47 protein-coding genes, 6 tRNA genes and 1 pseudogene are annotated in these 55,425 nt (G+C 52.0%); 27 read left to right on the top strand and 27 right to left on the bottom strand.

The genetic code is table 11. The annotated features are described in order from the left end of the window. A pseudogene (locus FFS57_RS25880) lies at positions 1–113 on the bottom strand (IS5/IS1182 family transposase); the annotation flags it as partial. A 315-nt stretch (positions 114–428) separates the two neighbouring features. Here FFS57_RS25880 and FFS57_RS18730 point away from each other — a divergent pair. Both FFS57_RS18730 and FFS57_RS18725 read left to right on the top strand, forming a co-directional pair. Then, complete coding sequence (locus FFS57_RS18730) at positions 429–1,370, top strand: pepsin/retropepsin-like aspartic protease family protein (RefSeq protein WP_137939339.1); 942 nt, start codon at positions 429–431, stop codon at positions 1,368–1,370. After that, positions 1,367–1,576, top strand: a complete 210-nt coding sequence (locus FFS57_RS18725; RefSeq protein WP_137939338.1) for a hypothetical protein — start codon at positions 1,367–1,369, stop codon at positions 1,574–1,576. Before FFS57_RS18730 ends, FFS57_RS18725 begins: the two co-directional genes overlap by 4 nt. Before the next feature lie 115 nt (positions 1,577–1,691). Here the strand turns inward: FFS57_RS18725 and FFS57_RS18720 are convergent, their stop codons facing one another. From FFS57_RS18720 to FFS57_RS18705, 4 genes are all read right to left on the bottom strand, one after another. Next, complete coding sequence (locus FFS57_RS18720) at positions 1,692–2,027, bottom strand: DUF3325 domain-containing protein (RefSeq protein ID WP_137939337.1); 336 nt, start codon at positions 2,025–2,027, stop codon at positions 1,692–1,694. 9 nt (positions 2,028–2,036) lie between these two features. Continuing rightward, complete coding sequence (locus FFS57_RS18715) at positions 2,037–3,560, bottom strand: PepSY-associated TM helix domain-containing protein (RefSeq protein WP_137939336.1); 1,524 nt, start codon at positions 3,558–3,560, stop codon at positions 2,037–2,039. Further along, on the bottom strand, positions 3,557–3,883 hold the full coding sequence (locus tag FFS57_RS18710; RefSeq protein WP_249384069.1) for a DUF3649 domain-containing protein: 327 nt from the start codon (positions 3,881–3,883) through the stop codon (positions 3,557–3,559). Before FFS57_RS18710 ends, FFS57_RS18715 begins: the two co-directional genes overlap by 4 nt. A 155-nt stretch (positions 3,884–4,038) precedes the next feature. Continuing rightward, on the bottom strand, positions 4,039–6,165 hold the full coding sequence (locus tag FFS57_RS18705; RefSeq protein ID WP_137939335.1) for a TonB-dependent siderophore receptor: 2,127 nt from the start codon (positions 6,163–6,165) through the stop codon (positions 4,039–4,041). A gap of 232 nt (positions 6,166–6,397) precedes the next feature. Between FFS57_RS18705 and FFS57_RS18700 the strand changes: the two genes are divergently transcribed. Then, complete coding sequence (locus FFS57_RS18700) at positions 6,398–6,739, top strand: FKBP-type peptidyl-prolyl cis-trans isomerase (RefSeq protein ID WP_137939334.1); 342 nt, start codon at positions 6,398–6,400, stop codon at positions 6,737–6,739. A 107-nt stretch (positions 6,740–6,846) separates the two neighbouring features. On the opposite strand, the gene FFS57_RS18695 is transcribed toward FFS57_RS18700, so the two are convergent. The 8 genes from FFS57_RS18695 to FFS57_RS18660 form a co-directional block, all read right to left on the bottom strand. Beyond that, a complete protein-coding gene (locus FFS57_RS18695) occupies positions 6,847–7,416 on the bottom strand; it encodes a YceI family protein (RefSeq protein ID WP_137939333.1) in 570 nt (189 codons plus the stop codon). Positions 7,417–7,446: 30 nt separating this feature from the next. Then, the gene (locus FFS57_RS18690) at positions 7,447–8,004 is read right to left on the bottom strand and encodes a YceI family protein (RefSeq protein WP_137939332.1); all 558 of its coding nucleotides are present in this window, start codon (positions 8,002–8,004) and stop codon (positions 7,447–7,449) included. 27 nt (positions 8,005–8,031) lie between these two features. Next, positions 8,032–8,580 (bottom strand): cytochrome b, encoded by a 549-nt coding sequence (locus FFS57_RS18685; protein ID WP_137939331.1) that lies wholly within the window; start codon positions 8,578–8,580, stop codon positions 8,032–8,034. A 1-nt stretch (position 8,581) separates the two neighbouring features. Beyond that, positions 8,582–9,022 carry a MarR family winged helix-turn-helix transcriptional regulator gene (locus FFS57_RS18680; protein ID WP_137939330.1) on the bottom strand — a complete coding sequence of 147 codons (441 nt, stop codon included), beginning with the start codon at positions 9,020–9,022 and terminating at the stop codon, positions 8,582–8,584. Between the two features lie 225 nt (positions 9,023–9,247). Continuing rightward, complete coding sequence (locus tag FFS57_RS18675) at positions 9,248–10,393, bottom strand: FIST signal transduction protein (protein ID WP_137939329.1); 1,146 nt, start codon at positions 10,391–10,393, stop codon at positions 9,248–9,250. 87 nt (positions 10,394–10,480) lie between these two features. Further along, entirely contained in the window at positions 10,481–11,512 is a 1,032-nt protein-coding gene (locus FFS57_RS18670; RefSeq protein ID WP_137939328.1) for a response regulator, read from the bottom strand. Beyond that, complete coding sequence (locus tag FFS57_RS18665) at positions 11,493–15,224, bottom strand: response regulator (RefSeq protein WP_137939327.1); 3,732 nt, start codon at positions 15,222–15,224, stop codon at positions 11,493–11,495. The genes FFS57_RS18670 and FFS57_RS18665 overlap by 20 nt, the downstream gene beginning before the upstream one ends. Before the next feature lie 55 nt (positions 15,225–15,279). Then, positions 15,280–16,386, bottom strand: a complete 1,107-nt coding sequence (locus FFS57_RS18660) for an alkane 1-monooxygenase (protein ID WP_137939326.1) — start codon at positions 16,384–16,386, stop codon at positions 15,280–15,282. A 230-nt stretch (positions 16,387–16,616) separates the two neighbouring features. On the opposite strand from FFS57_RS18660, the gene FFS57_RS18655 reads away from it, so the two are divergent. After that, positions 16,617–17,384 (top strand): substrate-binding periplasmic protein, encoded by a 768-nt coding sequence (locus tag FFS57_RS18655; protein ID WP_171014060.1) that lies wholly within the window; start codon positions 16,617–16,619, stop codon positions 17,382–17,384. Positions 17,385–17,400: 16 nt separating this feature from the next. On the opposite strand, the gene FFS57_RS18650 is transcribed toward FFS57_RS18655, so the two are convergent. The 5 genes from FFS57_RS18650 to FFS57_RS18630 form a co-directional block, all read right to left on the bottom strand. Then, positions 17,401–19,269 carry a diguanylate cyclase gene (locus tag FFS57_RS18650; protein ID WP_137939324.1) on the bottom strand — a complete coding sequence of 623 codons (1,869 nt, stop codon included), beginning with the start codon at positions 19,267–19,269 and terminating at the stop codon, positions 17,401–17,403. Positions 19,270–19,332: 63 nt separating this feature from the next. Continuing rightward, positions 19,333–20,562 (bottom strand): spore maturation protein, encoded by a 1,230-nt coding sequence (locus FFS57_RS18645; RefSeq protein WP_137939323.1) that lies wholly within the window; start codon positions 20,560–20,562, stop codon positions 19,333–19,335. Positions 20,563–20,643: 81 nt separating this feature from the next. Beyond that, positions 20,644–21,621, bottom strand: coding sequence for an alpha/beta hydrolase (locus tag FFS57_RS18640; protein WP_249384068.1), 978 nt, complete (start codon positions 21,619–21,621; stop codon positions 20,644–20,646). A 294-nt stretch (positions 21,622–21,915) separates the two neighbouring features. Further along, on the bottom strand, positions 21,916–22,674 hold the full coding sequence (locus FFS57_RS18635) for a LytR/AlgR family response regulator transcription factor (protein WP_137939322.1): 759 nt from the start codon (positions 22,672–22,674) through the stop codon (positions 21,916–21,918). A 2-nt stretch (positions 22,675–22,676) separates the two neighbouring features. After that, complete coding sequence (locus tag FFS57_RS18630) at positions 22,677–23,684, bottom strand: sensor histidine kinase (RefSeq protein ID WP_137939321.1); 1,008 nt, start codon at positions 23,682–23,684, stop codon at positions 22,677–22,679. Between the two features lie 30 nt (positions 23,685–23,714). Here FFS57_RS18630 and argH point away from each other — a divergent pair, with 30 nt between their 5' ends. From argH to FFS57_RS18610, 4 genes are all read left to right on the top strand, one after another. Then, positions 23,715–25,115, top strand: a complete 1,401-nt coding sequence (gene argH / locus FFS57_RS18625; RefSeq protein ID WP_137939320.1) for an argininosuccinate lyase — start codon at positions 23,715–23,717, stop codon at positions 25,113–25,115. A 3-nt stretch (positions 25,116–25,118) separates the two neighbouring features. Continuing rightward, complete coding sequence (locus FFS57_RS18620) at positions 25,119–25,454, top strand: glutaredoxin family protein (protein WP_137939319.1); 336 nt, start codon at positions 25,119–25,121, stop codon at positions 25,452–25,454. Between the two features lie 9 nt (positions 25,455–25,463). After that, positions 25,464–25,979: a GNAT family N-acetyltransferase gene (locus tag FFS57_RS18615; protein ID WP_249384067.1), complete on the top strand. Its 516-nt coding sequence runs from the start codon at positions 25,464–25,466 to the stop codon at positions 25,977–25,979. A 103-nt stretch (positions 25,980–26,082) separates the two neighbouring features. Beyond that, positions 26,083–26,550 carry a GNAT family N-acetyltransferase gene (locus FFS57_RS18610; protein WP_249384066.1) on the top strand — a complete coding sequence of 156 codons (468 nt, stop codon included), beginning with the start codon at positions 26,083–26,085 and terminating at the stop codon, positions 26,548–26,550. A gap of 8 nt (positions 26,551–26,558) precedes the next feature. Here the strand turns inward: FFS57_RS18610 and FFS57_RS18605 are convergent, their stop codons facing one another. The 3 genes from FFS57_RS18605 to lysA all read right to left on the bottom strand — a co-directional run bounded on the left by FFS57_RS18605 (position 26,559) and on the right by lysA (position 29,616). Further along, entirely contained in the window at positions 26,559–27,071 is a 513-nt protein-coding gene (locus FFS57_RS18605; protein ID WP_171014059.1) for a DinB family protein, read from the bottom strand. 234 nt (positions 27,072–27,305) lie between these two features. Next, positions 27,306–27,797, bottom strand: coding sequence for a GNAT family N-acetyltransferase (locus FFS57_RS18600; protein ID WP_137939317.1), 492 nt, complete (start codon positions 27,795–27,797; stop codon positions 27,306–27,308). Positions 27,798–28,374: 577 nt separating this feature from the next. Further along, positions 28,375–29,616 carry a diaminopimelate decarboxylase gene (gene lysA / locus FFS57_RS18595; RefSeq protein WP_137939316.1) on the bottom strand — a complete coding sequence of 414 codons (1,242 nt, stop codon included), beginning with the start codon at positions 29,614–29,616 and terminating at the stop codon, positions 28,375–28,377. 120 nt (positions 29,617–29,736) lie between these two features. Between lysA and FFS57_RS18590 the strand changes: the two genes are divergently transcribed. Then, positions 29,737–30,672, top strand: a complete 936-nt coding sequence (locus tag FFS57_RS18590; protein WP_137939315.1) for a LysR family transcriptional regulator — start codon at positions 29,737–29,739, stop codon at positions 30,670–30,672. A gap of 11 nt (positions 30,673–30,683) precedes the next feature. On the opposite strand, the gene FFS57_RS18585 is transcribed toward FFS57_RS18590, so the two are convergent. Further along, the gene (locus tag FFS57_RS18585) at positions 30,684–31,772 is read right to left on the bottom strand and encodes a polyamine ABC transporter substrate-binding protein (RefSeq protein WP_137939314.1); all 1,089 of its coding nucleotides are present in this window, start codon (positions 31,770–31,772) and stop codon (positions 30,684–30,686) included. Between the two features lie 563 nt (positions 31,773–32,335). Here FFS57_RS18585 and tig point away from each other — a divergent pair. The 16 genes from tig (at position 32,336) to FFS57_RS18505 (ending at position 47,685) form a co-directional block, all read left to right on the top strand. Next, a complete protein-coding gene (gene tig, locus FFS57_RS18580; protein WP_137939313.1) occupies positions 32,336–33,640 on the top strand; it encodes a trigger factor in 1,305 nt (434 codons plus the stop codon). Then, entirely contained in the window at positions 33,640–34,257 is a 618-nt protein-coding gene (clpP, locus tag FFS57_RS18575) for an ATP-dependent Clp endopeptidase proteolytic subunit ClpP (protein ID WP_137939312.1), read from the top strand. Before tig ends, clpP begins: the two co-directional genes overlap by 1 nt. Before the next feature lie 138 nt (positions 34,258–34,395). Further along, positions 34,396–35,664, top strand: coding sequence for an ATP-dependent Clp protease ATP-binding subunit ClpX (clpX, locus tag FFS57_RS18570; protein WP_137939311.1), 1,269 nt, complete (start codon positions 34,396–34,398; stop codon positions 35,662–35,664). A gap of 193 nt (positions 35,665–35,857) precedes the next feature. Then, positions 35,858–38,278 carry an endopeptidase La gene (gene lon, locus FFS57_RS18565; RefSeq protein WP_137939310.1) on the top strand — a complete coding sequence of 807 codons (2,421 nt, stop codon included), beginning with the start codon at positions 35,858–35,860 and terminating at the stop codon, positions 38,276–38,278. Positions 38,279–38,380: 102 nt separating this feature from the next. Beyond that, positions 38,381–38,668 (top strand): HU family DNA-binding protein, encoded by a 288-nt coding sequence (locus FFS57_RS18560; RefSeq protein ID WP_137939309.1) that lies wholly within the window; start codon positions 38,381–38,383, stop codon positions 38,666–38,668. A gap of 99 nt (positions 38,669–38,767) precedes the next feature. Beyond that, positions 38,768–38,843, top strand: a tRNA-Val gene (locus tag FFS57_RS18555). Positions 38,844–38,851: 8 nt separating this feature from the next. Then, positions 38,852–38,928, top strand: a tRNA-Asp gene (locus tag FFS57_RS18550). Positions 38,929–39,077: 149 nt separating this feature from the next. After that, on the top strand, positions 39,078–40,916 hold the full coding sequence (locus FFS57_RS18545; protein WP_137939308.1) for a SurA N-terminal domain-containing protein: 1,839 nt from the start codon (positions 39,078–39,080) through the stop codon (positions 40,914–40,916). Positions 40,917–41,015: 99 nt separating this feature from the next. After that, the gene (uvrC, locus tag FFS57_RS18540; protein WP_137939307.1) at positions 41,016–42,839 is read left to right on the top strand and encodes an excinuclease ABC subunit UvrC; all 1,824 of its coding nucleotides are present in this window, start codon (positions 41,016–41,018) and stop codon (positions 42,837–42,839) included. A 16-nt stretch (positions 42,840–42,855) separates the two neighbouring features. Further along, positions 42,856–43,431: a CDP-diacylglycerol--glycerol-3-phosphate 3-phosphatidyltransferase gene (gene pgsA / locus FFS57_RS18535; RefSeq protein WP_137939306.1), complete on the top strand. Its 576-nt coding sequence runs from the start codon at positions 42,856–42,858 to the stop codon at positions 43,429–43,431. A 78-nt stretch (positions 43,432–43,509) separates the two neighbouring features. Continuing rightward, positions 43,510–43,585 (top strand) — tRNA-Gly (locus FFS57_RS18530). Between the two features lie 19 nt (positions 43,586–43,604). Continuing rightward, positions 43,605–43,680 (top strand) — tRNA-Gly (locus FFS57_RS18525). A 101-nt stretch (positions 43,681–43,781) separates the two neighbouring features. After that, positions 43,782–43,855: transfer RNA gene (locus tag FFS57_RS18520), tRNA-Cys, on the top strand. Positions 43,856–43,873: 18 nt separating this feature from the next. After that, positions 43,874–43,962 (top strand) — tRNA-Leu (locus tag FFS57_RS18515). Between the two features lie 354 nt (positions 43,963–44,316). Continuing rightward, positions 44,317–45,525, top strand: a complete 1,209-nt coding sequence (locus FFS57_RS18510; RefSeq protein ID WP_137939305.1) for an acetyl-CoA C-acetyltransferase — start codon at positions 44,317–44,319, stop codon at positions 45,523–45,525. Between the two features lie 9 nt (positions 45,526–45,534). After that, positions 45,535–47,685, top strand: coding sequence for a 3-hydroxyacyl-CoA dehydrogenase NAD-binding domain-containing protein (locus FFS57_RS18505; protein ID WP_137939304.1), 2,151 nt, complete (start codon positions 45,535–45,537; stop codon positions 47,683–47,685). 376 nt (positions 47,686–48,061) lie between these two features. Here the strand turns inward: FFS57_RS18505 and FFS57_RS18500 are convergent, their stop codons facing one another. The 5 genes from FFS57_RS18500 to FFS57_RS18480 all read right to left on the bottom strand — a co-directional run bounded on the left by FFS57_RS18500 (position 48,062) and on the right by FFS57_RS18480 (position 52,676). Next, positions 48,062–49,648: a DHA2 family efflux MFS transporter permease subunit gene (locus FFS57_RS18500; RefSeq protein ID WP_137939303.1), complete on the bottom strand. Its 1,587-nt coding sequence runs from the start codon at positions 49,646–49,648 to the stop codon at positions 48,062–48,064. Continuing rightward, on the bottom strand, positions 49,645–50,724 hold the full coding sequence (locus FFS57_RS18495; protein ID WP_171014058.1) for an HlyD family secretion protein: 1,080 nt from the start codon (positions 50,722–50,724) through the stop codon (positions 49,645–49,647). Before FFS57_RS18495 ends, FFS57_RS18500 begins: the two co-directional genes overlap by 4 nt. Before the next feature lie 82 nt (positions 50,725–50,806). Further along, positions 50,807–51,457: a TetR/AcrR family transcriptional regulator gene (locus tag FFS57_RS18490; RefSeq protein ID WP_137939301.1), complete on the bottom strand. Its 651-nt coding sequence runs from the start codon at positions 51,455–51,457 to the stop codon at positions 50,807–50,809. 168 nt (positions 51,458–51,625) lie between these two features. Further along, positions 51,626–51,826: a hypothetical protein gene (locus FFS57_RS18485; protein WP_137939300.1), complete on the bottom strand. Its 201-nt coding sequence runs from the start codon at positions 51,824–51,826 to the stop codon at positions 51,626–51,628. 124 nt (positions 51,827–51,950) lie between these two features. Then, positions 51,951–52,676 (bottom strand): RNA methyltransferase, encoded by a 726-nt coding sequence (locus FFS57_RS18480; protein ID WP_137939299.1) that lies wholly within the window; start codon positions 52,674–52,676, stop codon positions 51,951–51,953. A gap of 333 nt (positions 52,677–53,009) precedes the next feature. Here FFS57_RS18480 and FFS57_RS18475 point away from each other — a divergent pair, with 333 nt between their 5' ends. Further along, positions 53,010–53,807, top strand: coding sequence for an inositol monophosphatase family protein (locus FFS57_RS18475; protein ID WP_137939298.1), 798 nt, complete (start codon positions 53,010–53,012; stop codon positions 53,805–53,807). A gap of 695 nt (positions 53,808–54,502) precedes the next feature. Next, positions 54,503–55,425 (top strand): hypothetical protein (locus FFS57_RS18470; protein ID WP_137939297.1); only part of this gene is annotated, 923 nt, incomplete at its 3' end.

Raw genomic sequence — 55,425 nt, 5'->3', positions numbered from 1 at the left:
TGAGGCCAGGGCAGCAGTGCATCCAGTCGGGTCAGAAACAGCTCACGCCGTGTCTTTTTCTTTTTGCCAGCGTACTCGATGTCGCTGAAACTCAGTTGACCCGATGCTTGCATAGTAGCGCGCTCTCGAAAGGCGGCAGGCTGCTAGTTTACCGAAAACTGGATTCGTGCAGAGATGCCTTAAGGACATTATTGCCTACGATTACCCCAAATTACCTGCAAATAATCTTGCCATTGTCACCCCAAAGCAAGGACAGCTACTTACCCAAAATAGTGAAAGACCAGTGATTGTGCTTGGGGGTGATGTCAATACATATTCATATGAGGATGTAAGAAAATTGTACAACGACAATTTTGGAATGACGTGGCCGATTGATTAACGTTCGGTGGATCAGCGGTTAAATAAATCATCCCAATTAGCGTGGTTTCATGAATAAGATCATTCACATATTGGCATTAACATTGCCATTGTTGTCGGGCTCTCTATCGGCTGCAGATTGGACCCCGCTGCACGTATTAAAAGCTGCAGGTGACAGTGCCATTTTGTTTGCGCCTGTCAAAGTCAACGGCTACGACGCCAAGCCCTTGTGTTTACAGGTGGACACCGGGGCGGATCACTCGCTGATCAATCGGGCCGTGCTCGATCAAAACAAGATTCCATACATCGCCTATACGCCCACTACCGCGCGTTTGCCCAATATTCTATTTATGGATGGTGTTGAAACAATAGGTCGTCGCACCCGCCGCCAGTTGTTTGTCGAGATGGACGGCGGTGGTTGGATAGAGGAGGCCGGTTGCCTGAAAATTGGTTCGATTGGCATGGATATGCTTGCCGGTTCAATCACGCTGATTGATTACCCAGCCAAGCAGCTTTATGTGGCAGATCAGGCCAATGATGCAGTACTCAGTGCCGTCACTTCACGGGCAAGTTTTGGGCCCATGACGATCAACACCAATATGAAGCTGCTGATTGATGCGACCATTGGCGACTACAAACTGGCCAACCTGATGTTTGATACAGGCGCGGCGGTGGATTTGGCATTGAATGCATCCAGCTGGGCACAACTGAAGAAATTAGGGTTGATCACCAACGAGCAACCCAAGAGCCAGCTGGGATATCGTTTTGGTAAACCTTTGTACTGTGTTACTGCATCTGGCAGCCAACCGTTGACCATCGTATCCAGTGTGAAAGCGAAATGGACCGGCAAGCAGTGCGATACCAGCAGCTTTGAGCATAGCGGCATCGTGAGCAATACCCCCTTTGTAAGCGGCACGGTCGTACTTGATATGCAGGCAATGCGGTTTGGTTATGTGCCTAATTCAACTGCGGCAGTTGCCCCACTGACCCAATCAAACCATACGATGCAGTGAAAATCATTGTGTGTCGCATTGCAGGTTTGTCGCTTGTTGATTGGCGAGCCTATCGCTGTGATCGCAGCGCGGCTGAATGGGGTGAACATACCACTGAGATGGCTGGCGTGATCGGGAATCGGCCTTTTACCAGTGGTACGGTGGTGCTGGATTTGCGGGCGATGCGATTTGGATTTTTGCCTGCGACGATCAGCGACAAACCATAAATTCCGGGTATTGGTTGTATCGGAATCAGCCAAAGCCTTGGATGGGGCCTGCTTTGGTCCTTGCCCCAATTAGCTGTAGGTTAGGTTTTGGTGACATGGATTCATGGCTCGCGTTTTAGGTCATAGATGCTAATAAGCTTCCCAATGCCAAAGCAGGATGCAGCCAAGCCAGCCACTTGATGCGGTTCAACTGGAACGGCAGCAGGACCATGACCAGCAGCAGGCCGCCGAGTATCATGCAGGCGGTCCAGATCACCGGGCCGATCTGTACGCCTTGCCAGCCAATGCATCCCCACAAGGCAACCGCCAGCCCGCTCCAACCGGCCAATTTGCAGAACGTCGATAAGAATGGAGTGGGTTCGCGTCCGATTGTTGTCTTGAAATGCCGAGGCATCCCTAGCGCCAGCAGTGTGAAACTGGTCAGGCAAAGTGCAAAAAACAGTAACCACATGATGAATCCTTATGCGTGAACCGGTTGTGCCAAAGGGGCAGCAGTGTGTTGACGGGCGGTGCGCAAGCGCCAGGCAAGCAAGGCCAGCAGCATGCCGGTCAACAGCATGGTCAGGTCCACCAGGGCCAATGACCAGATGCCTTGAGGAATCGTCACCAGTAGATGACTATGGGTGGTCGTCAGACCGTTCAATACCGGTAGGCCGAGCAACAATATGGCAGCCAGCCCCAGCAGTTCCGACCATGGCTGTCCTTGTCGGGCGCGGATCAGGCCCCAAGTGGCCGCAACCAGCCAGCTGACGAAAAACACTTGCATCTCCAGCCCGTTGCGATTGGCGAGCCCGGCGGGTAATAACCGATTTCCCCAGAAATAGGCCGCCACCGCCACCAGCATGCCACCCACAACCCCGATATTCAGTGCTCGCACCAGTTTGAAACCGGTGGATTGCACGGTACGCTTGCTACGTTTTTCCAGCCAGACGGTCAGGCCGCTGGCAATCATGACGCAACCGGCAGCGCCCATCAGCAAGTACAACCAACGAACCATGGCACCACCAAATTGGGCCATGTGCAGGCCGCCCATGAAGGTATAGACATGGTAGGCGGTGTCCAGCTCGGGTTTTTCCTTGAGCAGTTGCCCTGTCACGCCATCGTAATACAGGCTGGTTTCTGACCAGGCAACATGCTGCGGCCGGCGTGCGCGAACTTCAACCGTGGCACTGGTATCGTTGGGATGATGAATACCCACCCACAGAATGTCGCTTTGCTGCCAATGCTGTTGCGCCGCCGCTACCATGCGGTCCAGCGATGCCAGCTTGGGCAGTGGCTGGTGCTGTTCCTCTCGCTCGAACCCTTGTGATACTTCATTGAAGAAGCGCGTGCTGTCCCCCTGATAGGCAACATGCACACCCGCCTGCATGTAATAGACAACAAAAATCATCAAGCCGGTGTAGGCGATCAATAGATGAAATGGCAGGCCCAGCACGGCGGTGACGTTATGGGCATCCAGCCAGGACCGTTGCCGTGAGGCTTGCGGGCGGAAGGTGAAGAAATCCTTGAAAATGCGCTTGTGAATGATGATGCCGGTTACCAGTGCTACCAGCATCATCATGCCGGCGATGCCGACGATGTAGAGTCCAATCGTACCCGCATGCAGGTTGTAATGCAGTTCAAAGAAGAAATTGCCGCCCGCCGTATCGGGCAACAGTTGACCATCGACCGGTGAGAGCGCACGGCGCTGGAATGTTTCGCCCTCATTGAACCAGCCGATGCTGGTTGTCGGTTCACGCTCATTGGGGGGATTGATGTACCAGGCATGGGCATTGGGCATGATGCGGTGTAATTGAGCCGCTGCCTGATCGTAATTGACCTGGGTGGAGGCTGCACCATGTGCGGCTGGGCGCATCCAGTGATTCAGCTCCTTGTCGAAACAGGCCAGCGTGCCACCCACGAAAATCACAAACAACAGCCAGCCGATCAGTAAGCCACACCAGGTGTGCAGCCAAGCCATGGTTTGGGTGAAGGTGCGCTTCATGGCCGTACTCCCAGCCCTGGCAGCATGGCCGCCGCCGACAACAGAATGCTGGACAACACCAGCATGCCCCAGGCTCGCCAGGTACTGCGACAGGCAAACGCATACAGGATGCCTGCACAGTAGAAGATAAAGCACAACATGCTGGCAGTGACGACCCGATTGACACGCGACATGGGTAAATAGGCAGTCAAAAAGGCTGTAGCGCCATATGCAAAGCCATAGCCACCGACGATGGCGGCCATCACGCGTGAGGTGACCTGCCAGCGTGACGTGCCATCCTGCTTTGTGATGGTGGCGGGGAATTGTTCGATCTCGGGGTCCATTTGAGCATAGCTTCCTGTTGGGCAATACACGCTACCCTGTACGACACGGCTCGACTGATGGCAGCAAAGAATTGGCTGTCTTCCGCCGGGCTTAGGGGTAGGTCAGGTGTGGTCAGGCACCAGCTGTTTGTGACGACCGCTGGTAAGCCTGTGGTTTAAAACACGACTTGCGCACTGGCTTTGACCGTACGCGGTGCACCGGATACCAACAAACTGCCCCAACTTGGCATCCAGTACTTTTCATTGGTGACATTGTCGACATTCAGGCGGAAGATCACTTTATGGTTGTCATAACGTGTGGTGTAGCGCGCACCCAGGTCAAAAGTACGGAAGCTGTCGATCTGCGTGGTGTTATTCGCCTCCAACGGACGGCTGCCAACGTACTGCGCGCCACCAGTCAACGCCAGGCCACGCACTTGAGGCAAGGCGTATTCCGTATAGAGTTTGGCCTGGAAGTGTGGTGTTCCTTCGGCGCGCTTGCCCTGCACATCGGCGCCGGCCTCGGCATGCTTGGCATTCAGCCACATGGCACCACCAGCCAGGGTCCAGTCACCCAATTGGGTTTTTCCTTCCAGCTCCAACCCTTGGTAGTTGACGCGGCCTTGTTGCACGTAGTAGCCATCGTTACGTTGGTATTCCAACCCGCGCTCAACCCGGAACAGGGCAGCGTTGGCGCTCCACTGGGCACGGGTCAATTTGCCACCCAGCTCGTATTGGCGGCTTTTCAGCGGTTCAAAGACTTCGTCGCGGTTGATGGCGGTCTGCGGGGCCGTGCCGCCGGCTTCAAGTGATTCGATATAGCTGCCGTACAAGGCGAGATCGGCAGCAGGCTTATAAATGACTGCCAATGTCGGGGTGACCGGATTTTTGCGGTAACGCGTTTGCTCGTTACCCTGGCCATCATAGGTCTGCTGCGAATACTTGGTATAGCGCAAGCCAGCGATGGTTGACCACTGTTCGTTGAACCGGATGGTGTCGCTGGCGAATACCGCTTTCTGGCTATATTCACGTGTTTTGTGCAGATTCTGGTCGATCGATTGGTGCGGATCGGGAAAGCGAACAATGTTGTGCAGATTACCCACGCCCAGGGTGGCTTCACCAAACACGCCGGGGTATTGCTGAGGCAATTGCTGCCAGGATACGCCCATGTTCAGTTCGTGCTGCAGTTCACCGGTGTTGGCCCGGCCGTTTACCATGGCCTGGGCATGCTGATAGCGGTAACGCGACAGTGTGGCGTACTGTTGTTCCGCGTAATTACCGGCATTGTCGAGCACCACGATACCGCTGTCGGCGTTGAGGCGATCCTGGGTACTGTGGCGATAGGACAAGCGTACGTTCCAGTCGGTATTCAATGCCCATAACAGCTCGGTACCGGCAACTTTGAATTTGGTCTCGTAATAGGTGAAATCCTGTGCCAGGCGTTTGCTGCCATCAAAGGGGCTGGGCACTTGGACCGGTGTCGGGCTCATCCCCCAATTGTGTGCCAGTACCACCCCATAATAGGCCGCATCCACTCGGCGTTTTTGATATAGCGCATCCACTGACCAGCGGACGTTGGGCGCCAGTTGCACGTCCAGTGCCAGCGAGGCGGAATCGCGTTTGATGTTGCCGTCATCGACAAAGGTGTCACCTCCTTCGTGCACCGCATTCAACCGATAGCCGAGACGGCCATTGTCAATACGCCCACCCAGATCGCCCTGAACCTTGAAGACTCCTTTGCTGGCATAACCCATTTCCACACTGGCGTATGGCTGATTCGTCGGGCGTTTGAGCACGAAATTGGCAATGCCGCCCGGTGTGCCGAAGCCATGTAGAAAACCTGATGCCCCTTTCAGCAAGTCAATGCGTTCGAAATGCTCCAGTGGCAAGTCTGCCCCCCAGTTCGGGATGGCCAGGCCGTCGATCTTGAAGCCATCCAGCAGGCTGAGCTGCAAACCACGAATCGCGATACCGGAAGATTCGCTGATGACGTTATCCGACAATGGCGTGACACCCGCATCCGCTTTGAACACATCCGAGATTTGGGTGGCTTGACGGTTTTCGATCATGGCTTGTGTCACGACATTGATCGAAAACGGTGTCTCCAGCAGGTCGCGTGTTCCCAGTGCGCCATTGCCGGCACGTTTGGCCCGGTATTGATCGATTGGGGTGTTGCCACTGGTCTGTGCATTGACGGAAACCGTTGGTAATACGGTTTCATCCGCTTGTGCTAAGGATGTAAGCGTTACCAATGTGGCCAGCGCCATAGACACAGCCTGAACGCCGGGCTTGAGATTGAACATGATGCTCCTGAATACATAGGGGGTGAAAATTTGCCTTGTATTAAAACAGCAATCATTCTCATTATCAACTTGTGCATAATCATATTGGAACAATGAAATGTTTGAAGTGGGGTGTCGGTTGTGTGAAGCGCGGTGTTGCACCTGTCAGCGAAAAACCGTGATTGCGCGGTAAAATGATCGGAAATGGTGGCCACCAGCGGCCAGCAGGGGATTCAATGAAGGCGAGCGTGTGATGAATGACGAATTGCAAGTAATCGATGTGGTAGTGGGTGAGGGTAAGGAAATCGCTAAAGGCGCCTTGATTACGACCCAGTATGTAGGTTTTTTGGAGGACGGGACCAAGTTCGATTCCTCCTATGATCGTGGCAAGCCTTTCCAATGCGTGATTGGGACTGGCCGCGTGATCAAGGGGTGGGATCAGGGTCTGATGGGTATGAAGGTCGGGGGGAAGCGAAAACTGATGGTGCCGGCACATCTGGCTTATGGCGACAGGCAGGTTGGTGCCCATATCAAGCCCAACTCGAATTTGATCTTCGAAATCGAATTATTGGAAGTACTGACACGAGATGATTGAGATGGGTTGTTTCTGTCGTGAGGCTGTAGACTTTCAGAGGGCTGGGAAGACGTTGAAAACAAAAACGCGGGTTGAATGCCCGCGTTTTTGTTTGAGTGCTGCCGTGTTTACTGCTTGAACGCTTCGATCTGGATCTGGAATTTCACTTCGTCACCGATGTTCGGTACGTAGGTGGTCATGCCAAAATCGCTACGCTTGAGCGAGCCGGTGGCATTGGCGCCGCACGCCATTTTCTTGGCCATCGGGTGCTCTTTGCACACGAAGGAATCCACATTCAGGCTGATCGGTTTGGTCACGCCCAGCAAGGTCAACGTGCCGTCGATCTTGGTGATCTTGTCGCCATCCAGTGTTACTTTGGTGGACTTGAAGTCCATGCTGGGGAATTTGACTGCATTGAAGAAGTCCTCGCCCTTCACATGGTCGTCACGCTTTTTCCAACCGGAAGACAGTGAGCCAACATCGATTTTGGCTTCAACGGTCGCAGTCTTGGCTTCCTTGTCCATCACGATTTTTGCGTCAACCTTGTCAAAACGGCCATGCTGGGTGGAGAAGCCCAGGTGATTGATTTCGAAATTGACATAGGTGTGGCTGACGTCGTTGATGTAGGTTTCCGGGGCGGCATGGGCGGCTTGGCTCAGGGCGCCGAAGGCAGCGAGGGCGATCAATGTTTTTTTCATCTAGGTGACTCCGATTGGTTTAAGTTGTGATTACGATTTTTTGGCGAGTGCCAGCTTGAACTTCACTTGTACATCATTGGACAACGTAGCTTCATCAGCCCAGTCGCCTTCACCAATCTTGAAGGACAGCCGTTGAATGGTCACGGTGCCTTCAGTGGTGTAGCCGCTGGCTTCCGGTTTGACGGTAAACGGCGCGCTGATATCACGGCTGACGCCCTTGATAGTCAGCTTGCCATTGACCTGATAGCGGTTATTACCCAGTGGCTTGAAGCCGGTTGCCACAAAACGGGCTTGTGGAAACGCTGAAGTATTGAAGAAGGCTTTGCCCTTGGCTTCAGTCTCACCTTCCGGGCTGCCCAGGTCGATGCTGCCCAGTTCGATTTGCAGATCAGCTTTGCCAGCTTCGGGTTTGGCCGGGTCAAAGTCAAATGTCCCGGCAAATTTCTTGAATTTGCCCTCGACTGGCACATTCATCTGTTTGAAGCCGAAGCGGATCTCGCTCTTGGCCGGCACCAGCGGGGTGTCGGCATGGGCTGCTGCCATGGCGCCGGTGGCCAGCAAGGCGAGTAGAGTAGCGGGGTAACGCATGGAAAATCCTCAGATTGTAGCGGTTGATCAAGCTTTGCGACGTAACCAGGGCACCATACGCGCCAGGATGTCGTCACGGTCAATATAGTGGTGCTTCAATGCAGCACCTGCATGGGCCAGTAGCAACAACAGCAAGCCATTGTTAAGCCATTCGTGCACACCTTCAAGTACCTCTCCCAGATTCGCATCCTTGCTGACCAGATCGGGAATCGGCAATACACCCAGGTAAGTCACCGGGAAACCCTTGGCTGAACTCATCAGCCAACCACTCAAAGGAATGGCCAGCATCAACAGGTACAGCAGATGATGAGTACCGTTGGCCGCAATCCGTTGCCAGGCTGGTGTGCTGGCTGGTAGATCGGGCGCCCCTTTGACGAGGCGATAGATCAACCGGATGGCTGCCAGCGTGAAGATCGTCATGCCGGACCACTTGTGGTACGAGATGATCTTGAATTTGGTGGGCGACAAGGGCAGGTCCATCATGATCTTGCCGACCACCCAGGTACAGATGATCATGATGGCGATCAGCCAGTGCAGGGTGATCTGTGTACCGTCATAACGTGTGGAGGTCTTCATTTCAGTTTGGTTCCTTTTGATCAAAAGCTTGCCGCAGCCGAATCAGCTTGGCATGAATATCCTGCAATTCCGTGTCGCTGAAATCCGTGAACCCTTGGCGGATGTAGGCCAAGTGATCCGGAAAGATTGCGGCGAACATCTGCTCGCCAGTTGGCGTCAACTTCACGAAAACACTACGCCGATCATGGAGGGCGATTTCCCGTACCACCAAAGCCTTGTCTTCCAGGCGGTCTATGACGCCGGTCAGCGTGCCTTTGGTGATTAATGTTTTTTCACCCAGTTCGCCACAGCTCATACCTTGGGTGTTGCCCAAGGTGGCAATGATGTCGAATTGGGCAGGCGTCAGACCCAGGCTCCGGATATGCCGGCCCGAATGCAGTTCAAATGCCTGATAGCAACGTGCAAGTTCTCGTAACACGGGTAGGAATCGTTCTTTAGCCATGATGCGCTGTGGTTTGCAATGCTGCGATATTAGTTTCGATTAGTACAAAATCAAATCGAGAAGTTCCGTGCAAGTCATTCTGAAAAATTGAATAAGTATGCCGTGCCATTGTTTTTCCATAGGAAAGCCGTCTTTCTATAGACGGCTGGTAGATTTAAGCAGATAAGCGTAGCCCACTCTGGTGGATGGGGTGAGGGATTCTGACGGGAGCTATGTGTGATTGAATCAGATTTCCTGAATGCATGTGATCGTCATCGTCTGGTTATGTAGCTTGCAATCGGTCAGGTGGCGGTGTGGGCTGATTTCGCCATTGGAGTAGAAACCGGTCAGGATACTTTGCGAATGTAAAACATCGGCCACTGCTTCCAGTTCTTCCTCTACACGGTCGCCCATCACCAGTTTACGCCCGACACAGCTGATCAAAATCGACAGGCTTGCCACATCATGGGCTGCTTGTTGCCATGCGGCTTCTGCCGCGGCCTGTGCGCCATCGACCAGCGCATCGGTGCTGGCATGCATCAACCGCAAGTGGGTACCGTCATGAACATCACCTGCCAGAATCAGGCTACCGGTTTCATCGTCGATCCCAAGAATGGTGCGAATCAGACCTACATCACTATGTGCTTCATCCAACATGGCAAATGGGAACAACAGACCTGATGCGGGCAAATCCCTGGCGTAATCACCCAGATATTCCTTATAAATGGCCAGCGCCGATTTACCATCCAGCTCATACAGTACATTACCGGCCGATCGTGTCACTTTTCGAATTGGCCCAAACGGCTGCCAGCCACCAAAGCTGCCATGATGAAGCCTCAGTGCGTCACCATAAAAACCAATACCGACGATTTGCCGGTTCGAAATGGTGTCATCAAGTACGGTCCAGGTTTCGTGGAAGGCGCCGTTATCGCCGGCCAGGCCGCCAGTGATCTGAACACTGGGGCCCAGCGCTTCAGCTAGGCCATTGATCAGCGCACTGCCATTGATGGCCACACCTTGCCCCAATATAAAGACAGCACTCAATCCCGGGTGCCGTAGCCGGTCCCCCAGGCGTTTGCCAGCCTGATACGAGTCCTGCATGTCCGTCATGTTGATGGCGGCGAGGTGGAAGTCAGCATGGTCGAAATGGATGGCGGTCAGTGTCAGGCTGTCAGTTTCGACCCGCTGCTGGGCAATTTCGCCCGCAGTCGAGCAGCCCATGATACGAGTAGCAGGCAGCGCAGCACGGATAGGGGGAAGCCAGTCAGGTTGATGCCAACGTGCTGCCCCGGCAAATAATAGCAACCATTGCGGATCGATACTGTCGAGCATCGCCAACTGGCTTGGGGTGGGAAGATCACCTGCAGGGACTATCAGCTGTTTTACTTGCATCGATCTCTCCTCGGCAGTTGGCAATACATCCGACGGACTGCTTCGGCTTGTGGATGACAGGTGCTGATGCAAGCCGGCTACCGTCAGTCAATCTTTCAATTGCGATCGGATGGCATTGACCTCATCCAGCTTTGTCATGAAGGCATCCAGGCAGTCTGGGTCAAAATGCAAGCCACGTTGTGATTGCAGGAATTCGATGGCTTGCTCATAGGGCCACGGTTTCTTATAAGGGCGTTCCGACATCAGCGCATCAAATACATCGGCAATGGCAACAATACGGCCAACCTGTGGAATGCCATTGCCTTTCAGTTGCTGGGGATAGCCGGTACCGTCAAATTTTTCGTGGTGTGTCAACGCGATCACTGCACCCATCTGCAATAGTGGCGATCGGCTATCGGCGAGGATGTCATGGCCGTAAATCGCGTGTTTACGCATGATGACCATTTCTGCTTCGTCCAATCGACCTGGCTTGAGCAGAATGTGATCCGGGATGCCAACTTTACCAACATCGTGCATGGGGGCGGCTGCCAGCAATAGCTCCTGTTGTGCCTGATCCCATCCCAACTGGGCAGCGATCAGTTGGGAGTAGAGCGCCATGCGCTGGATATGGGCACCGGTCTCGGGATCGCGGAATTCGGCTGCACGCGTCAGTTTCAGAATGGTTTCCCGTTCACTGCGCTTGATCTCCAGTGTGGCTTTGTGGACTTCTTCGGCCAGCCACGTTGCACGGTCATTCAGGGCTTTTTGGCTGCGCCGCAATAGCAACATGTTACGGACACGTGCCAGAAACTCCTTGTTGTCGATCGGCTTGGTCAGAAAATCGTTTGCGCCGAGGTCCAGTGCCTGGTAACGAACATCCTTGTCATTGTTGGCGGTCACCATGAGCACCGGGATATCCTGATGGCGCGGGTCTGCCCGAAATTGTTCTATGAATTGGAGGCCATTGGGTGCCGGCATCATGTAGTCAACGATGACCAGATCTGGATCATTGTCGCTGCACCATTGCAGCGCTTCTGTTGACTGTTCGAACAACAGAGATTCGGCATCATCCAAGCGCTTGAGCAGGTGTTGTATCAAGGTCAGATTGATACGTGTATCGTCAATGACGATTACTTTCATGCAACCCCCCGGTCTGTACCGTCAGTGTGCATTGTTGTAATAGTGGCAAGACATCAGCCAGGGCCGAATCCAGCTGTTGCATTGTAAGATGGGCTGACGTCCAGTCGGTTGGCTGTCGGCCGAACGTTTCCAGATCTTGGGCAAGGTTGGCGATGTCCTGCAGGCCAAAGTTCACCACCATCCCCCGCAAGGTGTGGGCGGTGCGGTGAACTTTGTCAGCCGCTTTTTGATGCACAGCATCACGCAAGGAATCCACGTACTTATGGTAGTCAGTCAGGAACAGGCTTGCCAGTTGTGCAAACAGGATTTCATCACCGCCCATTCGAATCAGTGCATCGGCAAAGACCGGGTGCCTGGTTGCAGGTGCTGGCCGCTCGGTTGGCAACAAGGAGGTATCTCGTGACAACAATCGCTGTAATAGATCCGCCAGCAATGGCTGCTGGATGGGTTTGGTCAAATATTCATCCATGCCAGCCTGCAGACATTGTTCCCGGTCGCCTTGCATGGCTCGTGCGGTCATGGCAATGATCGGAGTATGTCGCCCCTGTGGTGCTTCGTGTTGGCGGATCAGCGCGGTGGCTTCGAACCCACTCATCACGGGCATCTGCACATCCATCAGAATCAGATCAAAACGCTGTGCCATGGCCAGTTCTGCTCCAATCTGTCCATTTTCGGCCAAGGTCACCTGATGCCCCATTTTTTCAAGCAATCGAATGGCCAGCTTCTGATTCACGGGGTTGTCTTCCACCAGCAGGATATTTCCGGCACGCTCCCGTTCGCGCAGGCTATGCTGGGTAATCAGCGGGGTATTTCCGTCGCCCCCGACTTGACCGAGTGCGAGCGTGATCGCTTCCTGAAGCTCCTGCTCCGAAACCGGCTTGGTCAGGTAGCCGGCCAGCCCGTTAAGCTGGCCTCGTTTGGCGTCACCACGCTTCCCGCCGGATGTCACCAGAAATATTCGTGACGACGAGATCAATGACAACTCATTCAATTGTGTCACCATGGTCAAGCCATCAACACCCGGCATGTGGCCATCAATAAACATCAAATCGAATGGCTGTTGCAGCTCACATCGCTCCTGTACCAGCGGAATTGCTGTATGGGCGCCATCGGCGGTACTGACTTTGAGCCCTAGTCGGGTCAATTGTCGGTTGAATACGATCAGGTTGGTCGAGTTGTCGTCTACCACCAGTGCGGTTTTGCCTGGCAAGTCATTCAAGGGAATCGCAACGGGCGGTTCGATGTCGGCGGGAATGGTATAGGTCAGCGTAAAGTGAAACGTACTGCCCTTGCCGGGTTCGCTTTCTACCCAAATATGTCCACCCATCAGGTCGGTCAATCGATGGCAAATGGTCAAGCCCAGCCCGGTGCCGCCATACTTGCGGGTAGTCGAGGTGTCAGCTTGTTGGAATGACTCGAAAATCAGCTGTTGTTTCTGTTTGGGGATGCCGATCCCTGTGTCACGCACTGAAAATTTTACTTGCAGATGGTTGGGCTGGTGGTCGTCCACCATGATGTCAAGAACGATCTCACCATGTTCGGTAAATTTGATGGCATTACCAATCAGGTTATTGAGGATTTGCCGCAGTCGTCCCGGGTCGCCAATCAGTCTGCGTGGCAAGGCTGGGTCGATGTCACAGATCATCTCCAACCCTTTTTCCTGTGCTCGCAGGCCCATGCTTTTTACGATGTCATTGAGCATGGGGCGCGGCGCGAATTCGACTTGCTCGATCTCTGTATGACCCGCTTCGATCTTTGAAAAATCCAGAATTTCATTGATGACGGTCAGTAGCCCATCCGCTGAGGATTTCACCAGGCCCAGATATTCACGCTGATCGTCATTCAGGTCAGTATCAAGCGCCAGTTGCACCATTCCGATGATGCCATTCATCGGCGTACGGATTTCATGGCTCATATTGGCCAAAAATTCACTCTTGGCGCGGTTCGCCGATTCGGCTGCATCCTTGGCGCGCGTCAACATGGCTTCAGACTGTTTGAGACTGGTGATATCCGTATGCAGACTGACCACACCACCGTCTGCCGTGTGCCGATCCGAGCTACGTAACCATCGGCCATTTATCTGCTGCTCGACTGGTTGTCCAGGATGGCGAATTTGAGCTAGCTGTTGCTGGATGAAATATGCTGAATCCAGACCGCTCCAACGATGGCCACCGTTGAAACAATATTCCCGTAAGATTTCCAGATAAGGTGTACCGGGATTGAGTGCCTTGGCTGCTGGGGCAAACAGTTCCCGATAACGTTGGTTGCAGATGGCGAGACGTTCATCTGAATCCAACATGATCAGGCCGGCATCTAGGCTTTCAATCGCATCCACCAGCTGAATGCGGGCACGGTTGATTTCGTTTTCCGCTAGCTTGCGCTGAGTGATGTTGCGGAATGTCCACATGATCCGGCGTTTGTCGGATGTGCCCATCGGTACAAAATCCATTTCCAGGATGCGGCCATCAGTCATCCATACTTCTGTATCCCGGTTCATCACTCCTTGCAGGTGCAGGTCATTGGCTTGAAGCATGAACGCATCGCCATCGGCAAGCAGCGGGTGAATGGTCAGCATAGCCTCGTGAAAGGTCTGCCCGGCCTGAATGTTGGTCTGACCACTGGCATCCAGCAACTGATTCATGGTCTGGTTGATCAAGACAATCTGGCCGGTGGAATCTTCTACCATGACGCCCGCTGAAATGCTTTCTACCAGTGTCAACAGCACTTCCATGGTGCGTTTCAATTCGCGTTCCGCTTCGATCCGCTCGGTGATGTCAATCAACGAACCAGCCAGCCCCAGCAATTTACCCTGATCATCCTCGAAACGGTGGACATACATTTCGATCCAATGGATCTGGCCATACTTGTTCGCATACCGTGCGGTGTAACGGCAAAAGTCAATGTCGCGGGCAAGCAGGGGGGCAATGTGCTCCTGAACGCTCTGTACATCTTCGGGATGGATCAGTTCATTGAAGTGATGACCAATCGATTCTTCGGCACTGAAGCCGGTCATATCGCACCAGGCTGGGTTCAGGTAACACCAATGGCCATCGGCATCTGTCTGGTAAACCACTTCCCGTAGACTCTCCACCACCAGACGGAAACGTCGTTCACTTTCCAGTAACTGTGCTTGTGCCCGCTCTTGTTCGTTGACAAGGTGGCTGATCATGGTGGACAGATAAGCGATATCTGAGCTGTCTTCCTCAACCAGGGGCAGATTGCTGGCGGATAGCAGATGGTTGGTGGTTTCGCGCAATCGATTCAACGCAGCTTGCTGGATTTGGGCATCGTGGCGCAATTGCTCGTTGGCCTGGAACAGCTCGGCAGAGCTCAGCTCCAGGCTGCGAGTACGCAAGGCCAAGTCGCGTTCGGCTTGCAGGTAGGCGTGATCAACCTGCTTGATGAAGGTGAGCAACTTGTCACCCAGATTGGACAGGGGGGTGTCGTCAGGAAGATCGCAGGAAGCATAATCCAGCATACTCAGCAGACTGGCCATGTCATCGTCATTTTCAATGCCCGGCGATCGTTTCAGCTGGCGCTGCAACAATTTGCTGAAGGTGCTATATGAGGGCAACGGCGTATCGTGATCGCGCACAATAGGCTCACTGGCGAATGCCAAGATTGAGACAGTGGGCGCATGCCCGTATTTGATTTCAGGAATATGCCCAGTTTGGGACGGTGATTTGATGGCCCCACATTGTTTATAGTGCATGTTGCCATGCAATAAAAAGCCAGTTTTTCACTGGCTTGATTGAATACGGGGAATGTCACACCCCCGGTTGTGGGACGGTTTGTCGGGTGCGAGCAAAGGCGTCTACCCTAGGATTCATGACCGCGAACCAAAGGGGTGGGATGGCTGCCAGCCAGATCATCCCGGCATAGCCTGTAGGTAGTTGGGGTGCCTCGTCGAAAGCTCGGAGCGTCTGGTAGCGACGGCCGGGCCAAGTGTGGTGATCGGCATGGCGTTGCAGATGATAAAGAAAGCAATTGCTGACCAGGTGGTTGGCATTCCATGAGTGGATGGGTTGTACCCGTTCATAACGACCATCCGGTAATCGGGCACGTGTCAAACCGTAATGTTCCAAGTAGTTGACGACTTCCAGCAAGACAATACCGATTGCTGCCTGGGCCACAAAGATCGTGCCCATCAGCCAGCCTTTGCCAAGGGCCAGCCGTTCGCCAATGACAATGATCATGACCAGTACGGCCAGCGGGATCAGTACATTGCGGTACATTTCATTCTGCCAATGCCAGGCAGGGTGGCCCAGTCGTGCCAGTCGCTCGTTCTCCAGCTCGCAGGCCTTGCGGAAGGTACCGACTATGGTGCGTGGCAAAAAGCGATAGAACGATTCGCCCAGGCGGGCACTGGCTGGGTCTTCAGGGGTAGAGACCAGGGCATGATGTCCCCGGTTGTGCTCATTCATGAAATGGCCATACCACACCGCATGTAACAGCACCTTGGCCAGCCATTTCTCAAACCGGTTATGTTTATGGCCCAGTTCATGTGCCACTACAATCAGGATGCCGCCCAATATTCCCATTGACCACATGTTGCCGATCAGATTGGCCAATGGCCATTCAACCGTCATTGTGCGATACAACAGCATCCCCAACGTCAGGTAATAAGCTGGTACAAACAACCACGTGATAAGCCGATAGTAAAGTGCAGTATCCAGTTGCTGTGTTTCTGCATCTGAATAGTTGGTACGGTCTTCGCCCACCAGCAAATCGATCAACGGGATCAGCCCGAATGCCGTGAGCGGCGTCAGAAAACTCCATATCCCACCCCATACCGCGCCCGCCATCACCATGGCTGGAACGATGAATACAATCAGATAGGCAAACTGTTTGATGGTCTTCCAGATGGTCTGCATGGCGTTTCCCTTCTTTTATTTTGTTTGATTGTAGGGCAGTTAAACGATTGTGCAAATTAATCAGACGAGGAGAAAACCCTCGAGGAATCAGCCTGCCATCTTTGATTGGAAAGGAATTTTCGACCTTGGCAGGCTGGTGTCATCGGCTATGCTGAAGCTGGAGCCGCATTGCATTTGACCAATTTGTTACAGGCCCACTGAAGTGGATATAACCTGTCATGGAGACCAACATGCCTATCACCACGATGCACCTGGCCCGTTTCGGTTTATTGTTTTGTCTTGCCGCCCCCAGCTGGGCTGCCAAGCAGGCAGTTATACTGGTGGGTGATGACGATTACCCACCATATAGTTTCAAGGATGCCAGTGGCGCACCTAAAGGGATTTACGCCGACGTGCTGAGGAAAGTGGGTGCTGCCATGCCGAATTTCACCATCGAGCTGCAGGTGGCACCTTGGAAGCGGGCGCTGAACAATGCCGAAAACGGCGAGACGATAGGGATCTATCCACCTTACAAAAAGCCGGAGGCCCGGCCATGGATGCGATATTCCGCCCCTTTGCTGAACGAAACGGTAGTCGCCGTGTGCACTCGCAAGGTGGCGGAAGCGAAGAAAGGGGCGGCTTGGCCTGCTGGGTTCGCCGGGTTGCGCTTTGGCAATAATGCAGGGTTTCAAACACCCGGCAAGCCATTTTTTGATATGGCTGCATCCGGTAAGCTGACGGTGGAGGAGGCCAAGACTACTGAACAGAATCTGCAAAAGTTGGTCAATGGGCGAATCGATTGCTACCCCAATGATCGACGTGCCATCGAATCTGAAGTACAACGATTGAAGCTGGATGCGTCGGCCATTGTTGAAGTCGCGATTGTTGGCAAGGAGGCGGGTTATATCGGTTACACCTCGAAAGGGGCCAAATTCTCTTATCAGGATGCCTTCATGAAAGAGTTTGACGAAACGCTGAACAAATTACGTGCGGCAGGACAGATCCCCGCACTGGATTGAACCGCAAGCCGGGTGCTCAGGCTTCCACCAGGCAGTGGATGACCCGATTGCGCCCGGCAGCTTTGGCTTGATAGAGCGCTGTATCGGCTTCAGCCATTACATCATCGATTGTTCGGTGTGTGTCGCGCAGGATGGTGACACCAATACTGATAGTGAACCAGAGCGGAGCCTCATCAGCCAGACGAATACGCATTGCGGCGACTTCCAGTCGTAGCCGTTCCGCAACTTCCATTGCCAGTTTCTGGCCGGTCTCTGGCAATAGAACCGCAAATTCCTCGCCCCCCAGTCGTCCGATGACATCGGTCTGGCGCAATGTTTTCAAGCAGACGCTAGCCAGGGATTGCAGCGCCAGGTCCCCAACTTGATGACCATAACGGTCATTGACCTGCTTGAAGTGGTCAATGTCCAACAGCATCAACGACATTGATCGGTTGAAACGTCGCGACCGGGAAATCTCCATGACCGCTTTCGCAATGAACCCACGGCGATTGGTCAACCCGGTCAGACTGTCGGTAATGGCTTGCCGCTCCAGTTGCATTTCCAGCATCTTGCGTTCAGTGATATCCACTAAGCAGATGAATAAACGCTTCAAATCTCCATCATATTCGATGCTTGCGGAAATCAGCGCCCAAAAGACTGAACCGTCACGCTTCGCCAATCTTGCCTCAAAGTCTTGCACCACACGGGTTTCGCGCAATTGCTGATCGAATTGTGCGGCCTCTTCAGGCTCTACAAAGTAGTTCATCATGTGTTTGCCCTGGGCCAGGCTCTTGTCGGTATCAAACAAGGTAAGGGCTCGTTGATTGATGAATTCCAGCTCCATACCTGGAAATGATGCAATCACCAGAGAAACTGGCGCCACTTCAGCGGTCAACCGAAACCTTTCTTCGCTCAGTTTAAGCTGTCGCCGGCTGTGAAGCAGTTCCTGTGTGCGTCCCTGCGCTTGCCAGAACAGCATCATCATGACGGAGACAAGTAGAATCAGGATGCCCGATGCTGTGGCGTAGATCAGGAACGAGTTTTCCAAGGTCTGCACCACTTCGGATTCAGATAGTCCGACGGCCAGGATCAACGGGCTGTCGGTTACGCGGCGTAATGCGGTGATGCGCATGATGCCGTCAAACGGAGACTCGATCCGTTGATTGCTGATTGGCGCCTTCAAGGCCACAAAGTCCTTCAAGCCGGGCAGTGGGGTCAAAATGGATTGCGGGGTAACCAGGTAAGGGGTGCGAGCCAGCCAGTTGGCCTGTTCATCATGCAATGACACTATGCCATGCTTGCCCACATCCAGCGTACCCAACAGTAGTAACAGCCGCGCGACTGGGATGACCACCACTGTTGCACCCAGATATTGGCCATTTTCATCTAGAAGTGCCCGCGCCAGCATCATACTGGTACCGGATCGGGCGAGCAGATCACTGGCATCGATTTTGACCAGCATTTGATGACGATCCAGCTTGAACTGGTTCAACCAGTCCGCCATGGCCAGATGAGCCCATTGCTCTGCCTGTCCATGTACCTGCCGGATCAGTTGTGCTTTCTCGTCGAAAACCGCCAGCTCACTGGCTTGCGGCAGGGTTTCAAGCTTGAGTTGCAACTTGAGAGGCTGAACGGCAAGCGGCCTGGTGGGGCGATCACGTACTTCATCGGCCGTATCCCTTAATACCAGATCGGCCTCCCGCATCAAGCCGCGAATCCTGAGTTCAAGCAGCGATGACAGGTTGTCTGCCTGCGAAACTGCTGCCTTTAAGGCGTTGGCACGGGCGTCATAAATGAGAAAACTGAGCCAGCCCAGTACCGCACACACCAATACTGCGGCGATGATCAGGGTGATTTGCCGTTGCAGGCGAATATTTGAATGTACGGTATCCGGTTCAGTGGCCATGAATGGATGAAGGTTGTGGGCGAATCGTCGTCTTTGCTTCCAATATAGGGGGCAGATCGCCCTTTATCCGAAAAACGCGTAGGCCACTGCCACGGCTGCTGCAAAACTGGCCAGATCAGCTATCAAGCCGCATGCTAGTGCGTGTCGGGTATGACGAATACCAACAGAGCCAAAGTACACCGCCAACACATAGAACGTGGTCTCGCTGGAGCCCTGTAAAATCGAGACCAAGCGACCAGAAAAGGAATCGGCCCCTTGCGTCTTTAAGGTATCCAGCATCATGGCGCGGGCGCCGCTTCCGGAGAGTGATTTCAGAATGCCGGTCGGGAGGGCATCGACCCATCGGGCATCATAACCAAGGTTGACCACCAGTCCGCGAATGCCACCAATCACCAGTTCCAGCATACCACTGGCTCGCAACAGGGCAATGGCCAGCAACATGGCGACCAGATAGGGGATGATGCGTATGGCAGTCTCAAACCCACCTTTCGCCCCATCGACAAACGCCTCGTAGACATCAATACCTTTTAGCCAGGCGCCACCCACAAACAGCACCACGACACCCATCAAGGCGGCATTGCTCAGTAACAAGGACTGAGTTTGCATGTCGGCTGCGGATAAATGTAGCAACCAGCTGGCCATGCCCGCCAACAGCGCGCTCCAGCCACCCAGCCACAACAACAGTATCGGGTCGAACAGGCGAATGCGCTGAATCAAGCCGGTGACGACAATGCCAACCAGTGTGCCCGTAAACGAGGCAATCAATAAAGGCACAAATACATCGGCGGGGTTGGCGGCTCCCATTTGTGCCCGATAAGCCATGATGGTGACCGGAAACAATGTGACCGCTGCGGTGTTGATCACTAGAAACATGATTTGCGCATTGCTGGCAGTATCGGCATTGGGATTCAGCCTTTGCAGATCCTGCATGGCCCGCAGACCCAGTGGGGTGGCAGCATTGTCCAGGCCCAGCATATTGGCAGCGATGTTCATGGTGACGCTGCCCAGTGCAGGGTGTCCCGCCGGCACCTCAGGAAACAGCCGTTTGAAGAGGGGAGCCAGACCCCTGGCCAGCTTTTCGATAAAGCCAGCTTGTTCACCGATGCGTAACAACCCCAGCCACAGGGTCATGACCCCGGTCAGACCCAAGGCGATTTCGAAGCCTGTCTTGGCGGAATCGAACATGGCCTTGGTCAATTGGCCGAAAATATCGTGCTGTCCCAGCGCAATGGCTTGAAAGCATGCCGTTACAAACGCCAGCACAATGAAGCCAGCCCAGATTGTATTCAACATGGTGGGTCAGAAAATCAACAAGATGAATGGGAGGGCACGTACGGCATCGTTGGTCGGCCCATAATGGACCGGGGCCTTTACTCAGGCAGCCATAGCTTCGTTGGTGGCAGGCGAAGGCTGATGGGATTGATCGAAGTGCTGTAACAGCCAAACCACCAAGTCGGCATAGATGGTTTCTCTGCCTGTTTCGTTCAGGATTTCGTGTCGCCCACCAGGATAGATCCTGCAATTCACATCTTGCATGCCCGCAGCCTGATAACGCTTCATTACCGTTCGACAACCACGCCCTCCCATGCTGACGGGGTCACGGCTGCCGGCAATGAATAAGGTCGGCAGACCGACGGGAACTGCTCTGCCATCGGCTTCGGCTTGTTCCATAGCGACAATGCCACCGAACAGATCAATCCAGAGTTGGGTGGAGCAGTCAAAGCCACAGAAAGGGTCTGCAACGTAGGCATCCACTTTCTCTGGGTCGCGTGATAACCAGTCGAAGGCAGTACGGTTGGGCATGAACTGCAGATTGAAAGTGCCAAAACTGAGCTTGCCCATCAGTTTGCTGGGGGTGCGTGGGCCGATCCGTTTAGCGTCCCAACGGGCAATGGAACGTGCCAGTTTTGCAATACCGCCATAGCGAATACCGGTAGAGGAAATGATGGCGCCAGCCAAGGTGTTCGCATGTTGTAGTAAATAGGCTCTTGTAATGAACGAGCCCATGCTGTGTCCCAACAGTACTATTGGCAGGTCGGGATGACGGCTGTGGACAAACCGATTGACCTGCAGCATATCTCCCAAGACTTTGGTCCAGCCATCCTGGTCGTTGAAATGTCCGAGGGTTTCGTCGCCCTGCACACTATGGCCATGGCCACGATGATCATGGGTGTAGACGGCAATCCCATGTTGATTCAAATAAACAGCCAGTTCGTGATAACGCAAGCAGTGTTCAGCCATGCCGTGCGAGATATGCACAATGCCACGTAAGGGCGGTTGATCCGGTAGCCAGCACACAGTAAAAATCGGGTGTCCATCCGAGGCGGTCAACGTCAATCGTTCTTCCTGCACGGGTGCTCTCCTGTTGGCGGCAACTTCGACACTGCAATCGTTGCTTCGATTATCCGGCACGTTGTCAAACTTCGTTGGGGTTACAAGACTGCACTACTCAATGAACAGGTTTGCTGCTGATTCAGTGTGATGCCATGTTGGCATGCGCCATCCGTTTCCGACACCGGAAAGTTTGGCAGCGTGTTCATCTGAGAATAAGCCTATGGTGCGGGGAATGCCGCAATGTTGCAAGCTGCAGGGGCCAGAATGAGGAAAAGGCCACCTCAGGCTAGCCTGTCCAATCAGCAATGCGGTTCAGAGATGGCGGTATTCGCGCACAATTGCTTGTTGACGTCGGCTGATCGGTAATCGCTCCGGGACGCCATTCAGTACAGCAACCCAATGACCTTCCCCCTCCTGAGTGGTAGCGCGCTCAAAGCCTGCAATATAGGCACGAGCCACCAGACAGTTGCGGTGGATGCGGACAAACGCTTCGGGGAATTCCTGCTCCAGGTGGGTCAGTGATTCCTCAAGCAAGTACTCCCGAGTGGTGGTACGTACCGTGACGTATTTGAGCTCTGCTTTCAGGTAGAGCACTTCTTTGATTGGCACCAGTACAACCTTGCCTCGCTCCGACACGCTCAGAAACTGTCGGCTCTTCTGATCCAGATTTTTGACCGCGGGCGGTGGCGCGTTGAATTTGTGTGCTTTCTCCAGTGCAGCCTGTAGCCGCTCCAGGCGAATGGGTTTCAGCAGGTAATCGATGGCATTCACCTCAAATGCCTGTAACGCAAACTGGTCATAGGCTGTGGTGAAGATGATACCTGGTGGTTTCGACAGTTTGGCCATATGCTGGGCCAGTTCGATACCTGACATGCCGGGCATTTTGATGTCCAGCAAGGCAATGTCAGCGTCGTTTTCGTTCAGCCAGGTCAGTGCCTGCTGGCCCGAGCCTGCTTCACCGGCCAATGTCAGGCCCATTGAACCTGGGCAATCGTCGATCAGGTCTTTCAGGCGTTGTCGCGCCGGCATTTCATCATCAACGATCAGAATTCGGATTACGTTTGCAGCCATGATTATTCTCGATAGGGCAGCACAATGTGTACTTGATAATAGTTGCTGCCGACGGTCGTGGTAAGGGAGGCTTCAGCATCAAAAAACAAGGCAAGCCGTTCACGGATATTGCCCATTGCCATTTTGTTGCCGGCATGATGTTTGCCATCGTCGGGCGCGAACGGGTTGCGAATGTCCAAATGGACTTCATTACGCGAGCGATAAGCATTGACGCTGATGATGCCCGGCGTTTCGCAGGGCTCGATTCCATGATAAACCGCGTTTTCTAGCAAGGGCTGCAAGACCAACGGCGGAATTTTGGCCTGTAACGGTGCTTTGTCGATATGCCATTCGATCTGCAATCGCTCTCCCAGCCTCAATTGCTCAATGGCCAGGTAGTTGGATGCCAGTTCCAGTTCTCGCTTCAGCGATGACAGTTGATTGTTGTCAGCCATCACCACCCGGAACAGATCAGCCAAATCTTCCAGTGCCCGTTCAGCTACCCTGGGTTTGCTGCGGATCATGCTCAATACTGCATTCAGGCTGTTGAACAGAAAATGGGGCCGGATGCGGGCTTGCAGCGCTTGCAAGCGTGCCTCGGCCAGCGCGGGGGACAATGCCCGATTGCGCAAATAGAAGTAGTTGAGCAACACGCCACTGCTGACGGATCCATAGATCATCGCCCGCATGATGCGCTCACCAGATCGGATTTCGCGATCCCCCAGTGCCATTGCCGCGATGGCACTCAGCACAGCGGTACCACACATCACCAGAATAACACCGCGTGTATAGCTTTGTTGGTGTAGTGGTTGGTTGACCGCGGCCAGCAGCAGCATCGCTGCCAACATGGCTGGTTGTACCACGATCGAAAAATTAGTGAAGATGTTGGCGACCTCGCGAAAGCTGTCGCTGCAGGCAAGGGACATCATCAGAATGGCCAGATTGACCGCCAGCAGGATGCGCATTTGCGTACCCAGGTTGCGGAAGTCCGGTAAGGCGTCGGGAACGCGGTTTTGGCTTATAATCGTCATCCTTATATTTTTGTACAAGGCGAATGACATATGCAAGCCAGTAACCTGGATAACCGCGACAAAGCGTGGTCTGGCCGATTCTCCGAGCCGATGTCCGATCTGCTGAAACGCTATAACGCGTCAGTTGATTTCGATAAACGCATGGCCGAATTCGATATCCAGGGATCGCTTGCCCACGCCCGCATGCTGGAACGTGCTGGCGTATTGTCGCAAACCGATCTGGATGCCATTGAGGCGGGTATGGCCGAGATTCTGGACGATATTCGCGCTGGCCGTTTTGAATGGACGATCGATTTGGAAGATGTGCACATGAACATCGAAAAGCGATTGACCGACAAGATTGGTGATGCAGGCAAACGCTTGCATACCGGCCGATCGCGCAATGATCAGGTTGCGACGGATATTCGTTTGTATGTGCGCGCTGCCATTGATGAAGTCGTGACTTTGCTATCCGAAATGCAAAAGTCACTATTGAATCTGGCCGAGCAGCATGCTGATACCGTCATGCCAGGCTTCACCCATTTGCAGGTGGCTCAGCCGGTTACCTTCGGCCACCATCTGATGGCATATTTCGAGATGTTCGGTCGTGATATTGAGCGTTTTGTCGATGCTCGCAAACGTACCAATCGCATGCCGTTGGGTAGTGCAGCATTGGCTGGTACCAGTTACCCGATTCAGCGTGATTACACGGCCGAGCTGCTGGGCTTCGAGCAAGTCTGCCGTAATTCGCTCGACGCCGTGTCTGATCGTGACTTTGCCATTGAGTTTACGGGGGCCGCTGCCATCGCCATGATGCATATGTCACGTCTGTCGGAAGAGCTGATTCTGTGGATGAATCCGCGTTTTGGTTTCATCGATATTGCAGATCGTTTCTGTACCGGTAGCTCGATCATGCCGCAAAAGAAAAACCCGGATGTGGCTGAGCTGGCCCGAGGTAAGTCTGCCCGTGTATTTGGTCATTTGATGGGATTGCTGACATTGATGAAAGGTCAGCCGCTGACCTACAACAAGGACAATCAGGAAGACAAGGAACCCTTGTTCGACACGGTGGATACACTCACCGTTACCCTCAGTATCTATGCCGACATGATGCGTGGCATCACTGTCAACAAGGCCGCCATGCGTGCAGCTGCATTACAGGGTTTTGCCACTGCTACTGACCTGGCTGATTATCTGGTCAATCGTGGTTTGCCGTTCCGTGATGCGCACGAAGTCGTCGCACGTGCGGTGCGTTTTGCCGAGAGCAAACGTTGTGATTTGGCGGAGCTGAGCCTGGATGAAATGCGAACCTTCTCACCCTTGATCGAACAGAACGTATTTGAGGTATTGACGCTGGAAGGTTCGTTGAATGCCCGTAATCATATCGGTGGTACGGCACCGGCTCAGGTACGTGCAGCAATTGCTGCCGCCCGCCAGGTATTGGGCTGCTGAATCATGTGGCGACGTTTTGCCCCCATTCTAATGATTTGCGTGCTGGGTGGGGTATGGCATGTGTGGAAACAGCCTTCAACGGTGCTGATCGAGCCCGCCAGTCTGGGTCGAGTCCAGTTGTATGCCACCAGTTGGTGTGGCTATTGTGAATCGGCCCGACAGTATTTCAATGCAAAAGGTATCCAATTCGAGGAGTTTGATGTCGAGAAAGATGTCGCAGCCAATGCACGAGCGCTGAGCTTGGCAGGGCCGGGTGTCCCGGTCATTGTTGTCGGGCAGGAAGTCATGCACGGTTTCTCACAGGGTGAATTCGAAGCTCGTTTTGGTCAACAGCAATAGTTCCTACTCATGATAGTCATTCGTCCTATTACGCCTGATGATGCACAGGCATATCATGCATTACGTCAGCAACTGGATCACGAAACGCACTTTATGCTGTATGAGCCTGGTGAAAGGCCAGGGGGCGTGGTAGAGGTACGAAACGAATTGATCGCCTTGCTGGCTTATCCCAATCAGACAGTATTGGTCGTGGCGGAGGATGATCGACTGGTTGGCTTTGTCTCGGCAACCGGAGGTGTGGCATCACGTATTCATCATCGTGCTTACCTGGTGGCCGGCATTTTGAAAGATTACGCGGGGCTGGGATTGGGGCAGCGTCTGTTTGCCGCGCTGAACGAATGGGCTGCGCAGGTGGGCATTCATCGCCTGGAGCTGACCGTCATGGCACATAATCAGCCTGCGATCGCGCTTTATCAGAAGGCCGGTTTTCAGATTGAAGGTATCAAGCATCATTCCTTCAAAATCGACGGTGATTATGTCGATGAGTACTATATGGGCAAATTGCTGGATGTTGTCCCTAGCTAGGCAACAGTCGTAGCCCCGTCTTCTGCCCCACGGCACGTTGCTGGTGGTTCGCCACGGCCCTTGCTTGCCGGCTTTTTTATTTTGTTGTTCAGGATTTGACCTCATGATGCAGATTTCTTGGCAATGCCTCGCCTTTTCCGAATTGGATACGACAAAGCTCTATGCGATGATGGTGTTGCGTCAGCGCGTCTTCATCGTTGAACAGGACTGTGTCTATCTGGATGCGGATGGTGCAGACCTGCAGGCACATCATCTGTTGGCCTGGTCGGCAGATGGCATTTTGCTGGCTTACGCCCGGTTGCTACCACCTGGCGTGAAGTTTGCCGATGCATCCTTTGGCCGTGTAGTGACCGCACCAGAAGCCCGAGGGAAGGGGATTGGCCGGTTGCTGTTGGCGCAAATCATGCAGGTGATGGATACACTCTTTCCGCACCAGCCCATTACCATTGGTGCACAGACTTACTTAAAAGCCTTTTACGGTCGTGTCGGGTTTACTGCTATTGGTCCGGAATATCTCGAAGATGGCTTGCCGCATATCGATATGCGTCGTTTGCCGGCTCTGCCAGCCTAAAGCTGGGATCATGCAGGGATTGTTTCCCTGCGAATGGCACCCGGTGCCCAATAGATGTCCGTTACGCCAATGTCTATACCATGTTGTCTAAGCAAGGTAGCTGCCTGACCGCGATAATGGGTTTGATGATTGAACATCTGCACAATCCACAACGATTTGGTCAACACGCGTTTAATGCCGTCGCTGCCAAGGTAAGATGCATCTGCGTCCAGAAAGGCCATGTCCACCTTGGCGGCCCATGCCAACAAGGCATTGTCCAACGATTTGCGCTGGTATCGCAGCTGCTCGAAAGTCAGTTGTTGAGTGGGATAGAGGTGGGAAGGCTCCGGGCCGTCAAACAGGACCAGTTGTTTCACCCAGTGTGCGTCCCCCCAAAGCAGGTGCTGTAACGTATCATGCAGCGAGCACGACGCACCGTGCCGGCGTTTCTCGTCCGGCAGGGCTGCCGACAGGGAAAACAATCGCTCGTTGAACCAGGCGTTGTAGCTCGCGAATAGTCGGCAATATTCAGGTGTAATCATTCCAATTCCTTGGCAAAAAGTACGGCGGCCGATGCAAGCCAGACTGGCATGTGCCAACGCCATGTTGCAAGGCGATGGATTCCCAGTAGTGTCATTGGTTCCCGAATCCAAACGAGAGAGAGGGATCTCCTCGGAATCAGATTGGCCAATTCAGACATCGTGCTTGTTGCGAGGTCAACATGATGCATGTTTCCAGGCCTGTCACCGGCTGCCGCCAAGGGGTGTTGCCAGCTGCTAGCGCAGGCTTGAAATATCGTCGCTGGACATGGCCAACATGGGGTTGCCGTTATGTGCGGTCCGATTGATGGGGCGGAAGCCCAAAGACCGGAAGAACGCGCGTGACACCACGTTGTCGGGATGGTGGGTCACTACCATCCACTGACAATCAGGTAGTGCGGCCAGCCCCTTCAGAATGGCAGTAGCAGCAATGCGGCCAAGACCCTGTCTATGATAACGGGCGTCGATTACCAGTTGTTTCAGCTCATATTCACCCGGTACCCGCTGGGTTTGTGCTACATCGTTATAGCTTGGGCCAAAGGCAATCATACCGACCGCGTTGTCTGCGATATCGGCATGGATCAGCCGAAATTGGGAGCCAGGCCGATCCAGTGATTGCTGGTGCCAGTACCAGGAAGGTAATACCCATTCTTTTTCCAATGAACCTGGATCAATCTTTTCCAGGTCGCCGCGATTGTGCAGAGTGACAGGTCTTAGTTCTACGTTCATGGTATCAATTAGGATTTCCAGTAGCTGTGCAAGAAGACGTAGGAGCGTCGCGGGCGTGACCACGACTGGACCGCGATGGATTGCAGGCCCTCCCGGATGACGAGCGCTATCCGCCAGTCATGTATTCACGTCAGAATATGCGCGTAAGCTACGTGACAGGCGGCTCCGCGGTTATTTGTCATATTGAGCGGCGCGCTGTGTGGGGCGGAATCCTAGTGCAGTGGCATGCATTCGCCAACTACTTTCGATACTGCCTATATTGCCATGCAATGATGTATGGAAGCCCCGTCCAGCAAGGTTTTTCGATGTAAACGGTTTCCACCTGATAGGACGCGACCTGCTCATTTCCAAGGGCCATCAACTTTATGAGTAGATGGCGATGCGCGAAGCTTGGCATGTCGGTAACTGTTTGTTTGGCACCATTTTGAGCGGGTTGATGCGAGCGAGATCGAGTAACGCTTACGCGCGCGAGCAACGGTGAAAGGGCTGTGTAGAGCAGCCCTTGATCACGGATGGAGTGCCATTGGGAATGCAATGGGATGGAATATATGTCACGATGCCAGCTGAGTTGGGTAGATCAGCCGAGATTTTCCAGTGCCAACAATTCGTCAATGGTCTGTCGGCGCCGAATCAATCTGGAGTGATCACCTTCGATCAACACTTCTGGAATCAAAGGTCGGCTGTTGTAGTTGGAAGACATTGAGGCGCCATAGGCACCAGTGTCATGAATGACCAGCAAGTCACCCACAGCCGTGTCTGGTAGCATGCGTGGTGCGACCACACCGCCATCCCGTTGAGTAAATACATCGCCTGATTCGCACAATGGACCTGCTACGACGGTGGGGACTGAGGTTGCTGAAGCATTGGATTGTCCGTGGCGATGAATGATCGAAATGCCATGGTAACTACCATACATCGATGGCCGCATCAGATCATTGAAGCCGGCATCAACCAGCACAAATCGATTGCTACCCATCTGTTTGACCGCACGTACTTCTGTTAGCAATGCACCCGATTCTGCCACTAGAAAGCGACCAGGCTCGATTTCCAACCGCACCGGGTGACCTAGGTGCTGTGCGATTCGTTGCCTTGCCTGATCCCATAGGCCAAAGTAATGTGAGGTGTCGATGCGCGGTTCATGTTGCTGATAGGGGATGGATAGTCCGCCACCAGCCGAGATGGCTTCGATGTCATGGCCCATGGTGCGAACAAGTGTCACCATGGCGTCACACACTTGTGCGAGGTGGTGATAGTCCACACCTGAGCCGATATGCATGTGCAACCCGACCAAGTGCAACTGGTGCCGGCGAATGGCGGCCAGCGCATCTTGTAGGTGCTCGTGCCAGATGCCGTGCTTGCTGTTTTCGCCGCCGGTATTGGTCTTGTTACTATGTCCGTGACCAAAGCCAGGATTGATACGTAGCCAGACCCGGTGCCCCGGGTGAAGTTCGCCAAGTTGATGCAGCATATCGATGGAGCCTGCATTCACCTCAACATTCAATGCGACAACCTTGGCCAAGGTTTCGTGATCCAACAGGTCAGCAGTGAACACAATCCCAGCAGGTTCACCTGATGAGTTGAATCCGGCGAGTATGGCCCGATCGATTTCACCGGATGATACCGAATCCACTACCACGCCTTGTTCTCGCATCAATCTAAGAATATGGATATTGGAACAGGCTTTCTGTGCGAAGCGAATCACGTCAAACATCCGCAATGACTTGATGCGCTCCCCAATCACGCTAGCATCGTATAGCCATAATGGCGTGCCATAGTGTTGTGACAGTTCGGTCAGCTTTTCATCTGGTAGCGACAGCATGGTAAATCTCCCGGCATGTTTTGTTGCTGCTATCTTGGCTTAGTCTATTCATTCAATAAAATATTAAAAATTTGTTCATTCATTCATTTATGATATGAATTGCCATTTATGGAATTTGCCATGCCCATCTCGCTGCGTCATATCGAAGTGTTCCGCGCCGTAATGACTGCCGGCAGTGTCACAGCAGCAGCAACCTTGTTGCGAACGTCTCAGCCCACAGCCAGCCGTGAACTTGCCCGACTGGAATCGTTACTGCAGTTGCAGTTGTTTGAGCGTACCAAGGGCCGGCTGATACCGACAGCGCAGGCTTTGGCACTATTTGACGAAGTGCAGCGTGCATATGTCGGGCTGGAACGTGTGGTCAATATGGCCGCAGCACTTCGTCAGTTCGAGCAGGGACAGTTGTCTATCGTTTGTCTGCCGGTGTTCTCGCAAACGTTGTTGCCACATGCAAGCCGGGCATTTCTTGCCCATTACCCGAACGTCAAGCTCAGTATTACCCCACAAGAGTCACCACTATTAGAGGAGTGTCTGAGTGCGCAGCAGCATGATCTGGGGTTGTCGGAACAAATATTGCCGCCGCCCGGTACAAGCAGTAGCTTGCTCTTTGAAGCGGATATGGTGTGTGTATTGCCACCAGGACACCCTCTGACTGCGCAAGATAGCCTGAATCCAGTTGATTTTGCTGGGCAGGATTTCATCAGCTTGTCGGTTTATGATGTCTATCGTCAACGTCTGGATGCTTTGTTTGCACAGCAGGAGGTGGAGCGCCGTCTGGTGATTCAGACCACCAGCGCGGCCTCGGTGTGTGCCATGGTAAGGCAGGGGCTGGGAGTCGCCATTGTCAATCCATTGACTGCATTAGATGAAGTGGGGAGGGGGATTGAAGTGCGTCGTTTCAATGTTTCAATTCCCTTTCAAGTATATCAGGTCAAGCCAGCCCATCGTCCGGCATCTACCTTGGCTGATACTTTCGCGGAGACCCTGAAATCGGCAGCTTCAGCACTGCAGGCAAGGCTACCTGCAGTGCTGGCTGACAAAGACAAAAGTGACTGAAAGGGAGGTTGTTACTTACCGGCCTTGAAACGATTGAAGTAGGTTGTGATCATGCGTTGTTGTTCAGTACTGATCGGTTTCTTGGGCTGCAACTTGGTGAGCGCTTCACCATTCATGTAAATCTTTGGATCATCCCGCAATGATTTGTTGACCAGTTCGGTTGCCTTGGTATTGGGGTTGGCATAATTCACCTTGTTTGAGATGTCCGCAGCGACCTCTGGGCGCAAAATGTAATTGATCCATTGATGTGCATTCCCGATATTTTTGGAATCTTTGGGGATGGCTATGGCATCAATCCAAACAATGGTGCCTTTATCTGGGACGATATATTCAATGCTGAATTTTTTCTTGGCTTCTTTGGCGCGATCGCGGGCAATGTAGACATCACCGTTGAAGCCCAGTGCCAAGCAGGTATCACCATCGGCCAGCAGGTTGATGGGGGAAGAATTGAAAACGCGAATATCCTTGCGAATCTCTTTCAATACCTTGTTGCCATCTTCCAACGCATCTTTACTGAAGTCATTCGCATCACGGCCACGATAGATATTGAGCATCGAATACACATCCGAGCCTGTATCCATGAATGAAATACCGCAGCTTTTCAGCTTGCTGGTGTACTTGGGATTGAAAACCAACTCCCACATGTCCACAGGCAATGCCTCACCACCGAGCGCTTGTTTCACACGTTCGGTATTGATGCCATAGGCAGTGGTACCCCACATATAAGGAACTAGGTATTCATTGCCCGGATCAGCACTTTGCATCTTGCCCAGAATGGCTGGATCCAGATGGTTGAAATTGGGTAATTTTGATTTGTCCAATTTCAAATACAGACCAGATTGAATTTGCTTGGCTGCAAATTCCAGGGAGGGCACCACGATATCGTAACCACTCTTGCCTGTGACCAGCTTGGCTTGCAGTGTCTCGTTGGCATCATAGAGATCATATTTCACCTTGACGTCAAACTCTTTGCCAAAGTTGGCAACGGTATTGTCACCAACATAATCGTTCCAGTTATAGACATTCAGCTGACCAGCGCCATGGGCTGTATTGACAGTGACTAACAGGCCGACCAGCCCGGCGATACGAAACAGGTGCATGAGTTTCTCCCTCTGATTTTGAATCATGTAAAGACAACAACAAATTACTAACACGACTGCAAATGGATGAACCTGATTGCTGATACCGAAGCCATATGCAAACACAATGTACTGAAAGCTGAATGGCGCGTGGTGTGTAGTAAAATATTCGACACATTGAGCGGCGTAAAGATTTTTCCATGCTGCCTTGCAGCAACCATAACTGTTATGAATGTATAGAGAATTTGTGTGAAATTGGATGTGAGGTGGTGCAATGGTCTGAGTATGATTTTTATGTTGAATATCTTAAACGCTTTGACTGCGGTCCTCGACATAGGCCTGCTTTACTCACCTTGAAAGCCAATGACATTGTTTTTACGTTTTTTGTATGCTGAATCACTACCCATACATAGTCACAATTGGCTGGAAAAGGCCGCTACACCGTGCTGCTTGCCTGTTTATAAAGCGAATGGCATCATTCATAGTTTGCGGTCAGATCGACCCCACCAGCTTGTTGGCCCGCGCTCAACCACCGAGTTGCCGCCGGATTTGAATGCAAGTAATTGAAAGATTGAGGAATAGCAATGCAAGTGAATTTGGAAACCCTGGGCCAGCTTGAGCGTCGCCTTAACATTGTGGTGCCTTTTGCACAGATCGATGCTGAAGTCGGCGCACGTTTGAAGCGTGTATCCCGTACCGCCAAAATCCAGGGCTTCCGCCCAGGCAAGGCGCCACTGCGCATCGTTGAGCAATTCTACGGCCCGCAAGTGCGTGAAGAGGTGTTGGGTGAGACGGTGCAACGCAGCTTCAGTCAAGCTGTCAGCGAACAACAACTGCGTGTTGCTGGCTACCCGCGCTTCGAGCCGCTGCCGGCCGAAGGCGATACAACTGATTTCAAGTTCAGTGCTATTTTTGAAGTGTATCCGGAAATTGCGGTGGGCGAGTTGTCCGCTGTTGAACTGGAAAACCCAGTCACTGACGTGACCGATACAGAAATCGATAAAACCATTGATATCCTGCGTAAACAACGCACGGCGTTCAACGCAGTTGATCGCGCAGCACAAGACGGAGATCGCGTGACCATTGACTTTGCCGGCAAGATCGATGGCGAAGCGTTTGACGGTGGCACCGCACAAAACTATTCTATCTGGTTGGGCCAGGGCCAAATGCTGAAGGATTTCGAAGCCGGTGTCATTGGGGTGAAGAACGGCGAAACCAAATCTTTCGAGATGACTTTCCCAGAGGATTATCATGGTAAGGATGTGGCTGGAAAGACGGTAAGTTGGGAAATCACGGTCAAGAATGTTGCTGAAGCCGCATTGCCGGAATTGAATGCAGACTTTGCCAAGATGCTGGGTATTGACGACGGCGACTTGACCAAGATGCGTGACGAAGTGAAAAAGAATGTTCAACGTGAAGTTAGTCGTCGTCTGAAGGCTCGTCTGAAAGAAGGCGTGATGCAAGCACTGTTGGACAATACCAAGTTCGAAGTACCCAAGGCCTTGGTGCAAGTGGAAATTGGCCGTCTGCAACAGCAAACTGCAAGCGACTTTGCTTCCCGTGGTATTGACGTTGCCAATATGCAGTTGCCGGCTGAATTGTTTACCGACCAAGCTGAGCGTCGTGTTTCTTTGGGTCTGATCCTTGCAGAATTGGTCAAGCACCACAATCTACAGGCGAAGCCGGAGCAAATCCGTGCAATCGTGGAAGAGTTTGCTGAGTCCTATGAGCAACCGGAAGACGTGGTCAAGTGGTACTACGCAAGCCGTGAGCGTCTGGAAGGGCCTGAAGCGTTGGCCACTGAAGAAAATGTGGTTGAATGGGTCAAGACCCAGACCAAGGTTCAGGACAAAGCACTCAGTTTTGATGAACTGATGGGGAATAAGTAATGTTCCATAAATCGGATTGGCAGCCTCAGAACATTGGTCTTGTACCAATGGTGGTTGAAAGCAGCGGGCGCGGCGAGCGCGCTTACGATATCTATTCGCGCCTGCTCAAAGAGCGTGTAGTGTTTCTCGTGGGGCCCGTCACCGACGAGTCTGCCAATTTGGTTGTGGCTCAGTTGCTGTTTCTGGAGTCGGAAAATCCCGATAAGGATATTTCACTCTACATCAACTCGCCAGGCGGCTCGATTACTGCAGGGATGTCGATCTATGACACGATGCAATTCATCAAGCCAGACGTCAGTACACTATGTATTGGTCAGGCATGCAGCATGGGTGCATTTCTGTTGGCTGCCGGCGCTAGAGGTAAGCGTTTTGCGTTGCCGAATTCACGAGTGATGATTCATCAACCGCTCGGTGGTTTCCAAGGCCAGGCTTCGGATATTGAAATCCATGCCAAGGAAATCCTGTACCTGAAGGAAAAGTTAAATCGCATGTTGGCGGAGCACACTGGCCAATCGCTGGAGAATATCCAGCGTGACACCGATCGTGACAACTTTATGAGTGCAGAAGCGTCGCGTGAGTATGGTCTGATCGATCAGGTCATCGCAAAGCGCAGTTGAAACGGCTAGACACGGGCCTTGGCGGGCCCGTGTTTTACTTACTGGCGAAATTCGCTACACTGCAGAAGAATCAACGTATTTTTCAGCTTGACGCATTGAGCGTCTGATTCTGCCATCCAGATTTTCGGGGATACGGCCATGTCCGACAGTAACGAAAAAATGCTTTATTGCTCCTTCTGCGGCAAAAGCCAGCATGAAGTGCGCAAATTGATTGCCGGCCCCCAAGTGTTCATCTGCGATGAATGTATCGAACTTTGTAACGATATCATTCGCGAGGAAACACAAGGCCAGAATAATGAAGACAAAGTCACCGGTGAGAACAAGCTACCGGTGCCGTCTGAAATCCGCTCGATTCTCGATAGCTATGTGATTGGACAGGGACAGGCCAAAAAGATTTTGGCGGTTGCAGTCTACAACCACTACAAACGCCTTGCTCAGCAAGAAAAGAATTCAGATGTCGAACTTGCCAAGAGTAATATCCTGTTGATTGGACCAACGGGGTCAGGCAAGACATTGCTGGCTCAAACATTGGCTCGCCTTTTGAATGTACCTTTCGTGATGGCGGATGCGACAACTTTGACCGAAGCGGGTTATGTCGGTGAAGACGTTGAAAACATCATCCAGAAGCTGTTACAGAAATGTGACTATGACGTTGAAAAAGCTCAGCGTGGTATCGTCTACATTGATGAAATCGATAAGATTTCCCGCAAATCTGATAATCCGTCTATCACGCGAGATGTATCTGGTGAAGGTGTACAGCAGGCGCTGCTCAAGCTGATTGAGGGTACTGTTGCATCGGTCCCGCCACAAGGTGGCCGGAAACATCCCAATCAAGAGTTTGTACAGGTTGACACTACTAATATTCTGTTCATTTGTGGTGGTGCGTTTGATGGCTTGGAAAAGGTCATTCGTAATCGCTCACAGAAAGGTGGTATTGGATTCGGTGCCGAAGTACAAAGTAAGGACGACAAGGTAGCTGTTGGTCAGGCATTGCGCGAAGTGGAGCCGGAGGACTTGATCAAGTTCGGATTGATTCCTGAGTTTGTAGGCCGTCTGCCTGTGGTCGCTACGCTGGAAGAGTTGGATGAGAATGCGTTGGTGACTATCCTGACCGAACCCAAGAATGCGCTTGTCAAACAATATGAAAAGCTCTTTTCATTGGAAGGTGCTGAGCTGGAAATTCGTGAAGAGGCATTGTTTGCGACGGCTCGTAAGGCACTTGCCCGTAAAACGGGGGCAAGGGGTTTGCGTTCAATCCTTGAACATGCTTTGCTTGATACCATGTATGAATTGCCGAGCATGACCAGTGTCAAGAAGGTTGTGCTGGATGAAAATTGCATCATGAACAATGCCGCACCGCTCATGATTTACGAAGAGCAACCTAAAACAGCAAATGCAGCCCCCTGAATGATAAGTTCGTACGTCCAGATGTAATACCCGATCCGCCCCATTAGGGGCGGAACTTTTTTCTGCTTTGCCTTGGCAAATCAGCTAACATTAGCTGAAAGCTACGTCTGTTCTGGGCAAGCGGCCAGAGCTTGAATTATGAACGGCCGCCCTCATCTGCCTAATCTGTCAACTTGCTGTCCAGGTGAACGATATGTCCCACCAAAACGAATTACCCGCTACACCGACCTCACTGCCCCTACTGCCTTTGCGCGATGTGGTGGTGTTTCCTCACATGGTGATTCCATTGTTCGTCGGTCGCCCAAAATCCATCAAGGCGCTGGAAACTGCGATGGAGGACGGCAAACAAATCCTGTTGGTAGCCCAAAAGTCGGCTGCAAAGGATGAACCGCAACCGGAAGACCTGTATGGCGTTGGTACGGTTGCAACCGTATTGCAAATGCTGAAATTGCCCGATGGCACTGTTAAGGTGTTGGTGGAGGGGTCTCAGCGCGCCTTGGTTGACTCGGTTGATAGCGAGCCAACCCACTTTGTCGCCAAAGTCACACCGGTGCAACTGGACGATAAGGAAAATCATGAGGTGGAAGCGATGCGTCGCGCGCTGATCGCACAATTCGATCAGTACGTAAAGCTCAACAAAAAAATTCCACCAGAGATTCTGACTTCGCTTTCAGGTATCGATCAGGCTGGCCGTCTGGCGGATACCATTGCTGCGCATCTGCCGCTGAAGCTTGAGCAGAAGCAGGAAGTGCTGGAAATGTTCCCGATCAAGGACCGGCTGGATCATTTACTAGGTTTGCTGGAAGCTGAAATCGATATTCTTCAGGTGGAAAAACGTATCCGTGGTCGCGTCAAGCGGCAGATGGAGAAAAGTCAACGAGAGTACTATCTGAATGAGCAAGTCAAAGCTATTCAGAAAGAGCTGGGCGAGACTGAAGAGGGTGCCGACCTTGATGATCTGGAAAAGAAGATCAAGGCTGCAGGCATGACCAAGGAAGGTAAAGCCAAAGCCGAGGCGGAGCTGAAAAAGCTGCGTCTGATGTCACCTATGTCGGCCGAAGCCACTGTAGTGCGCAACTATATTGAAACGTTGATTGGTTTGCCATGGAAGAAGCGAACCAAAATTCACAAAGATCTGGCCGAGGCAGAAACGGTTCTGGATGCTGATCACTATGGCTTGGATCGAGTGAAAGAACGCATCCTGGAATACCTTGCAGTTCAGCAACGTGTTGACAAGCTCAAGGCACCAATTCTCTGCTTGGTAGGACCTCCTGGTGTGGGTAAAACCTCGTTGGGACAGTCTATCGCGCGTGCAACCAACCGCAAATTCGTCCGTATGGCACTAGGAGGTGTACGAGATGAAGCGGAAATTCGAGGGCATCGTCGCACTTATATTGGTTCGATGCCTGGCAAAATCCTCCAGAACATGAATAAGGTTGCGGTGAAAAACCCGCTGTTCCTGTTAGATGAAGTTGACAAGATGGGGATGGATTTCCGTGGTGATCCAAGCTCTGCTTTGTTGGAGGTTCTTGATCCAGAGCAGAATTCAACTTTTGTTGACCACTACATTGAAGTTGAATATGACCTTTCAGATGTGATGTTCGTCGCGACTGCCAATACGCTGAATATCCCCGGTCCATTGCTGGATCGGATGGAAATCATCCGGCTATCGGGTTATACGGAAGATGAGAAGGTCAATATCGCTGAGCGTTACCTGATTCCCAAGCAGATGAAAGCAAACGGGTTGAAGGAGGGTGAATTGGCAATCACGGAGAGTGCAATTCGAGATATCGTTCGATATTACACACGTGAAGCAGGTGTACGTAGCCTTGATCGTGAAATTGCCAAAATTGCCCGTAAGGTTGTCAAGAGTTTGCTGTTGAAGAAGGACAAGATCAGCAAAGCGATTTCGGTGAATGCGCGGAATCTCGAAAAGTACTCTGGTGTACGCAAGTACTTATATGGCATCGCTGAACAAAGCAACCAGGTGGGCCAGGTAACCGGTTTGGCTTGGACCGAAGTGGGTGGCGAGTTGTTGACTATCGAGTCCGTGGTTTTGCCAGGTAAGGGTAAGATGACGACCACAGGCAAGCTGGGTGAGGTTATGCAGGAATCCATCCAAGCTGCGCTATCAGTCGTTCGTAGTCGTGCGAGAAGCTTGGGGGTGGATGAAACCTTTCATGAGAAGAAAGACATCCACATTCACTTGCCGGAAGGGGCGACGCCTAAGGATGGTCCGAGTGCGGGTATTGCCATTTGCACGGCAATCGTGTCGGTGTTGACGGGCATTCCAGTCCGTTGTGATGTTGCGATGACAGGTGAAATCACCTTGCGTGGTGAAGTTTTGCCTATTGGTGGCTTGAAAGAAAAATTACTTGCTGCTCATCGTGGTGGCATCAAGAATGTGTTGATTCCAGAGGGTAATGTGAAGGACTTGACGGATATTCCTGACAATATTAAGCATAAATTGACCATTCATCCTGTGAAATGGATTGATCAGGTGCTTGAATTGGCACTGGAAAGACAGCCAGTTCTGATACCGGAAAATGATGTTGGCATCGAAGTTCCGCCTAAAGCGGAAGAGTCGGCTACTGGCGCGGCTTTGAAGCATTAATTTATCGGGCAATTAGCTTGACATGGAGAATTTGCACTTGCTATAAAAGCCCTGTAGGGCGTGAGAAGTGAAACTAAATAACTGAATGGAAAGGGGACGTTCGTGAACAAATCCGAATTGATCGACGCGATTGCCGCACATGCCGAGATCTCCAAAGCCGCTGCTGGTCGCGCCCTTGATGGTGCGATTGAGGCGGTGAAGGACGCATTGAAGAAAGGTGATATGGTTACGCTGGTGGGTTTCGGTACTTTTTACGTTGGCGAACGTTCCGCGCGAAATGGGCGCAATCCTCGTACAGGCAAGACAATCAAGATTGCTGCTGCACGGTTGCCCAAGTTTCGCGCAGGTAAGTCTTTGAAAGAAGCGGTTCAACCGCCTGGTAAAAAATAATTTACATTCGGAAGTCAAAAAAGAGCTTGGCGAATTAAAGATGTCTCTATATAATGCCGGTCTCTGTCGTTGGCCAGGTTGTGGTTTGGCGGCGATTCCGGGCGCTTAGCTCAGTTGGTAGAGCGTCTGCCTTACAAGCAGAATGTCGGCGGTTCGACTCCGTCAGCGCCCACCAAGCTTTCCGGAGCGGTAGTTCAGTTGGTTAGAATACCGGCCTGTCACGCCGGGGGTCGCGGGTTCGAGTCCCGTCCGCTCCGCCAAATTTAAAAAGGGTGAACGAAAGTTCGCCCTTTTTTATTTCCTAAAAACGCGCTTTCGTCGAAAGATACTTGCCGTGGCTGGTTTTATCGATAGAATTATGCGCTGGCCCTCAACATCAAACCACTGAAGCGCTGCTTCCATCATCCAAATGTTTGAATTTGTAGAAAAATACAAGACCCCGCTGCAAGTCCTGCTTGGCGCTGTGGCACTTTCGTTCATCGGTTTCGGTGTCGGTAGCTATGACGTTGGCGATGATCCCAATTTTGTAGCAACCGTTGGCGGGCAGAAAATCTCCCGCCAAGAACTCACCAATGCCATTCAATCACAGAATTTGCCTTTAACGGCTGAGGTCAAGGAAGAAGTATTGAAAGGCCTGATTGCGCAGCGTTTGCGCCTAGCCCATGCGAATCAGATTGGAATGGGTGTGGCTGATGCTGACTTGGCGAAGTATATCGCCAACATCCCGGCTTTTCAGGACAACGGTACATTTAGTAAGGAAAAGTACGAACAACTGCTGAAGTCACGAGGTTGGTCGGTTGAGTACTTCCAGAATATGGTTCGCAACGATTTGTTGTCTGCACAGTTGTTGGATAGTGTAGTTAACAGTGGTTTTGCGTCAAAGACGACCACGACGCAATTATTGGCACTGTTTGAAGAGCAGCGGGAAGTAACAATGGCGTCGTTTTCTCCTGAGGTCTTTGCTAGTCAGGTTAAATTGGAGGCTGATGCTGCAAAGAAATACTATGACTCACATCAGGACGAATTCAAACAGCCAGAACAACTCAAACTTGAGTATGTAGTGTTGTCGCAGTCAGATTTGGCTGCGCAGCAATCCGTTTCCGAAGACGAGGTCAAGAAGTATTTTGATTCAAACAAAGATGATCTGGCTAAAGAAGAGCGCAAGATCAGTCATATTCTTTTGACCGTTGACAGTAAGGCAAGCGCTGAGGACAAGGTAAAGATCAAAAGCAAGGCGGAAGCACTGTTGAAGAAGGTGCAAGCGGCGCCCGACACATTTGCTCAGCTTGCCAGGACTGAATCGCAGGATCCGGGCTCTGCGGCCAATGGTGGTGATTTGGGGTACTACGGTAAGGGTGGTGGATTTGTAAAGCCGTTTGAGGATGCCGCATTTGCAATGCAAAAGGGTGAGATCAAAGGTTTGATCGAAACACAGTTTGGTTATCACATCCTGAAGTTGGACGACCTTCGTGTGAAGAGCTTTGACGAGGTCAAGTCGCAGATCGAAACAACGTTGAAAAGTCAGAAAGCCACACAGCAGTTTGCTAGTGCAACTGACAAGTTTAACGATCTGCTTTACAACCAACCTGATTCGCTCAAGGCTGTCATTGAGCAATTCAAATTGCCAGCGAAGCAAAGCGATTGGGTTACACGCAAGTCCGCACAAGAGCCAGATCTAAACAATCCGAAGGTGTTGGAAGCGGTGTTCAGCGATGAGGTGGTGAAGAAGAAGCACAATAGCGAAGCAGTTGAGGTCATGCCTGGCAAATTGCTGGCAGCTCGTGTGCATGATCATCGACCGGCTGGAATGAAGACATTTGCTGATGTGCAAGCTGAGATCACAGCAAAGCTAATTCAGGAGAAAGCAAAAGCATTGGCGCTGGCTGAGGGGAAGGCAAAGTTCGATATGCTAAAAGCCGGTAAATCGGTCGAGTTGAGCTGGGGTGAATCTCTTAAGTTGACTCGCCAAGGTTTACCCGCAATTGATCGAGACGGTGCGAGAGAGATCTTCAAGTTACCTGCTGATAAAGTACCCGGCTATGCAGCATCAACTACACCCAATGGTGGTTATGTGATCTATAGACTGAATAAGGTGATACCTGCGGATACTACAGCAGATAAGGTTAAGGGTATTGCTCAAATGATGGGGCGCCAAATTTCTCAGGTTGAAGCAATGTCTTATGTGAAGAGCCTGGAAGGCAAATATCCTGTTGAGATTCGTAAGAACAGTCTTAATAGTGGTGAATGATTGATTTGCCAATCAACAAAAACGGCAGGCATTGTGCCTGCCGTTTTTGCATTGTTCGCTGTCTATCCACATTTTCTATTGCACTGCTACCATATGATCATGGAAGCCTCTATACCTTTTGATCCCAAGCCTATCTTGGCAGGCTTGCCCAATTTACCTGGTGTCTATCGAATGATATCGATGGACGGCACAGTGTTGTACGTTGGCAAAGCAAAAGATTTAAAGAGGCGCGTCTCGTCCTATTTTCAGAAAACCGACCTGTCGCCACGGATCAAATTGATGGTTGCTCAGATTGCTGCAATTGAGACGACAGTGGTAAGAACCGAGAGTGAGGCCTTCATTCTCGAAAACAACCTAATCAAAGCTCTCAGTCCGCGTTATAACATTCTGTTTCGTGACGATAAGTCTTACCCGTATATTTTGTTAACAGGTCATGCTTTCCCGAGATTGGGTTTCTACCGCGGTTCGTTGGACCGTAAGAATCAGTACTTCGGGCCGTTTCCTACTGGACACGCAGTGCGTGAAAATATTCAATTGCTTCAAAAGGTCTTTCGACTGAGGACATGCGAAGACTCCGTTTTCAGTAACCGATCACGCCCGTGTCTGTTATATCAAATCAAGCGTTGTACTGGCCCCTGTGTTGGCATGATTGACAATGATCAGTATCGCGCAGATGTTCGGAATGCCATGCTGTTTCTACAGGGCAAAGACAACGAGCTGTTGGCGGATTTACAGAGCAAGATGGAGACAGCCTCAGCCGAATGGAGGTTTGAGGAGGCTGCGCAGTTACGGGATCAGCTCCAAAGCCTGGGCAAAATACGCAGCCGGCAATTTGTTAGTAGTAATACATCCCAATTAGATGCAGATGTGGTGGCATGTGTTGCCGCCAACGGATTATTGTGTGTCAACTTAGTGATGATTCGTGGTGGTCGCCACCTTGGGGATAAGAGTTTCTTTCCAAGTAATGCGGATGGCTACCTGCCGGCACAGGCATTGGAGGCTTTCCTGCTCCAGCATTATCTGGACCGTAGTGTGCCCCAAAGTATCATTGTCAATGGTGTGCCGGAACTGGGGCCTTTACAGGATCTGTTGACTGAGCAAGCTGAGCGGAAGATTCTATTGAATGCCAATCCAACGGGTGAGCGGCGAATTTGGCTTGAAATGGCGGTCAAGAATGCTGAGATCGCCATTGGTCAGCGATTGGTGAATCAGTCAACTCAGGAGGCGCGACTAACCGCGTTGCAGGAGACGCTGGGATTGCAAATCGGTGACGCTCGGATCGAATGCTTCGATATCAGCCATACTATGGGCGAGGCAACGGTTGCGTCCTGCGTTGTCTATGATCGAATGGCGATGCAGCCATCCGAATACCGGCGTTACAATATTTCTGGCATTACACCTGGTGATGACTTTGCGGCTATGCGAGATGTGCTGAGTCGGCGTTACCAAAAGATTGCAGCGGGAGAAGGGGTGATGCCAGATCTGGTATTGATTGACGGGGGTAAAGGGCAAGTGGGCGTGGCATTGGAGGTGATGTCTGAAATAGGTCTGACTGATTTGTTGGTGGTGGGCGTAGCCAAAGGTGAAGAACGAAAGCCTGGCCTAGAGCAGCTGATTATTCCGCACCAACAAAAAACGTTACAATTGCCCACCGATCATCCTGCCTTGCACCTAATTCAGCAAATTCGTGACGAGGCACATCGCTTCGCCATCACCGGGCACCGGCAAAGGCGTGGTAAGACACGTACGACGTCGACGTTGGAAGATATCGACGGGATCGGGCCAAAGCGCCGCCAAAAATTGTTGGCCCATTTCGGTGGCTTGAAAGGCGTCCAGCAGGCCAGTGTCGACCAACTTTGCCAAGTTGAAGGTATTAGCCAGTCATTGGCCGAGACTATCTATAAACAACTGCACTCATCATAAAGAACAACGACTTTCCATGCCGTTCAATTTACCGATTTTCCTGACGTGGTGCCGAATCGTATTGATCCCGCTGTTTGTGGGCATTTATTACCTGCCAGAGCGATGGTTGCCGATGCCAGACAAGAATCTGTTTGCCGCATTTTGTTTTGCGTTGGCAGCAATTACTGACTGGTTCGATGGTTATCTTGCCAGGGCACTTGGGCAAACGACGTCATTCGGCGCATTTCTGGATCCTGTCGCAGACAAATTAATGGTAGCGGCAGCCTTGATTCTATTGGTGAATCTCGGACGGACCGAGGCTTGGATTGCGGTTGTCATCATCGGCCGCGAGATTACAATTTCCGCATTGCGAGAGTGGATGGCGCAACTGGGGAGAAGCAAAAGCGTCGCAGTGACCTTCATTGGTAAGCTGAAAACGGCCGCGCAAATGGTTGCGATATTGCTTCTACTCTATGCTGGGCCTTTGTTGCCAAAGATCAGTACACTTTTTATTGGCGAGCTATTGATGCTGATTGCCGCCGTTTTGACTTTATGGTCAATGATTTACTATCTACGTGTTGCTTGGCCTCTAATCAAGCACGCAGAAAATTGATTGCAGAGTGTTGACAGGAATAATTTCGCCGCTATAATGGCGGCTCTCTGAACGACGGCGGTAACGCAGTCGAGTAAAGCGGGAATAGCTCAGTTGGTAGAGCACAACCTTGCCAAGGTTGGGGTCGCGAGTTCGAGTCTCGTTTCCCGCTCCAGATTTTTGTTCAGATATATGCGGGAATAGCTCAGTTGGTAGAGCACAACCTTGCCAAGGTTGGGGTCGCGAGTTCGAGTCTCGTTTCCCGCTCCAGATTATAGGGGAAAGCAGTGCTTTCCCCTTTTAATTCAAGGCGAATGGCGATCAGCTTTGAGTTGCGTTAAACTTAGCTGGTTTAATGCAATGCCGGTTAAGGCGGGTTAGCAAAGTGGCTATGCAGCGGATTGCAAATCCGTGGACGTCGGTTCGATTCCGGCACCCGCCTCCAACATTCCTCTTGCCATCTGCCCGGATGGTGAAATAGGTAGACACAAGGGACTTAAAATCCCTCGCTGGGAAACCGGCGTGCCGGTTCGATTCCGGCTCCGGGCACCACTGACAATTTGTTCTGATTTATTATCTGATAACCCGCAGCCGCCTGTTCTGCGGGTTTTGTCTTTTTATTTCCGCCTATTGGCTATTGCTTGGTGCAAATCCGAGAATGCCATTTTATTTGCTTGGTATCCGATGCAAAGTGTTGGCTTGATCGGTTCTGCCAAGTGCCTTGTTGCTTCATGTCATTGTGTTACTTGTTTGATGGTCTAAGCTAGCTAACTGATGTTGGCTATTCGTCCAATGCTCTCGCAGGCTATGCGCCACGAGGGGTATTTGCTGTTGCATCCTTTGCTGGTATGAAGATGCCGGCAAGGCGGTATTTGCTGGATTCATTCTGAGATAAGGAGAAAGACAATGGCAGAAGCATTCATCTTTGATGCCATTCGAACCCCCCGCGGCAAAGGCAAAAGAGATGGCTCACTCTATGAAGTGAAGTCGATCAGCTTACTGACAGGCTTAATGCATGCACTGACTGCTCGTAATCCAAGTCTGGATACGGGGAAGGTGGATGATGTCGTTTTGGGATGTGTAACACCGGTTGGCGATCAGGGCGCAGATATTGCCAAGACGGCTGCCTTGGCTGCTGGTTGGGATTGGAATGCGGCTGGGGTGCAGATCAATCGGTTCTGTGCATCAGGACTGGAGGCGGTCAACATGGCTGCTCAGAAGGTACGGTCCGGTTGGGAGCAGTTAGTTGTTGCCGGTGGCGTTGAATCCATGTCCAGAGTACCGATGGGCTCGGATGGTGGTGCTTGGGCGACTGACCCTCAAACCAATCTTGATACCTATTTTGTGCCGCAGGGGATTGGTGCAGATCTTATCGCGACATTGGCGGGATTCAGTCGTGAGCAAGTCGATGCATTCGCTGTGTCGTCACAGCACAAAGCCGCTGCAGCCAGGGCTGCCGGCCATTTCAAGCGGTCAGTCATACCGGTTCGTGATGCTTGTGGGCTGACCATACTGGATAAGGATGAATTCATCAAACCGGAGACGAGCGTGGCGGCTTTGGCCAAACTGAAGCCATCGTTTGAAGGTATCGGTCTGATGGGTATGGATACCGTTGCGCTGCACAAGTATCCACAGCTTGAGCGGATCGACCATGTGCACCACGCGGGTAATTCTTCAGGAATTGTCGATGGTGCTGCATTGATGCTGATTGGCTCGGAATCCATAGGGCGGGAGCTTGGCTTGGCGCCACGTGCTCGTATCGTCTCCACCGCGTTGTGCGGTACAGATCCAACCATCATGCTAACCGGCCCGGCGCCGGCAACCCGCCGTGCCTTGGCTAAGGTAGGTTTGACTGTTGAAGATATCGACCTGTTCGAGGTGAACGAAGCATTTGCTGCTGTTGTAATGCGTTTCATGAATGAAATGGCAGTGCCTGCGGAAAAGGTGAATGTCAACGGTGGTGCGATTGCTTTGGGCCATCCTTTGGGCGCGACGGGTGCAATGATTTTGGGAACCTTGCTGGACGAGCTGGAACGTCGCAATTTGCGCCGCGGACTGGCTACGCTATGCGTTGGCGGCGGCATGGGTATCGCAACCATCATCGAACGGGTGTAAGGACAAAAGATGAGTAACGCAATTCGCTATGAATTAGACGATGACGGCATCGCAACCCTGACGATAGATATTCCAGGCCAGTCGGCCAATACCATGAATGCGGCCTATCGGGAGGGGATGGCGGACATCCTTGCAAAGTTGCGGCAGGATGGTGAACGTGTTTGTGGGGTCATTGTTGCTTCCGCCAAATCGACGTTCTTTGCAGGAGGGGACCTGAACGAGCTGATTCAGGCAGATCCACAGCATGCAGATGCCATGTTTGCATTGGTGGAAGAAATTAAGGGCCTGCTAAGACAATTGGAGACATTTGGTCCTCCGGTGGTGGCTGCCATCAATGGGACTGCATTGGGTGGTGGGATGGAAGTAGTATTGGCATGCCATTGGCGAATTGCCATTGATCATCCAAAAGCTCAGTTTGGTTTTCCGGAAGTAACGTTAGGCTTGTTGCCTGGTGGTGGTGGAGTGGCACGTCTGACACGTCTGTTGGGCTTACAGGCAGCATTACCTCATTTGATGGAAGGTAAACGATTATCTGCCAAGCAGGCATTGGCTGCAGGTTTGGTGGATGAATTGGCTGTAGGAGTGGATGATTTGTTGCAACGTGCCCGGGACTGGATCCGAGCAAACCCTGACTTCAAGCAACCATGGGACCGTGACGATTATAAAATGCCAGGCGGTACACCCAGTTACCCCAAAGTTGCCCAGGTGTTGGTAGTAGCGCCGGCAATGTTACGTGCCAAGACGCACGGTTGTTATCCTGCACCTGAGGCGATTTTGGCTGCCGCGGTTGAAGGTGCACAGGTGGATTTCAGCACCGCCAGCCGCATCGAATCCCGCTATTTTGTAAAGCTTGCAGTGGGGCAGGTAGCCAAAAATATGATTGGCACATTCTGGTTTCAACTGAATCAGTTGAAGGCTGGCGGTAGTCGACCCAAGGCCGTTTCGCCATGGCGATCAGACAAGGTGGGTATCATTGGGGCTGGCATGATGGGGGCGGGGATCGCCTATGCGTGTGCCAGCCGCAAACTGGCGGTGGTATTGAAGGATACATCGCTGGCAGCTGCTGAAAAAGGTAAGCGTCACAGTGCTGATCTGCTGACCAAGCGCGTCGCAAAGGGGCAAATGGCACAATCGGCAGCGGATGGCATCCTGGAATTAATTCTGCCAACGGCCGATGCCGCAGATTTTGCCGGGTGTGATCTGGTTATTGAGGCGGTATATGAGGATCGAGCGCTGAAAGCCAAAGTCACACAAGAGGCCGAAAGGGTTGTTTCACCCGGCGTGCTCATGGCATCCAACACCCCAACGCTGCCAATCAGTGGTTTGGCCGCGGCCAGCAGCCGACCTGAACGATTCATTGGCCTGCATTTTTTTTCGCCCGTGGACAAAATGGAATTGGTCGAGATCGTCCGTGGGCACGATACGTCTGACGAGACGCTTGCTCGGGCTTTTGATTTTGTGATGCAGATTGGCAAGACGCCGATTGTGGTCAATGATGGTCGGGGCTTCTTTACCAGCCGGGTATTTGGCACTTATATCAACGAAGGCGTGGCAATGTTGGGAGAAGGTTTACCCGCTCCAGCCGTTGAAATGGCCGCATTGCAGGCTGGCATGCCGGTTGGGCCATTAGCCGTAGTGGACGAAGTCAGCCTGAGCTTGATCGACCAAATCAGCAAGCAGGCCCGTGCTGATTTGGAGGCATCTGGCCAGGTTTATCAGGCTCACCCTGCTGAACTCGTTTTTGATTGCATGTTGCGTGATCACCAGCGTGCGGGTAAGGCTGCAGGGGCAGGTTTTTATGACTATCCGGCAGATGGCGGGAAAAAGCGACTTTGGCCAGGATTGGCCAAAATCTGGGGTAAGCAAGAGGTGCCTGTCCTCATGCAGGACATGGTTGATCGAATGCTGTTTGTGCAGGCGTTGGAAACCGTGCGCTGCCTGGAGGAGGGGATTTTGAATTCGGTTGTTGACGCCAATATCGGATCCATTTTCGGTATTGGTTTCCCTGCTTGGACGGGTGGGGCAATCCAATATATCAATCAGTACGGTCTGCCGGCCTTTATCGGGCGCGCTGATCAATTGGCGAAACGATATGGCGCACGTTTTGAATCACCGGCCTTGTTGCGAGAAATGGCGGTCAAGGAACAACATTTTGCTTGATGACAGCTTGGTTGCAGCGGCTATGTGATGCCGATGCAGAATGATCATGCAGTTGAACCACACCTTCGGGTGTGGTTTTTTTGAGGGAAGGGGGCCAGTTGATCTTTAGTCCTATTCAACTGACCTGCAATAGCAGGTTTCAGTGGGTGTCAAGATCCACGTGCCGAATTTCAGTTCGGGCAGGTCGCCCGGACGTGTTGCTCACTGGCATTGCTGCAAAAATAATGCCCTCGTCGATACTGATCGAACGCTTCGAAGAGGGGCTCGCGCGCTGGTGGCGGCTGAGTGATCGAAGCCATTCGCGCCTGACGGTAGTGCAGAGCGGTCACTGTACGTTGGTTGGAAGCAGGGGACGGCTTCGCCCCCTTTCTGTCTGCTAATGTGCATCCATGCTACCTTGGCGCAGCTTGGTGTTCCGCATGAGCAGCAGTAGTGGAATGGCGCACGCCAGCACGATGCCGAACCAGAAGAACAACTGGCTGAACGACAGCATATTCGCCTGCTTTTGTACCTGCATATTTAGCAGGGCATGTGCTTTGCTATTGACCATGCTCTCGGGTACGCCGCGCACTATCAGAATCTGCTTCAACGTGGTCAGCCGTTGTAAAGTAGCTGGCGCATTGGTTGCCAGGTGTTCAGATAAATGTGCTTGCTGACTTTGCAGCAGGTGATTGTATCCAGTCGCAGACGTTGCGATACCCACGCTCCCACCCAACATACGGGTCAGGTTGTAGAGGCCACTGGCGTTTGCCATGTCTTTGGGGGCGATATTGCTCATGGCCAGGTTATTCAGCGGTACGAACACCATTCCCAATCCCAGGCCACGCAGCACCAAAGGCCAGAAGAAATCTTCCGCACCACTTTGGGTTGTAAAGTGGTAGTGCATCCACATCGAATAGCAGAATACAATTGTGCCCAACACAATCACCGCTTTTGCCGACACGCCACGTGCCACCAGTTTGCTGGTGGTGGCGAGCGCAATGGCGGTGGCAATGGCTGAGGGCAGAATGAACATGCCTGTCTGAAAGGCGTTATAGCCCATCAACGACTGTGCATATACCGGGAACATGAAAATGGTGCTGTACAGGGCAGCACCTGTCAGAAACGCATAGATCAGGCCCGCGTTGAATTGCCCATCCCGCATGATTCGCAGGTCGACAATCGGGTGGCGGGTTTCCAGCTCATGGATTATGAACAGGAACAACCCAAAGAAAGCCATCAAGGCTAAAACGACGACTTCCGTGGATTGGAACCAATCATTTTTCTCACCGCGTTCCAGCATTGTCTGCAAGGCACCAATGCCAATGGCCAGTAAAATCAGGCCGATATAGTCCACTTTGGCGGCCTTTTGCTGCATGGCTGAATCCGGCACGTAGACCAAGGTGAGCAACAGCGCGGCGATACCTAATGGCAAATTAATATAGAAGATCCAGGGCCAGGAATAGGCATCGGTCAACCAGCCACCCACGGTCGGGCCCAATGCCGGGCCGGCCATGATACCCATACCAAAAATGGCCATGGCAGTACCCATTTCCTTGACTGGAAAAGTCTCGAAAATGGTGGATTGTGCTGTGGCCAACAGGCCACCGCCGCCAAGACCTTGAACAATTCGCCAGAACACCAGGGACTCCAGCGTGGCGGCGGCACCACAGGCCATCGAGGCAACGGTGAATATCAGAATCGATAAGGCAAAATAGTTACGTCTGCCCAGCTGACCGGATAGCCAGCCTGAAATCGGGAGTATGATCACATTGGCCACAACGTAGCCCGTCGAGACCCAGGCAATCTCATCTAATGTAGCACCTAACGAGCCCATCATATGCGGTACAGCCACATTGACGATACTGGTGTCGAGCAGTTCCAGCACCGAGGCAAGTGTCACGGTCAGTGCAATGATGAAACGGTTGGTATGAATCCCGGCTGGGCTGTTTGAACGGGACAGGCCAGGCAGAATTGCATTCATGCCGAGGCCTCGATCGTGGCAACAACACTCATCCCGGGGCGCAATGGGTGAGTCTTGTCATTGCTTTGATCCAGGCGAATTTTGACTGGTACGCGTTGTACCACTTTCGTGAAGTTGCCAGTCGCATTATCCGGTGGTAGCAGGGTGAACTTTGCACCAGTAGCCGCGCTGATGGATTCGACCTTGCCATGAATTTTGATGCCCGGATAGGCATCGATCTCAATGGCAGCGGAGGCACCTGGTTTGACCTTGCCTACATCGGTTTCCTTGACGTTGGCCACCACCCATACATCGCCAGTTGCCACCAGACTCATTAAGGTCTGGCCAGGTTGGACCAATTGCCCAATTTCAACATTCTTCTTGCTGACCATGCCGGCAGTTGGCGCTTTCAGTTCCGTATCTGCCAGCTGAATAGCAGCCAGATCACGTACTGCACGTGCTGCATCTACCTTCGATTTTGCCGTACGAAGTGCAGCGGAATACACAGTGACCTGCTCACCTGCTGCACTGGCAGAGTCTCGTGCGGTTTTCAGTTGGGCTTCGGCAGTTCGCACACCGGTTTCAGCGGCATCAAGCTGCTGCTGTGAAGCCATGTTTTGTGCTGCCAATGACTTGATCCGCTCAAGATCATTACGTACTTTTTGCAAATTTGCATCGGACTGATTGATGTTGGCTGTGGCGGCGGATGCATTGGCTTGAGCCCAATGGATTTGCGCAGCAGCTTGGCCAATATCTCCCCCCTGTTTGCCTGCGTTGGATACGGCCATGGAGAGTTCAGCATCTGCCTGTAGCAACTTGGCCTGGTAATCGCGATCGTCGATTTTTACCAGTAAATCATTGGACTTGGTGAGTTGGTTGTCTGTAACCCGGATGTCTGTTACATAGCCGGCAACCCTGGCGGCAATAGGAACAATGCGGCCTTCGATCTGAGCATTGTCGGTTGAGACAAAGTGTTGGCCATGCCACCATCGATAGCCAAGACTACCAATAATGCCAATGGAGGCAATCAGTAGCACCAGACGTGCTTTACCCTGTTTTTTGGGTGCATCTGCAGGGGGGGGTACTTCGTTTGTCATGCTTGATTCTCCGGAAAAAGCTTGGATTGACATCGAGTTTTGGGAGCATTCATGTCGTCATGACCCGTCAACTTCCATTCAATTAGATATGTTGGTGCGCGCTTGCTGTACGTAAGCCATTCAACAGCAAGTCAAGATGGAAACGGGCGAAGCCAGGTAGATCAGGTGATGTTTTGCAATAAGGGCCAAATGCCTGCTGCCATAAGGTTTGCATAATGATGGGTGAAATGATCTCGGTGACCATGAAGCCAATATCAACCTGACGGAATTCACCACGTTGCATACCCCGTTCAATGACCTTGCCAAAAATACGGCGGCTACGATCAACGATTTCCTGTTGATAAAACTGGGCTAGTTCAGGGAAGTTGCCAGCTTCGGCTATAGCCAACTTTGAGATCCCGTTTGCTGGCGAGGCTTGAATCAAGTCGATCCAGCTCAGCAACAGCGTTTCAAGCAAAGAGGTCGCGTCATGCTGGGTGTCTGCAATCATTTCTTCCGCCAATTGCAAGCTGGGCTCCCAGGTATCTCGAACAGCCGCTTTGAATAGTTCTTCCTTGCTGGCGAAGTAAAGGTACAACGTCCCCTTGGTGATCCCCGCCGCTTTGGCAACATCGTCCAGCTTGGTCGCGGAAAAGCCGCGTTGTACAAACAGTGCCAATGCGGCAGCGGTAATTTCTGACGGACGTGCTTCTTTGCGACGCTGCCAGCGTGGAGGTGGAATAGGGTGTTCCATTGCGAATATAAATAACTAACTGGTTAGTTAATTATTTCGGCGAGAAGTGAGCCATGTCAATGGCTTTTTCTTGGATTGGCACCTTCAAATGACCATTGTTCATTTTTGTGGTCTAAATAAAGCATGATGCGGTGCGTACATCATGCTTTTGGGCACAAGAAGCGACGTTTACATGATTCGCTCGTGCGACTGGTCCAACGCCTCGCGCATGTCGGCAGCCCCTTTTTGATCAAGTACTTTCAGATCAGGTGAGCGAATTTGGTTGGCCTTGCGGGGGATATTGCTACCCGTTATGTATTCCTTGTCGTCATCATAGTAATCGTTTGGTGTCGACGTATGGCTGCAACCTGCAACTCCTGCAACTGCCATGAGGCATGCAACAACTGAACTGCGCATTTTTCCCTCTCCTGTTGGATACTTGTTGTAAATGGCAGTGGTTGTACTGCTGCACCATCGCGCTTGTCAAAGATATATGAGAACCCGTATGCCATGGTCAGCGTCTACCGGCCAACGTTTTGGTCAGAATGCCGCGCAACATGTCGATTTCGTCCACCTCCAACGAGGCCCGTTTATACAGGCGTCGCAGTCGGGGCATCAGACGCTTGGGGTTGGCCGGGTTCAAGTAACCGATCTCGATCAGCGTGGCTTCCAAGTGTTGCAGCATACCTTCGATCTGATCTTGTGTGGCCAATACGGGTGGGGTGGGCCAATCTTCAAATGATGTCAAACCTGAAGCCATGCGTAATTCGTAGCAAACCAACTGGACGGCCGCTGCCAAGTTGAGTGAGCAATAAACAGGATTGGTTGGTACATGAATCAGCATGTTGCATTGCATGACTTCTTCGTTGGATAACCCAAACGTTTCGTTGCCGAAAACGAAGGCAATTTCATTCTGACTGGCAAGATGAATGGCATGAGTTGCCGCTTCACGCAGGTTCTCTGCCGGGAGTGTCAGTTCGCGGCGGCGCGCGGACAACGCGGCCGCAAAGCCAACACCGTGCAGTGCCTCGGTCAGCGAACTGCACACGACAGCTTGTCGCAGTACATCCACGGCGCCGCTTGCCAGCGCATCCGCATGGTCATTGGGGAATTCCTTGGGATTGACCAGATACAGTCGCGATAGGCCCATGACTTTCATGGCACGTGCTGCTGAGCCGATATTGCCTGGGTGGCTAGGGTTGGACAGGATTATGCGGATTCGGTCGAGTTGGTCTGCCATGATGAACACTGCGTGATAGATTCGTTAAGACTTGAATTCTAACAGGCCAGTATGCGAATCCAGCGGTTCATCATTTCAAATAGCTTGATTTGATGCAGGAATGCACAGTTTGGCACGTTGGGTTGTTGCTTTGGCATCTTTTTCGATGTTGTACGGGAGCACGCCAACAAAGGGTGAAACAGTGGCCCCACGTAAACACAAGTTTATTTATGGGCGCAAAAACAATACAATACGTCCCCAACTACCGCAGCACTGGGCTATATCTGAATCTAGTGTCTGCTTGTTCCTTGTCATCGTGATAGCCACTTAAGGCTGTCGCACTGGAGTCGAAACATGCACCCGATGCTCAATATCGCGGTCAAGGCAGCTCGTCGGGCCGGGACCATCATTAATCGTGCGTCCAATAATCTGGATGTATTGCGTGTAGAACGCAAAAATCATAACGACTTCGTCAGCGAAGTTGACCGTGCTGCAGAGCAGGCAATTGTCGAGGTGCTGTTGGATGCATACCCCAACCACGCCATACTTGGTGAAGAGGGAGGTGCACGTGGTGACTCCGAATTTCAGTGGATAATCGATCCGCTCGATGGCACGACCAATTTCCTACATGGTTTTCCGCAATATGCAGTTTCAATCGCCTTGTCACATAATGGTACGATCACCCAAGGCGTCATTTTCGACCCGGTCCATAATGACCTGTTCACCGCCAGCCGCGGTGCAGGCGCATTTCTGAACGATCGTCGTATTCGTGTTTCCAAGCGCATCCAGCTCGCTGACAGCCTGATTGGAACTGGTTTCCCGTATTCCGATTTTGCGCATCTCGATACTTATATGAGTATGTTCAAGGATCTGCTTCAACGCACCGCCGGCCTGCGCAGGCCGGGTTCTGCAGCCTTGGACCTAGCCTATGTTGCCTGTGGCCGCTTCGATGGCTTCTGGGAGCTGGGTCTGAATGCGTGGGATATCGCAGCAGGTGTACTCATGGTACAAGAAGCCGGTGGACTGGTGAGCGATATTGAAGGGAATGAACATTTCTTGGAATCGGGCCATGTGGTTGCGGGTTCGCCCCGTGTATTCGGCCAACTGTTGCAAGCGTTACAACCACACTTGACGGATGCATTGAAGTATTGAGCACTAAAGTTGTGCAGCGTAGCGCTCGCAATTTGTAATGGTTTGGTGAGACGCAAACTGCCGTATCGCTTGGTTTCATATAAAAAGCCCGTACCCATCATCGTACGGGCTTTTTTGCGTCTGAACGTCCGCGGTGCATGGAGAAAAATTTATGGTGCGGATATGTGGATAGATCGGCAGTTGGATGAGGTGGTGTCTGGTATTTAATGTGATTTTTGGTATGTATTATTGATTTTAAATAAAAATTTTTTAATTGGATATTACTGGAAATATTTAATATTCTGTTCATCAACATCAATTTACTGATTTCAATACTTTTTCTATTAACTTATGCATAGGTTGTCAAAATTGCACTGAAAGCAAGATGACCGTGTACTGCCAGCTAGGTAGTAATGACCTTGAATAGTCCAACTGGCATTGCTTACGGTGTAGTGACAGTATTGAATGGCTATGTGGTTACAGCGTCAAGTGCTTGTCCTCCGAATGAAGTAATTAATAAGTATTTTCGAATATTACTGTTGACCTGATTGCGTTGCAGCATCTGTCAGCACACCATCTGTCATTGTTTCTTAAAGATAAAAAATGTATAATGCATACATCCATAATTGCAATTTGCGTAATGTTTTTGGTGGTTTTTGCTGAAATGGCATAGTCATCAATAGCTTGATGCGAATACCGTCCTGGTGAAATTAAAAATGTCAAAGATCGGATGTTTTGTCAAAGCGAAGTTGGCTTCACTCGCATTGATGTTTGTGGTTGGCAGTGCATCTGCGGCTAGAATCGAATTCACGCCGCCAACACAATCTGCAAAGATTGCGGATTCTGTACGCATTGACGTGGCTGCAGGTGACCTAGGCTCAAATGTGGTTGGTGCATTCGACTTCATTGTCAGTTTTGATGCTTCCATCTTGAACTTTAAGAGGTTGACCTTTGGCTCAGGACTGGGAAATCCGGATATGAATGTAGGCGATGCTTTCGCTGACTTCAGTATTTTATCGCCTGGAAAAATTGCCGTATCTGAAGTGTCATTGTTGTCTGATCTGGCAATGCTGCAGTCTTTGCAGCATGCGAGTTTCTTCAGTTTGATCTCGCTCGAATTTGACGCTATTGCCGAAGGCACTGCTTTCTTGAATGTACTGCCCAATATTGCAGGCCAGAATATGTTGGGTGATTTTGATGGGCACGTATTGCTGCCCATTACTGTTGGTGCTGGCCAGGTAACGGTGACCAAACGAACACCACCACCAACTGGTGTGCCGCTGCCTGGTGTATTGGCATTGATGCTGGTTGGCGGTGGTGCAATGTTTGTTTCCCGTAAGCGTCGTTTGGGGGCTGGGGCTGTAGCGGCTGTCATGGCTATGGGGGGCATGTCATCGTCCCTGGCAGCGCCTGCAGCCGACGTCATTGTCATGGCGGATGAATCTCAGTCCATCCGACTGCTGCGTCGAACGGCTGCGGAGAACAACTGGGCGGCCCAGACGTGGACAGGTCGCGCGGTCAGTGGTCTGGAAGCCGCACTTAAAGAAAAAGGCATTGAATCCCGTTATGGGTTGGTGGGTTATGCCTACAACCAGCCTGACACCACACGCCAAGTCACGGTGGGTGGTGCGCAGTTCGG

Source organism: Chitinivorax sp. B (assembly GCF_005503445.1).
GTDB lineage: Bacteria > Pseudomonadota > Gammaproteobacteria > Burkholderiales > SCOH01 > Chitinivorax.
The sequence above is the reverse complement of the archived record's forward strand: the minus strand, read 5'-3'. Positions and strand labels throughout refer to the sequence as shown.

What these genes read in the sequence shown, in the direction of transcription:
- FFS57_RS18730 (WP_137939339.1), top strand. Translation starts at nt 429, where the DNA reads ATGAATAAGATCATTCACATATTGGCATTAACATTGCCATTGTTGTCG.
- FFS57_RS18720 (WP_137939337.1), bottom strand. Translation starts at nt 2,027, where the DNA reads ATGTGGTTACTGTTTTTTGCACTTTGCCTGACCAGTTTCACACTGCTG.
- FFS57_RS18715 (WP_137939336.1), bottom strand. Translation starts at nt 3,560, where the DNA reads ATGAAGCGCACCTTCACCCAAACCATGGCTTGGCTGCACACCTGGTGT.
- FFS57_RS18710 (WP_249384069.1), bottom strand. Translation starts at nt 3,883, where the DNA reads ATGGACCCCGAGATCGAACAATTCCCCGCCACCATCACAAAGCAGGAT.
- FFS57_RS18705 (WP_137939335.1), bottom strand. Translation starts at nt 6,165, where the DNA reads ATGTTCAATCTCAAGCCCGGCGTTCAGGCTGTGTCTATGGCGCTGGCC.
- FFS57_RS18700 (WP_137939334.1), top strand. Translation starts at nt 6,398, where the DNA reads ATGAATGACGAATTGCAAGTAATCGATGTGGTAGTGGGTGAGGGTAAG.
- FFS57_RS18695 (WP_137939333.1), bottom strand. Translation starts at nt 7,416, where the DNA reads ATGAAAAAAACATTGATCGCCCTCGCTGCCTTCGGCGCCCTGAGCCAA.
- FFS57_RS18690 (WP_137939332.1), bottom strand. Translation starts at nt 8,004, where the DNA reads ATGCGTTACCCCGCTACTCTACTCGCCTTGCTGGCCACCGGCGCCATG.
- FFS57_RS18685 (WP_137939331.1), bottom strand. Translation starts at nt 8,580, where the DNA reads ATGAAGACCTCCACACGTTATGACGGTACACAGATCACCCTGCACTGG.
- FFS57_RS18680 (WP_137939330.1), bottom strand. Translation starts at nt 9,022, where the DNA reads ATGGCTAAAGAACGATTCCTACCCGTGTTACGAGAACTTGCACGTTGC.
- FFS57_RS18675 (WP_137939329.1), bottom strand. Translation starts at nt 10,393, where the DNA reads ATGCAAGTAAAACAGCTGATAGTCCCTGCAGGTGATCTTCCCACCCCA.
- FFS57_RS18670 (WP_137939328.1), bottom strand. Translation starts at nt 11,512, where the DNA reads ATGAAAGTAATCGTCATTGACGATACACGTATCAATCTGACCTTGATA.
- FFS57_RS18665 (WP_137939327.1), bottom strand. Translation starts at nt 15,224, where the DNA reads ATGCACTATAAACAATGTGGGGCCATCAAATCACCGTCCCAAACTGGG.
- FFS57_RS18660 (WP_137939326.1), bottom strand. Translation starts at nt 16,386, where the DNA reads ATGCAGACCATCTGGAAGACCATCAAACAGTTTGCCTATCTGATTGTA.
- FFS57_RS18655 (WP_171014060.1), top strand. Translation starts at nt 16,617, where the DNA reads ATGCCTATCACCACGATGCACCTGGCCCGTTTCGGTTTATTGTTTTGT.
- FFS57_RS18650 (WP_137939324.1), bottom strand. Translation starts at nt 19,269, where the DNA reads ATGGCCACTGAACCGGATACCGTACATTCAAATATTCGCCTGCAACGG.
- FFS57_RS18645 (WP_137939323.1), bottom strand. Translation starts at nt 20,562, where the DNA reads ATGTTGAATACAATCTGGGCTGGCTTCATTGTGCTGGCGTTTGTAACG.
- FFS57_RS18635 (WP_137939322.1), bottom strand. Translation starts at nt 22,674, where the DNA reads ATGGCTGCAAACGTAATCCGAATTCTGATCGTTGATGATGAAATGCCG.
- FFS57_RS18630 (WP_137939321.1), bottom strand. Translation starts at nt 23,684, where the DNA reads ATGACGATTATAAGCCAAAACCGCGTTCCCGACGCCTTACCGGACTTC.
- argH (WP_137939320.1), top strand. Translation starts at nt 23,715, where the DNA reads ATGCAAGCCAGTAACCTGGATAACCGCGACAAAGCGTGGTCTGGCCGA.
- FFS57_RS18620 (WP_137939319.1), top strand. Translation starts at nt 25,119, where the DNA reads ATGTGGCGACGTTTTGCCCCCATTCTAATGATTTGCGTGCTGGGTGGG.
- FFS57_RS18615 (WP_249384067.1), top strand. Translation starts at nt 25,464, where the DNA reads ATGATAGTCATTCGTCCTATTACGCCTGATGATGCACAGGCATATCAT.
- FFS57_RS18610 (WP_249384066.1), top strand. Translation starts at nt 26,083, where the DNA reads ATGATGCAGATTTCTTGGCAATGCCTCGCCTTTTCCGAATTGGATACG.
- FFS57_RS18605 (WP_171014059.1), bottom strand. Translation starts at nt 27,071, where the DNA reads ATGATTACACCTGAATATTGCCGACTATTCGCGAGCTACAACGCCTGG.
- FFS57_RS18600 (WP_137939317.1), bottom strand. Translation starts at nt 27,797, where the DNA reads ATGAACGTAGAACTAAGACCTGTCACTCTGCACAATCGCGGCGACCTG.
- lysA (WP_137939316.1), bottom strand. Translation starts at nt 29,616, where the DNA reads ATGCTGTCGCTACCAGATGAAAAGCTGACCGAACTGTCACAACACTAT.
- FFS57_RS18590 (WP_137939315.1), top strand. Translation starts at nt 29,737, where the DNA reads ATGCCCATCTCGCTGCGTCATATCGAAGTGTTCCGCGCCGTAATGACT.
- FFS57_RS18585 (WP_137939314.1), bottom strand. Translation starts at nt 31,772, where the DNA reads ATGCACCTGTTTCGTATCGCCGGGCTGGTCGGCCTGTTAGTCACTGTC.
- tig (WP_137939313.1), top strand. Translation starts at nt 32,336, where the DNA reads ATGCAAGTGAATTTGGAAACCCTGGGCCAGCTTGAGCGTCGCCTTAAC.
- clpP (WP_137939312.1), top strand. Translation starts at nt 33,640, where the DNA reads ATGTTCCATAAATCGGATTGGCAGCCTCAGAACATTGGTCTTGTACCA.
- clpX (WP_137939311.1), top strand. Translation starts at nt 34,396, where the DNA reads ATGTCCGACAGTAACGAAAAAATGCTTTATTGCTCCTTCTGCGGCAAA.
- lon (WP_137939310.1), top strand. Translation starts at nt 35,858, where the DNA reads ATGTCCCACCAAAACGAATTACCCGCTACACCGACCTCACTGCCCCTA.
- FFS57_RS18545 (WP_137939308.1), top strand. Translation starts at nt 39,078, where the DNA reads ATGTTTGAATTTGTAGAAAAATACAAGACCCCGCTGCAAGTCCTGCTT.
- uvrC (WP_137939307.1), top strand. Translation starts at nt 41,016, where the DNA reads ATGGAAGCCTCTATACCTTTTGATCCCAAGCCTATCTTGGCAGGCTTG.
- pgsA (WP_137939306.1), top strand. Translation starts at nt 42,856, where the DNA reads ATGCCGTTCAATTTACCGATTTTCCTGACGTGGTGCCGAATCGTATTG.
- FFS57_RS18510 (WP_137939305.1), top strand. Translation starts at nt 44,317, where the DNA reads ATGGCAGAAGCATTCATCTTTGATGCCATTCGAACCCCCCGCGGCAAA.
- FFS57_RS18505 (WP_137939304.1), top strand. Translation starts at nt 45,535, where the DNA reads ATGAGTAACGCAATTCGCTATGAATTAGACGATGACGGCATCGCAACC.
- FFS57_RS18500 (WP_137939303.1), bottom strand. Translation starts at nt 49,648, where the DNA reads ATGAATGCAATTCTGCCTGGCCTGTCCCGTTCAAACAGCCCAGCCGGG.
- FFS57_RS18495 (WP_171014058.1), bottom strand. Translation starts at nt 50,724, where the DNA reads ATGACAAACGAAGTACCCCCCCCTGCAGATGCACCCAAAAAACAGGGT.
- FFS57_RS18490 (WP_137939301.1), bottom strand. Translation starts at nt 51,457, where the DNA reads ATGGAACACCCTATTCCACCTCCACGCTGGCAGCGTCGCAAAGAAGCA.
- FFS57_RS18485 (WP_137939300.1), bottom strand. Translation starts at nt 51,826, where the DNA reads ATGGCAGTTGCAGGAGTTGCAGGTTGCAGCCATACGTCGACACCAAAC.
- FFS57_RS18480 (WP_137939299.1), bottom strand. Translation starts at nt 52,676, where the DNA reads ATGGCAGACCAACTCGACCGAATCCGCATAATCCTGTCCAACCCTAGC.
- FFS57_RS18475 (WP_137939298.1), top strand. Translation starts at nt 53,010, where the DNA reads ATGCACCCGATGCTCAATATCGCGGTCAAGGCAGCTCGTCGGGCCGGG.